This is a genomic window from Actinotalea ferrariae (genome assembly GCF_019733465.1).
Taxonomy (GTDB): Bacteria; Actinomycetota; Actinomycetes; order Actinomycetales; family Cellulomonadaceae; genus Actinotalea; species Actinotalea ferrariae_A.
Window position 1 is genome coordinate 1 of record NZ_JACVQL010000111.1, and the last position, 45,611, is coordinate 45,611.

42 protein-coding genes are annotated in these 45,611 nt (G+C 74.5%); 17 read left to right on the forward strand and 25 right to left on the reverse strand.

The genetic code is table 11. From position 1 onward, the window contains the following. The first annotated feature begins 174 nt into the window (after positions 1 to 174). From tatA to ICW40_RS09650, 7 genes are all read left to right on the forward strand, one after another. Entirely contained in the window at positions 175 to 453 is a 279-nt protein-coding gene (tatA, locus tag ICW40_RS09620; protein ID WP_221653605.1) for a Sec-independent protein translocase subunit TatA, read from the forward strand. A gap of 46 nt (positions 454 to 499) precedes the next feature. Next, positions 500 to 1,270, forward strand: coding sequence for a twin-arginine translocase subunit TatC (gene tatC / locus ICW40_RS09625; protein ID WP_221653606.1), 771 nt, complete (start codon positions 500 to 502; stop codon positions 1,268 to 1,270). Next, the gene (locus tag ICW40_RS09630; protein ID WP_308121724.1) at positions 1,267 to 2,184 is read left to right on the forward strand and encodes a diacylglycerol/lipid kinase family protein; all 918 of its coding nucleotides are present in this window, start codon (positions 1,267 to 1,269) and stop codon (positions 2,182 to 2,184) included. Before tatC ends, ICW40_RS09630 begins: the two co-directional genes overlap by 4 nt. 51 nt (positions 2,185 to 2,235) lie before the next feature. Next, complete coding sequence (locus tag ICW40_RS09635; RefSeq protein WP_221653607.1) at positions 2,236 to 5,127, forward strand: DEAD/DEAH box helicase; 2,892 nt, start codon at positions 2,236 to 2,238, stop codon at positions 5,125 to 5,127. A 103-nt stretch (positions 5,128 to 5,230) separates the two neighbouring features. Then, on the forward strand, positions 5,231 to 6,883 hold the full coding sequence (locus ICW40_RS09640; protein ID WP_221653608.1) for an amidohydrolase: 1,653 nt from the start codon (positions 5,231 to 5,233) through the stop codon (positions 6,881 to 6,883). Positions 6,884 to 7,360: 477 nt separating this feature from the next. After that, entirely contained in the window at positions 7,361 to 8,944 is a 1,584-nt protein-coding gene (gene lnt / locus ICW40_RS09645; protein WP_308121725.1) for an apolipoprotein N-acyltransferase, read from the forward strand. Beyond that, positions 8,941 to 9,765: a polyprenol monophosphomannose synthase gene (locus tag ICW40_RS09650; RefSeq protein WP_221653610.1), complete on the forward strand. Its 825-nt coding sequence runs from the start codon at positions 8,941 to 8,943 to the stop codon at positions 9,763 to 9,765. The genes lnt and ICW40_RS09650 overlap by 4 nt, the downstream gene beginning before the upstream one ends. A gap of 30 nt (positions 9,766 to 9,795) precedes the next feature. Here ICW40_RS09650 and ICW40_RS09655 read toward each other — a convergent pair whose 3' ends face one another. The 6 genes from ICW40_RS09655 to ICW40_RS09680 form a co-directional block, all read right to left on the reverse strand. Then, positions 9,796 to 10,140 carry an RNA polymerase-binding protein RbpA gene (locus ICW40_RS09655; protein WP_199421472.1) on the reverse strand — a complete coding sequence of 115 codons (345 nt, stop codon included), beginning with the start codon at positions 10,138 to 10,140 and terminating at the stop codon, positions 9,796 to 9,798. 289 nt (positions 10,141 to 10,429) lie between these two features. Beyond that, positions 10,430 to 12,577, reverse strand: a complete 2,148-nt coding sequence (locus ICW40_RS09660; protein WP_221653611.1) for an ABC transporter ATP-binding protein — start codon at positions 12,575 to 12,577, stop codon at positions 10,430 to 10,432. Further along, positions 12,577 to 13,086, reverse strand: coding sequence for a heme-degrading domain-containing protein (locus ICW40_RS09665; RefSeq protein ID WP_221653612.1), 510 nt, complete (start codon positions 13,084 to 13,086; stop codon positions 12,577 to 12,579). The genes ICW40_RS09660 and ICW40_RS09665 overlap by 1 nt, the downstream gene beginning before the upstream one ends. A gap of 54 nt (positions 13,087 to 13,140) precedes the next feature. Continuing rightward, entirely contained in the window at positions 13,141 to 14,409 is a 1,269-nt protein-coding gene (locus tag ICW40_RS09670) for an MFS transporter (RefSeq protein WP_221653613.1), read from the reverse strand. Between the two features lie 137 nt (positions 14,410 to 14,546). Next, the gene (locus tag ICW40_RS09675; RefSeq protein WP_221653614.1) at positions 14,547 to 14,951 is read right to left on the reverse strand and encodes a hypothetical protein; all 405 of its coding nucleotides are present in this window, start codon (positions 14,949 to 14,951) and stop codon (positions 14,547 to 14,549) included. A gap of 124 nt (positions 14,952 to 15,075) precedes the next feature. Further along, positions 15,076 to 15,615 (reverse strand): DinB family protein, encoded by a 540-nt coding sequence (locus ICW40_RS09680; protein WP_221653615.1) that lies wholly within the window; start codon positions 15,613 to 15,615, stop codon positions 15,076 to 15,078. 84 nt (positions 15,616 to 15,699) lie between these two features. Here ICW40_RS09680 and ICW40_RS09685 point away from each other — a divergent pair, with 84 nt between their 5' ends. Both ICW40_RS09685 and ICW40_RS09690 read left to right on the forward strand, forming a co-directional pair. Beyond that, entirely contained in the window at positions 15,700 to 16,149 is a 450-nt protein-coding gene (locus tag ICW40_RS09685; RefSeq protein ID WP_221653616.1) for a helix-turn-helix transcriptional regulator, read from the forward strand. A 5-nt stretch (positions 16,150 to 16,154) separates the two neighbouring features. Beyond that, positions 16,155 to 16,565 (forward strand): VOC family protein, encoded by a 411-nt coding sequence (locus ICW40_RS09690; RefSeq protein ID WP_221653617.1) that lies wholly within the window; start codon positions 16,155 to 16,157, stop codon positions 16,563 to 16,565. Between the two features lie 7 nt (positions 16,566 to 16,572). On the opposite strand, the gene helR is transcribed toward ICW40_RS09690, so the two are convergent. Then, positions 16,573 to 18,741 (reverse strand): RNA polymerase recycling motor ATPase HelR, encoded by a 2,169-nt coding sequence (gene helR / locus ICW40_RS09695; RefSeq protein ID WP_221653618.1) that lies wholly within the window; start codon positions 18,739 to 18,741, stop codon positions 16,573 to 16,575. A 161-nt stretch (positions 18,742 to 18,902) separates the two neighbouring features. On the opposite strand from helR, the gene ICW40_RS09700 reads away from it, so the two are divergent. Beyond that, complete coding sequence (locus tag ICW40_RS09700; protein WP_221653619.1) at positions 18,903 to 19,544, forward strand: HAD family hydrolase; 642 nt, start codon at positions 18,903 to 18,905, stop codon at positions 19,542 to 19,544. 38 nt (positions 19,545 to 19,582) lie between these two features. On the opposite strand, the gene ICW40_RS09705 is transcribed toward ICW40_RS09700, so the two are convergent. From ICW40_RS09705 to ICW40_RS09715, 3 genes are all read right to left on the reverse strand, one after another. Then, positions 19,583 to 20,122 (reverse strand): pyridoxamine 5'-phosphate oxidase family protein, encoded by a 540-nt coding sequence (locus tag ICW40_RS09705; protein WP_221653620.1) that lies wholly within the window; start codon positions 20,120 to 20,122, stop codon positions 19,583 to 19,585. A gap of 112 nt (positions 20,123 to 20,234) precedes the next feature. Continuing rightward, positions 20,235 to 20,699, reverse strand: a complete 465-nt coding sequence (locus ICW40_RS09710) for a GNAT family N-acetyltransferase (RefSeq protein ID WP_308121726.1) — start codon at positions 20,697 to 20,699, stop codon at positions 20,235 to 20,237. Next, positions 20,696 to 21,187, reverse strand: a complete 492-nt coding sequence (locus ICW40_RS09715; RefSeq protein ID WP_221653621.1) for a GNAT family N-acetyltransferase — start codon at positions 21,185 to 21,187, stop codon at positions 20,696 to 20,698. Before ICW40_RS09715 ends, ICW40_RS09710 begins: the two co-directional genes overlap by 4 nt. Before the next feature lie 72 nt (positions 21,188 to 21,259). Here ICW40_RS09715 and ICW40_RS09720 point away from each other — a divergent pair, with 72 nt between their 5' ends. After that, positions 21,260 to 21,532, forward strand: a complete 273-nt coding sequence (locus ICW40_RS09720) for a hypothetical protein (protein WP_221653622.1) — start codon at positions 21,260 to 21,262, stop codon at positions 21,530 to 21,532. Positions 21,533 to 21,564: 32 nt separating this feature from the next. On the opposite strand, the gene ICW40_RS09725 is transcribed toward ICW40_RS09720, so the two are convergent. From ICW40_RS09725 to ICW40_RS21515, 11 genes are all read right to left on the reverse strand, one after another. Further along, complete coding sequence (locus ICW40_RS09725; RefSeq protein WP_221653623.1) at positions 21,565 to 21,735, reverse strand: hypothetical protein; 171 nt, start codon at positions 21,733 to 21,735, stop codon at positions 21,565 to 21,567. A gap of 9 nt (positions 21,736 to 21,744) precedes the next feature. Further along, a complete protein-coding gene (locus tag ICW40_RS09730; protein ID WP_221653624.1) occupies positions 21,745 to 25,143 on the reverse strand; it encodes a pyruvate carboxylase in 3,399 nt (1,132 codons plus the stop codon). Positions 25,144 to 25,294: 151 nt separating this feature from the next. Then, the gene (locus tag ICW40_RS09735; RefSeq protein WP_221653625.1) at positions 25,295 to 25,876 is read right to left on the reverse strand and encodes a MerR family transcriptional regulator; all 582 of its coding nucleotides are present in this window, start codon (positions 25,874 to 25,876) and stop codon (positions 25,295 to 25,297) included. A 223-nt stretch (positions 25,877 to 26,099) separates the two neighbouring features. After that, entirely contained in the window at positions 26,100 to 26,654 is a 555-nt protein-coding gene (locus tag ICW40_RS09740) for a bifunctional nuclease family protein (protein WP_308121727.1), read from the reverse strand. A 57-nt stretch (positions 26,655 to 26,711) separates the two neighbouring features. Beyond that, on the reverse strand, positions 26,712 to 27,377 hold the full coding sequence (gene ftsR / locus ICW40_RS09745) for a transcriptional regulator FtsR (RefSeq protein WP_221653626.1): 666 nt from the start codon (positions 27,375 to 27,377) through the stop codon (positions 26,712 to 26,714). Between the two features lie 119 nt (positions 27,378 to 27,496). Continuing rightward, entirely contained in the window at positions 27,497 to 27,970 is a 474-nt protein-coding gene (locus ICW40_RS09750; RefSeq protein ID WP_221653627.1) for an FHA domain-containing protein, read from the reverse strand. An 82-nt stretch (positions 27,971 to 28,052) separates the two neighbouring features. Continuing rightward, on the reverse strand, positions 28,053 to 28,940 hold the full coding sequence (locus ICW40_RS21510; RefSeq protein ID WP_221653628.1) for a DUF881 domain-containing protein: 888 nt from the start codon (positions 28,938 to 28,940) through the stop codon (positions 28,053 to 28,055). 1 nt (position 28,941) lies between these two features. Next, complete coding sequence (locus tag ICW40_RS09760; protein ID WP_221653629.1) at positions 28,942 to 29,274, reverse strand: small basic family protein; 333 nt, start codon at positions 29,272 to 29,274, stop codon at positions 28,942 to 28,944. Further along, on the reverse strand, positions 29,271 to 30,155 hold the full coding sequence (locus ICW40_RS09765; protein WP_221653630.1) for a DUF881 domain-containing protein: 885 nt from the start codon (positions 30,153 to 30,155) through the stop codon (positions 29,271 to 29,273). Before ICW40_RS09765 ends, ICW40_RS09760 begins: the two co-directional genes overlap by 4 nt. Beyond that, positions 30,152 to 30,760 carry a CDP-alcohol phosphatidyltransferase family protein gene (locus tag ICW40_RS09770; protein ID WP_308121728.1) on the reverse strand — a complete coding sequence of 203 codons (609 nt, stop codon included), beginning with the start codon at positions 30,758 to 30,760 and terminating at the stop codon, positions 30,152 to 30,154. The genes ICW40_RS09765 and ICW40_RS09770 overlap by 4 nt, the downstream gene beginning before the upstream one ends. 123 nt (positions 30,761 to 30,883) lie before the next feature. Next, positions 30,884 to 32,305 carry an RNB domain-containing ribonuclease gene (locus tag ICW40_RS21515; protein WP_221653631.1) on the reverse strand — a complete coding sequence of 474 codons (1,422 nt, stop codon included), beginning with the start codon at positions 32,303 to 32,305 and terminating at the stop codon, positions 30,884 to 30,886. 63 nt (positions 32,306 to 32,368) lie between these two features. On the opposite strand from ICW40_RS21515, the gene ICW40_RS09780 reads away from it, so the two are divergent. Together ICW40_RS09780 and ICW40_RS09785 are read left to right on the forward strand one after the other, a co-directional pair. After that, on the forward strand, positions 32,369 to 32,971 hold the full coding sequence (locus ICW40_RS09780) for a DUF4126 domain-containing protein (protein ID WP_221653632.1): 603 nt from the start codon (positions 32,369 to 32,371) through the stop codon (positions 32,969 to 32,971). Further along, entirely contained in the window at positions 32,971 to 33,999 is a 1,029-nt protein-coding gene (locus ICW40_RS09785) for an LLM class F420-dependent oxidoreductase (protein WP_221653633.1), read from the forward strand. Before ICW40_RS09780 ends, ICW40_RS09785 begins: the two co-directional genes overlap by 1 nt. Positions 34,000 to 34,014: 15 nt before the next feature. Here ICW40_RS09785 and ICW40_RS09790 read toward each other — a convergent pair whose 3' ends face one another. Next, the gene (locus ICW40_RS09790; protein ID WP_221653634.1) at positions 34,015 to 35,694 is read right to left on the reverse strand and encodes an alpha-amylase family protein; all 1,680 of its coding nucleotides are present in this window, start codon (positions 35,692 to 35,694) and stop codon (positions 34,015 to 34,017) included. Further along, the gene (locus ICW40_RS09795) at positions 35,691 to 36,665 is read right to left on the reverse strand and encodes a TIGR03885 family FMN-dependent LLM class oxidoreductase (RefSeq protein WP_221653635.1); all 975 of its coding nucleotides are present in this window, start codon (positions 36,663 to 36,665) and stop codon (positions 35,691 to 35,693) included. Before ICW40_RS09795 ends, ICW40_RS09790 begins: the two co-directional genes overlap by 4 nt. A 98-nt stretch (positions 36,666 to 36,763) precedes the next feature. Here ICW40_RS09795 and ICW40_RS21520 point away from each other — a divergent pair, with 98 nt between their 5' ends. Further along, a complete protein-coding gene (locus tag ICW40_RS21520) occupies positions 36,764 to 37,828 on the forward strand; it encodes an App1 family protein (protein ID WP_308121729.1) in 1,065 nt (354 codons plus the stop codon). 33 nt (positions 37,829 to 37,861) lie between these two features. Here ICW40_RS21520 and ICW40_RS09805 read toward each other — a convergent pair whose 3' ends face one another. Both ICW40_RS09805 and ICW40_RS09810 read right to left on the reverse strand, forming a co-directional pair. Continuing rightward, positions 37,862 to 38,920, reverse strand: coding sequence for a threonine aldolase family protein (locus tag ICW40_RS09805; protein ID WP_308121730.1), 1,059 nt, complete (start codon positions 38,918 to 38,920; stop codon positions 37,862 to 37,864). 42 nt (positions 38,921 to 38,962) lie between these two features. Further along, complete coding sequence (locus ICW40_RS09810; protein WP_260459037.1) at positions 38,963 to 40,384, reverse strand: DUF6421 family protein; 1,422 nt, start codon at positions 40,382 to 40,384, stop codon at positions 38,963 to 38,965. A gap of 1,026 nt (positions 40,385 to 41,410) precedes the next feature. Here ICW40_RS09810 and arr point away from each other — a divergent pair. From arr to ICW40_RS09825, 3 genes are all read left to right on the forward strand, one after another. Beyond that, entirely contained in the window at positions 41,411 to 41,827 is a 417-nt protein-coding gene (gene arr, locus ICW40_RS21755; protein WP_221653643.1) for an NAD(+)--rifampin ADP-ribosyltransferase, read from the forward strand. A 189-nt stretch (positions 41,828 to 42,016) separates the two neighbouring features. Beyond that, complete coding sequence (locus ICW40_RS09820) at positions 42,017 to 43,468, forward strand: SDR family NAD(P)-dependent oxidoreductase (protein ID WP_221653644.1); 1,452 nt, start codon at positions 42,017 to 42,019, stop codon at positions 43,466 to 43,468. Positions 43,469 to 43,767: 299 nt separating this feature from the next. Beyond that, positions 43,768 to 45,609: a DEAD/DEAH box helicase gene (locus tag ICW40_RS09825; RefSeq protein WP_374199142.1), complete on the forward strand. Its 1,842-nt coding sequence runs from the start codon at positions 43,768 to 43,770 to the stop codon at positions 45,607 to 45,609. Positions 45,610 to 45,611: the final 2 nt, after the last annotated feature.

Genomic DNA, 45,611 nt, shown 5'->3' on the forward strand with positions numbered 1-45,611 from the left:
GAGCGCCGGCGTGCCGCACGCGATGCGCGGCACGAGGCGGCCTACCGCCGCTGGCGCGCCTTCTCGCGCTGAGCGGCCCGGGGCGCCACGCCGCGCGGGCGGGCCGCACGTCGTGTCCGGGACCGCTCGTGCCGCGGACTAGCATGAGGCCACTCGACACGGAGGGGCGTCATCGTGGGCAACTTGCGAGGCTGGGAGTGGGTCATCCTCCTGGCGATCGTCCTGCTGCTGTTCGGGGCGCGTCGGCTGCCCGACCTCGCCCGCAGCGTCGGACGTTCGATGAAGATCTTCCGGTCCGAGGTCAAGGACATGAAGCAGGACGAGTCGCCGTCGGCGACGGGCGCGACGGGCCCGTCGAGCGCGCCGATGACGCCGCCCCCGCCCGGCGCGCTGCGCACCCCACCGGTGGAGCGCGCCACGACCGACGACGACGGTGAGCGTCCGCGGCCCTGAGGCGGCGCGCCGGCGGCGCGGCCCGCGTCGCAGCACGGACGGCCGGATGCCGCTCCGCGAGCACATCCGCGAGCTGCGGACGCGCGCGCTGCTGGCGACCGTCGGCCTGCTCGTCGGCGCCGTCGCCGGCTGGATCTTCTACCTGCCCCTGGTCGAGGTGCTCCAGGAGCCCGTCCTGGCGCTCGCCGAGAGCCGGGACGAGCTGCTCCGGCTGAACTTCGGCGGGGTCGCGACGCCGCTCGACCTCCAGATCAAGGTCTCCCTCTTCGCGGGCGCGATCCTGTCGAGCCCGTGGTGGATGTACCAGCTCTGGGCGTTCATCACGCCGGGGCTCACGCGGCGCGAACGCTGGACCACGATCGGCTTCCTCGCGGCGGGCGTCCCGCTCTTCCTCGCCGGGGGAGCGGTCGCCTGGTGGCTGCTCCCCAAGGCCGTGGGCCTGCTGACCGGTCTGACGCCTCCGGGGAGCGCCAACCTCATCGACGCGCAGGGTTACCTCGAGTTCATCATGCGCATGGTCCTCGCGTTCGGCCTCGCCTTCCTCCTCCCCGTGATCATGGTCGGCCTCAACCTGGCCGGCCTCGTGGCGGCCCGCACCTGGGCGTCCGGCTGGCGCTGGGCCGTCCTCGGCTGCTTCCTGTTCGCGGCGGTCGCGACACCGACCGCGGACGCGGTCTCGATGTTCACGCTCGCGGTGCCGATGTGCCTGCTCTACGCGGCCGCCGTGGGGCTGTGCGCCCTGCACGACCGGCGGGTGGCTCGGCGCACCGGCGCGTTCGACGCCGGGCTCGACGACGCCGGCGGCACCCTCGCGTGAGCGGACTGCGCCTCGGCGTCGTCGTCAACCCGACGGCGGGCAGCGGCCGCGGCTCGGCCGAGGGGCACGCCGTGGTCGCGGCCCTCGCGCGCCGCGGGCACGCCGTGCGCGACCTCACGGGTGCGGACCTGGCGTCGGCGACGCAGCACGCGCGCCAGGCCGTCGTCGACGGGCTCGACGCGCTCGTCGTCGTCGGCGGTGACGGCATGGTCAACCTCGGCGCGAACGTGGTCGCCGAGACCGACCTGCCGCTCGGCATCGTGGCCGCGGGCAGCGGCAACGACATCGCGCGCACGCTCGGCCTCCCGCGGCACGACGTCGACGCCGCGGTCGCGCGCATCGAGGCGGGCCTCGAGCGCGGCCCCCGGCGGATGGACGCGGCCGTCGCGGGTCCTCCCGGCTACGGCGTGCGGCAGTGGTACCTGGCCGTGCTGTCCGCCGGGTTCGACGCGGCCGTCAACGCGCGTGCCAACACGCTGCGGTGGCCCCGCGGCCCGCTGCGCTACGTCCGCGCGCTCGGGGACGAGCTGCGCACGTTCCGGCCGTACGGGTACCGCCTGACGCTCGACGAGGAGACGTGGGAGTCGACCGGCACGCTCGTCGCCGTCGCCAACGGCCCGTCGTTCGGCGGCGGCATGCGCATCGCCCCCGACGCGGACCCGCACGACGGCCTGCTCGACGTCGTCGTCGCCGGACCGCTGACGCGCGCCGGGCTCCTCGCCGTCTTCCCGAAGGTCTACTCGGGCGGGCACGTCACGCATCCCGCGGTGCAGGTGCTCCGCACGTCCCGCGTCCTCATCGAACCCAGCGGGCTCGGGCCGCACCCGCCCGTCGCGTTCGTCGACGGCGAGCGGCTCGGCCCCGCGCCGCTGCTCGTCGAGTCGCGACCCGGAGCCGTGCGCGTCCTCGCCTGACCCGGGCTGTGTCGGCGGGTGAGGCCGCAGGTCCGTGCCTAGGGTGGAGCCATGTCCTCCCCGGCCGAGCGGTACGCGGCGTCCCGCCGCCGGGCCGCCTTCGCACGCAGCGAGCTCGCGACCTTCACCGAGGGCTACCCCTTCGGGCTCGACCCGTTCCAGGTCGAGGCGTGCACCGCGCTCGAGGGTGGGCGCGGCGTGCTCGTCGCCGCACCGACGGGCGCAGGCAAGACCGTGGTCGGCGAGTTCGCGGTCCACCTCGCGCTCAGCCAGGGCCGCAAGGCGTTCTACACGACGCCGATCAAGGCGCTGAGCAACCAGAAGTACGGCGACCTGGCCCGCCGCCACGGCGCCGAGAACGTCGGCCTCCTGACAGGGGACACGACCGTCAACGGCGACGCGCCCGTCGTGGTCATGACGACCGAGGTGCTGCGCAACATGCTCTACGCGGGCTCGCGCGCCCTCGACGGGCTGGGCTACGTCGTGATGGACGAGGTGCACTACCTGGCGGACCGGTTCCGTGGACCGGTCTGGGAGGAGGTGATCATCCACCTGCCCGACGACGTGCAGCTGGTGTCCCTCTCCGCGACCGTCTCCAACGCCGAGGAGTTCGGGGACTGGCTGACCATGGTGCGCGGGGACACCGCGGTCGTGGTGAGCGAGACGCGTCCGGTGCCGCTGTGGCAGCACGTGCTGGCGTCCGACGCGCTGTTCGACCTCTACGCGGGTCACGTCGACCCCACGGCGCCGGGCGTCGACCCGCCGATCAACCCCGACCTCGCGGTCGCGCTGCGGCGGGGCGACCGCGCGGAGGGCTGGCGCGGACCGGGGGACCGGGGCTACCGCGGTGGGGGCCGGGCCCGCGCGCAGACCCGCGGGGCGGCCCGGCTCGGTGCGCACCGGCCGCCGCCGCGCTTCGCCGTGGTCGACCTGCTCGACTCGGGCGGTCTGCTGCCTGCGATCTTCTTCATCTTCTCGCGCGCCGGCTGCGACGCGGCGGTCCAGCAGTGCCTGCGGGCGGGTCTGCGGCTCACGACCGCCGAGCAGGAGGCGCAGATCCGGGCTGTCGTCGAGGAGCGGTGCTCGGCGATCCCGCCGCAGGACCTGGCCGTGCTCGGCTACTGGGAGTGGAGCCAGGCGCTCGAGCGGGGCATCGCCGCTCATCACGCCGGCCTGCTGCCGCTGTTCAAGGAGACGGTCGAGGAGCTCTTCTCGCGCGGCCTCGTCAAGGTCGTGTTCGCGACCGAGACGCTCGCGCTCGGGATCAACATGCCCGCGCGCTCGGTGGTGCTCGAGAAGCTGACCAAGTGGGACGGCTCGGCCCACGTCGACATCACGCCGGGGGAGTACACCCAGCTCACCGGTCGAGCCGGCCGGCGCGGCATCGACGTCGAGGGTCACGCCGTGGTGGTCGACCACGGCGGGCTCGACCCGGTCGCGCTGGCGGGCCTGGCCTCGCGTCGCACGTACCCGCTGCGCTCGAGCTTCCGGCCGACGTACAACATGGCCGTCAACCTCGTCGCGCAGGTGGGCCGCGACCGCGCGCGCGAGGTTCTCGAGACGAGCTTCGCCCAGTTCCAGGCCGACCGGGCCGTCGTCGGGCTCGCGCGGCAGGCGCAGGCCCACGCCGAGGCGCTCGAGGGCTACGCGGCCGCGATGCGCTGCCACCTCGGCGACTTCGCGGAGTACGCGGACCTGCGACGCAAGGTGACCGACCGCGAGCAGGACCTCTCGCGCGAGGCGGCGCGCTCCCGGCGCTCGGAGGCGCTGGCGAGCCTGCGGGACCTGCGCATCGGCGACGTCGTGGAGATCCCCGTCGGGCGGCGCGCCGGCTACGCCGTCGTGCTCGACCCGGGCCGCGACGTCGGCCTCGACGGGCCGCGGCCGACCGTCCTCACGGGGGAGCGGCAGGTCCGCACCCTGTCGGCGGGCGAGCTGTCGGGCGGCATCCGGACGATCACGCGCGTGCGGATCCCGAAGTCGTTCGCACCGCGCAACCCGGGCTCGCGGCGCGACCTCGTCTCCGCCATGAACAGCGCCCTGGCCGAGCCGGACCGGTCGGGGCGGGGCTCCGACGGTGCTGGACGCGGCGCCACGCGGCACGACCGGCAGGCGGGCCGCTCGGGGCGGTCGGCCGCTGCCGACGACACGACGCTCGCCGAGCTGCGCCGGCGCATGCGCAACCACCCGTGCCACGGGTGCTCCGAGCGTGAGGACCATGCGCGCTGGGCCGAGCGCTACCACCGGCTGCGCAAGGAGCACGACGCCCTCGTGCGCCGCATCGACGGGCGCACGAGCTCGATCGCGCGCGTGTTCGACCGCATCTGCGACGTGCTGACGGAGACCGGCTACCTCGAGCTCGTGACGGACGAGGACCGCACCGACGCCGAGGCCGAGGCCGGCCCGGTGCGCGGGCCGGCGCGCACGCGCGTCACGGCGTCGGGTCAGTGGCTCAGGCGCCTGTACGCCGAGAGCGACCTGCTCGTGGCCGAGTGCCTCCGGACGGGGATCTGGGACGGCCTGGACGCGCCGGGCCTCGCCGCCGCGGTGTCGACGGTGGTGTTCGAGGCGCGCCGCGAGGAGCGCGAGGCCGCGCCGCCCGTGCCAGGAGGGCCGCAGGGCCGCCTCGCACGTGCGCTCGACGAGACCGTGCGCGCGTGGTCGCGGCTCGAGGACCTCGAGCTCGCGCACGGCCTCAGTGCGACCCGCCCGCTGGACCTCGGTCTGGTGGAGCCGATCCACCGGTGGACGAGCGGGCGCGGGCTCGCGTCCGTGCTGCAGGGGACGGACCTCGCCGCGGGCGACTTCGTCCGCTGGTGCAAGCAGGTGATCGACCTGCTGGACCAGATCGGGCAGGCGGCACCGACGCCGGCCACGCGCGCGGCGGCGCGACGCGCGGTGGACCAGGTGCGACGGGGCGTGGTGGCCTACAGCTCCGTCTGAGCGGCGCCCTGTGCTGCGCGCGTGCCCCGTCGCGGTCGCGGGTGGTCGGTCGTGCGTCCGCGCCGGGTCCGGGGCTGTCCGACGCCTGCGATACGTTCGGCCCGTGGCCAGCACCCTCTACCGCAACGGCGTCGTCCACTCGTCCTCCGACCCGTTCGCCGAGGCCCTGGTCGTCGCCGACGGCCAGGTCGCGTGGCTCGGCAGCGAGGGCACCGTGCACACGGTCCTCGACGGCGTCGACGAGGTCGTCGACCTCGACGGTGCGCTCGTGACGCCCGCGTTCGTCGACGCGCACGCTCACGTGCTCCAGACGGGCGTCGCCCTCGACGCGGTCGACCTCTCCTCCGCGGCGGGCGTCACGAGCCTCGCCACCGCGCTCGACGCCGTCGCGCAGGCGGCCACCAGGGCACGCGGGCTCGGCGCCACCGCCCCGCTCGTGGGCCACGGCTGGGACGAGAGCGCGTGGCCGGAGCAGCGACCGCCCACGCGCGAGGAGCTGGACCGCGCGACCGGGGGAGCGCCCGTCCACCTGCAGCGCACCGACGTGCACTCGGCCGTCGTGTCGTCGTCGTTCGCGCGCGTCGCGGGCTGCGAGGACCTGCCGGGCTGGCGCGACGACGGGCTGCTCACCGGTGCGGCCCACCACCGGGCGCTCGAGGTCGTCGCCGCCGTCGCACGCGAGCACCGCGACCGGCACGAGGCCGCGGCGCTGCGCGCCGCCGCCGCCGCCGGCATCGCCTCGCTGCACGAGCAGAGCACCGCCGAGCTCGACGACCTCGCCGGGCTCGCGGCGCTGCTGGACCGGACGCGCGACGCGGCGAGCGGCCTGCCCCTCGTGGTCGGCTACCGGGCGGAGCTGTGCACCACGGAGGACGAGGCCAGGGAGCTCCTCGCGGCCGTCCCGGGACTCACCGGGATCGGTGGGGACCTGTGCGTCGACGGCTCCCTCGGGTCGCGGACGGCCGCCCTGCGGGCGCCCTACGCCGACCTGTCGGCCGGCGCCGCGGACGCCCGCGGGACGCTGCGCCTCACGGCCGAGGACGTCGCGGCCCACGTCGTGGCGGTCACGCGCGCGAGGAGCCAGGCGGCGTTCCACGTCATCGGCGACCGCGCGATGGACGAGGTCGTCGCCGGGCTCCGCGCGGCCGCCGACCAGGAGGGTGTCGCCGCGGTGGGCGCCGGCCGGCACCGGCTGGAGCACGCCGAGATGGTCGACGCCCCCGCGCTCGCCGCCATGGTCCTGCTCGGGCTGGTGGCGAGCGTGCAGCCCGCGTTCGACGCCCGGTGGGGCGGGGCGGACGGGATGTACGCGCGCCGGCTGGGCGCCGGCCGCGCGGAGGCGATGAACCCGCTCGCGGACCTCGCCGCCGCCGGCGTGCCGCTCGCGTTCGGCTCCGACGCGCCCGTCACACCGTTCGACCCGTGGGGTGCCGTGCTCGCAGCGATCTCCCACCACGACCCGGGCCAGCGCATCTCGGCGCGTGCGGCCTTCCGCGCCCACACGCGGGGTGGCTGGCGGGCGGCGGGGCTGGACCACACGGGTGCGGGGGAGATCCGGCTCGGGGCACCGGCGTCGCTCGCGGTGTGGCGCGCCGCGAGCCTCGCGGTGCAGGCGCCCGACGGCAGGCTCGCGGCCTGGAGCACCGACCCACGGGCCGGGACGCCGCTCCTGCCCGAGCTCGGCGAGGGCATCGCACGGCCGGTCTGCCTGCGCACGCTGCGCGACGGCGTCGTGCTCCACGACGTGCTGGGCTGAGGCCTGTGAGTCGCGCCACGGCAGTGTCCCGGGCCGGTCGGGGCCGGGCGGCCTCGGCCCGGCGACCGACGACGCGACACGCGGGCGACACGCCGCAGATCGCGGGATCACCCGTTCGGATCCGGGTCCCGGTGACCTGCGGAGATGGCCCTGACCTGCGCCGACACACGCTTGACTCGACCGGCTGACCGAGTAGGTTTCGGGTGTTCCTCCCCGCGGTCGTCGCGGTCCGAGCCGCCCTCGAGGTGGCACGGGTCGCCCCCGGCGAGGGCACCGGCTTGGCCCGCATGTTCAGTAGACAACGGACGACGACGCGCCCCCCAGGTCGCCGTCGTCCGGTCCGAAGGACATGCGGGCCAGTCGGTCGGTGCCCCGCAGCGTGCGTCCCCCACGCGCCCCGCCTCCGTCATCACGACGGCAGGCGCGCGCCCGGGCCGGGAGGCCGGTGCACCCCACGCGCGCGACTACCCTGGGACCGTGCCCTTCACCCCACCCGGACGGCTGTGGAGCCTCGTCCTCGCCGTCGGCGCGGGCCTGCTCGCCGACGCCGGCTTCCCCGGTCTCGGGTGGTGGCCGCTCACGTTCGTCGGGATCGCCCTGCTGTTCCTCGCGATGGGACGCGACAGCGCCCGGTGGAACGCGCTCGTCGGACTGGTCTTCGGGCTGACGTTCTTCCTCCCGCACCTCACCTGGGTCCAGGGCTCCGTCGGGCTCGTGCCGTGGGTGGCGCTCTCCACGGTCGAGGCGGCGTCGGTCGCGGCGGTCGGTGCCGCCTGGGCGTGGGCGCGCCGCGGGGCGGTCATCTGGTCCGCCGCGCGCTACCAGGTGCCGGTGTTCGCGCTCCTGTGGGTCGCCGCCGAGGAGCTACGTCAGGTCGCGCCGTTCGGTGGGTTCCCGTGGGGACGCCTGGCGTTCTCGCAGGCGGACTCGCCGCTGGGGCGCTGGGCGTGGGCCGGCGGGGCGCCGCTCGTGTCGCTCCTCGTGGTGGTGGTCGGCGTCGTGCTGGCCCTCGGGCTGATCTCCCTGCGACGCATCGACGTCGGGGCTGCGAGCGGGCACGTGCTCCTCGCCGCGGCCGTGCTCGGGGCCGGCTGGCTCCTGCCGCTCGACACCGCCGCGCAGGAGGGGCACCTCGAGATCGGCGCCGTCCAGGGCAACGTGCCGGACCGGGGCCTCGACGCCTTCCAGCAGCAGCGCGAGGTCCTCGAGAACCACGTGACCGGGACGCACGCGCTCCTCGACCGGGTGTCTCCTGGCGAGCTGGACGTCGTCGTCTGGCCCGAGAACGGCTCCGACATCGACCCGCGCGTCGACCCCGCGGCGGGGACGGCCGTCCTCGAGGCGGCGCGCGCGCTCGACGCACCCATCCTCGTCGGGACGCAGGAGTTCCCGGAGACCGGCGGGCGCTACAACGTGTCCCAGCTGTGGGACCCCGAGCTCGGCCCCGTGGACTCGTACGCCAAGCAGCACCCGGCCCCCTTCGCCGAGTACGTGCCGATGCGCGACCTCGCCCGCCGGTTCTCCGACGCCGTCGACCGTGTCTCCACGGACATGCTGCCCGGCCAGGAGGTCGGGCTGATCGAGCTGGAGTCGGCGCGTCTCGGGCGGACGGTCGGCCTCGGTGACGTGATCTGCTTCGAGGTGGCCTACGACGACCTCGTGCGCGACGCGGTGCTGGCCGGGGGAGAGGTGCTCCTCGTCCAGACCAACAACGCGACGTTCGGGCGCACCGACGAGTCGACGCAGCAGCTCGCCATGAGCAGGCTGCGCGCGATCGAGCACGGTCGCGCGACGATCCAGATCTCGACCGTCGGGGTGAGCGGGGTCATCACCCCGAGCGGCGTCCTGACCCAGGAGACCGGCCTGTTCACGGCCGAGCAGATGGTCGCCTCGCTGCCGCTCCGGAGCGAGCTCACGCCGGCCACCCGCTTCGGTGACGCGGTCGCCTGGGTCCTGCGGGTGCTCGGGCCGCTCACCGTGCTGGCCGGCATCGCCGGGGCCCGGCGCACCCCCCGCGCCGAGCGCCCGACGACGCGGCGCGCGCTGGAGCACGCGGCGTGACGGGAGGTGCTGCGGGCGCCGCCGTCCGGGTCGTGGTGGTGGTGCCGACGTACGACGAGGCGCTCACGCTCCCCGGCACCCTCCGGCGACTGCGCGACGCGGTGCCGGACGCCGACGTCCTGGTGGTCGACGACGGCAGCCCCGACGGCACGGGCGAGCTCGCCGAGCAGGCCGCCGCCGCCGACGCCGCCGTGCACGTGCTGCACCGGCCCGGGAAGGCCGGTCTCGGCTCGGCCTACGTGGCCGGGTTCCGCTGGGCCCTCGCGCGCGGCTACGACGTCGTCGTCGAGATGGACGCCGACGGCTCGCACCAGCCGGAGGAGCTCCCGTCGCTGCTCGCGGCTCTGCGGGTGCCGGACGGTGACGGACCTGACCTCGTGCTCGGGTCGCGCTGGGTGCCGGGCGGGACGGTCGTCAACTGGCCGCGTCGCCGCGAGGTGCTCTCCCGCGGAGCGAACCTCTACACGCGGTGGGCCACCGGCCTGCCGCTGGGCGACGCGACGGCGGGCTTCCGGGCGTACCGCGCCAGCACGCTCGCGCGCGTCCCGCTGGCCGAGGTCGCGTCGCAGGGGTACTGCTTCCAGATCGACATGGGGCTGCGGGTGCACGACGCGGGCGGGCGGATCGCCGAGGTGCCCATCCGGTTCGTCGAACGCGAGCTCGGCCGGTCGAAGATGACGGGGGAGATCGTGCGCGAGGCCCTCGTCCGGGTCACGGCGTGGGGGATCGAGCGGCGCGCACTCGGCGTACGGCGGTTCCTCGCCGCGCGGACCGGAGGCGCATCGCGCAGGGACGACGAAGGCCGCCACCCGGTGGGGTGACGGCCTCGGTCGACGATCGGACGCGCGCGCTCAGGCGGAGCGGCGCAGCTTGCCCGCGCGGAGCAGCTCGAGCCGCTCCGCGAGCAGCTCCTCGAGCTCACCCACGGTGCGGCGCTCGAGCAGCATGTCCCAGTGCGTACGGGGTGCCTTCCCGGCCTTCGGCTCAGGCTTGCTCGCGTCGCGCAGGAGAGCCTCCTCGCCGCAGCGGCACTCCCAGACCACCGGGACGTCTGCCTCGGCGGAGAACGGGAGGATGATCGTGTGCCCGTTCGGGCAGTCGTAGAACGCCTGGAACCGAGGGGCGAACTCCACGCCCTCGTCGGACTCCATGCTGTGAGCGCCGATGCGCATGCCGCGCAGTGATCGGTCAGCCATCGCGTGACCTCCTTGGCCGCTGGGCGGGCGGGGAGGGTCGCTCCCGCCCGGTCGAACTCGTCGTCTGTCGTCCCCTGGCTCAACGTGCCCGGGCGGGCCGATGTTCCGGTGGGGCGTGAAGGTCCGGTGAACGTGCTGGCATGGGCAACCCCTCGCCGCCACCGCGCCGCGCGGTGCTCGTCGAACGACCGTCCGGCCCTCGTCGAGAGCCTCGCGACGCCATGCCAGGTGGCTCCCGACCACCGTCCCCCGGGAGGCCCACCCCTGCAACTCGACAGGGTCGCCGACGTCAGGCGTCGCGTCGTCCGGGCTGGGCGAGGACGACGCCGTCGGTGAACATGACGCCGTCCGCGAAGCGCGCCTCGACCCTGCCCCCGCCGAACTGCTCGGCGTGCAGCCGCGCGTACAGCCCGCCCTGCTCGAGCAGCTCCTCGTGCGTGCCGCGCTCCGCGATGCGGCCGGCGTCGACCACCACGATTACGTCGGCGTGCCGGATGGTCGAGAGCCGGTGGGCGATCGCGATGGTCGTCCGCCCGGCCATGACCTCGGTGAGCGCCTGCTGGACCAGGCGCTCCGAGGCGGTGTCCAGCGCCGACGTCGCCTCGTCGAGGATGAGGATGCGCGGGTCCTTGAGCAGCACGCGTGCGATCGCGAGGCGCTGCTTCTCGCCGCCGGACAGCCGGTAGCCGCGCTCGCCGACCGTGGTGGCGTACCCGTCGGGGAAGGCCATGATGCGGTCGTGGATGTTGGCCGCCCGCGCCGCGTCGGCGAGCTCGGCGTCGGAGGCGTCGGGGCGCGCGTAGCGCAGGTTGTCCGCGATGCTCGCGTGGAACAGGTACGGGTCCTGCGTCACCATCCCCACCGCGTCCGCCACGGTCGCGAGCGTGAGGTCCCGCACGTCGTGCCCGTCGATGAGCACGGCCCCCGCGTCGACCTCGTACAGCCGCGGCACGAGGTAGCTGAGCGTGGTCTTGCCGGCCCCCGACGGGCCGACGAACGCGGCCAGCTGCCCGGCCTCGATCCGCAGCGACACCCCGCGGACGGCCCAGCTGCGGCTACGGGGCAGACCCGGGTGCCCGGGCGGCCCCTCGCCGGACGCGGCGGCGCCGGCCGCGTCCTCAGAGGCCTCCGAGCCTTCCGGAGCGCCGTCGTCGTCGGCCTGCGACGCGGGCGTCGCGTCGCCGTCGGAGGATGACGGGACCGGCCCCGGACGGCCGCCGCCCCCGGTCACCGGACCGCCGCCCAGCGCCGCGAGGCCGAGCATCGCCCCCCGTCCGCCGCCCATGCCCATGCCGCCGCCCCGCCCGCGCTCGGCCGGTGAGGGTGCCGGCGCGACGAGCCTCGGGGGAGGGGGGTAGGAGAACCAGACGTCCGCCATCTCGACGTCGCCGCGGATCTGCGTGACGTCGAGCGACCGCGCACCCGGTGCGTCGCGGATCGCCGGGACCAGGTCGAGGTACTCGAAGATGCGGCGGAACAGCGCGAGCGAGGTCTGCACGTCGAGCGCCACGCGCATGAGGGAGACCATCGGCATGAGCAGCCGCGCCTGGAGGGTCGAGAAGGCGACGAGCGTGCCGGCGGAGATCGCGGTGCCGCCCTCGAGCATGAAGCCGGCAGCGAGGTAGACGAGGGCCGGCGTGATCGCCATGAACGCGGTGACGACGCCGAAGAATCCCTGGCCCGCCATCGCCTGACGGACCTGGAGGTCGACCTGGCGCTCGTTCTCGTCGCGGTACCGCGCGATCTCGGCGTCGGCCCGGTTGAACACCTTCGAGAGGAGCACGCCGGAGACGCTCAGCGCCTCCTCCGTGATCGCCGTCATGTCGGACAACGACTCCTGCGTCTTGCGCGCGAGCACCTGCCGGCGGGCGCCCACGCGGCGCTGCAGCACCAGGAAGATCGGCATCAGCGCGACCGAGATCACGGTGAGCTGCCACGAGAGCAGGAGCATCGCGACGAGCGAGGCGATCACCGTGACGGAGTTCGACAGGATGCTCGCCGCCGTCGTCGTCAGGACCGACCGGACACCACCCACGTCGTTGGCGAGCCGCGACTGGATGGAGCCCGTCTTGGTCGCCGTGAAGAACGCGAGCTCCATGCGTTCGAGGTGCTCGAACAGCCGCCCCCGCAGGTCCGCCATCGCACGGTTGCCGACCGACGTCGTGAGGTACGTCTGGCCGACGCCGATCGCAGCGCTGAGCAGCGGGACGGCGACCATCGCCGCCACGAGGACGCCCAGGAGGCGCAGGTCGACGCCGCTGCCGTCCACCGGGAACAGGGCGCGGTCGAAGACCGCCTGCGTCAGGAAGGGCGTGATGATGCCGAGGCCGGCCCCCACGACGATCGTCACCGCGACCAGCACGAGCTGCGCGCGGTACGGGGAGAGCAGCCCTCCGATCCGCCGCAGCAGCGGCCCGGTCGCGGCGGTCACGGCCATCAGCGCGTCGTCCTCGCCTGCTCGCCGCAGAGCTCCTCGAGCGCCTCGACCACCAGCGCGTGGTCCTCGGCCTGGGGGAGCCCGGACACCGTGACCGTGCCCACGATCCCGACGTCCCGCACGGTGAGCGGGAACGAGCCGCCGTGTGCGGCGTACTCCTGGACCGGGAGGCCGGTCTGCTCCTCGAAGGTGCGCCCGGCACGCCGGGCCTTGAGCCCGAGCAGGAAGGACGGCGCCCCGAAGCGGTCGACCACGCGGGTCTTGCGCTCGACCCACGTGTCGTTGTCCGGCGTCGTGCCCGGCCGTGACGCGTGGAACAGCTGGTGACCGTGACGGCGGATGTCCACGGTGATGGGCAGGTCACGTTCGCGCCCGAGCTCGACCAGGCGGCACCCGAGCGCCCAGGCGTCGTCGTTGTCGAAGCGCACGAGCTGGAGGCGCTCCTGCTGCTCGGTCACCTCCGCGACGAGGCGGTCGAGGTCGGCGTCCTGCTGGTCTGCTCCGGGCATCTGTCCTCCAGTCGGTGGGGCTCCAGCCTGCCGCACTCCACCGACATGCACGCGTCACGGCTCGGGCGAGCGTGCGTCGTAGTCGAGGAACCGGCGCTGCGTGAGCGCGAGGCACGTGACGACGACGACGCACGCCGTGCCTCCGGCGACGGCGGCGAGCCACTCCGTGGTCAGCTCCGCGGTCCATCCGAGCAGGAGGTCGCCGAGCCGGGGCCCGCCCGCGACCACCACGACGAAGATCCCCTGGAGGCGCCCGCGCAGCACGTCGGGCGTGGCGGCCTGGAGGATCGTCTGCCGGAAGACCGAGCTGATCGTGTCCGCCGCCCCGGCGAGCACCATGCAGCCGGCCGCGAGCCAGACGAGCGCCCCGGCGTGCGCCTCGCCGGCCGGAGCCGACGCGACGACCACCCCGAAGGCGACCACGGCCAGGCCCCAGCCGACGACCGAGACCACGACGGCACGCCCCTGCCGGTGGACCGCACCCAGGGGTCCGGAGAGCAGCCCGGAGAGGATCGCGCCGACGGCGATCGCCGCGACCAGCACGCCGACGGTCCCGGCGCCGCCGCCGAGCCGCGTGGCGGCGATCGCGGGGAACAGCACGCGCGGCATCGCGAGGACCATCGCGGACAGGTCGACGAGGAACGTCATCCGCACGTTCGGCCGGGTCCGCAGGAACCGCAGCCCCTCGAGCACAGAGCCGAGCCCTGCGCGCCGCACCTCGCCCTCGGGCGGCATCGGCGGCAGTGCGGCCAGCGAGACGAGAGCGACCACGAGCAGCACGGCCTCGACGGCGTAGGCGCCCACGTAGCCGCCCGCGGCCACCAGGGCCCCGGCGGCGAGCGGCCCGACGGTGGCGCTGACCCCGAACGAGAGGCTCGCGAGCGCGTTGGCGGCCGGGAGCAGCTGCGGGGTGAGCAGGCGGGGGATGACGGCGGTCCGAGCGGGGGAGCTCACCGCGAACAGACCGTTCTGCACCGCGACGAGCGCGTAGAGCACCCGGACGTCGGAGAGCTCGGCGGCGGCTTGGCCGACGAAGCACAGCGCGACGACGACGAGCCCGACGGCCGTGACCAGCACGACGCGGCGGCGGTCGTACGCGTCCACGAGCGCGCCGCCGTAGAGGCCGAGGAGCAGGAGCGGCACGAGGGCGAACAGCCCGACGAGGCCGACGCTGAGCGAGGACCCCGTGAGGTCGTACACCTGCAGACCGACGGCCACCGTCGTCAGGTGCGTGCCGACGGCCGAGAGCGACGTCCCGGCCCACATCCACCGGTAGGCACGGCTGGCACGCAGGGGAGCGAGGTCGACGAGCAGGCGAGGCACCGGGACATCCTGCTCGGTCGGGCGCCGGGGCGGCGTGGTGGTCCGGACGGTGTGCGCCGGACCACCACGCGGGCCCCAGGGATCATGGCCCGGGAGTCACGGAGCGCGACCCGCGGACCAGGCGGCGGGGGAGAGGGTCAGGAGATGATGATGATCGGTCCGCCGCCCTCGCCCGGGCCGTCGCCCGGGGCCTCGCCCGGGACCTCGGAGCCGTCACCGACGCAGGTGATGACGTGGCTGAGGTCCTTGCCGGTCGAGTGCGCGTACGCGACGCCCGCCTCGGGCGCGACGACGACGTCCTGGGCGGACGCGCCGCTGCCCGCCTTGAGCACGAGGACCGTGGGCGTGCCGTCGACGGTGAACGTCTTGTGGCCGTCACGCAGCTCGACCTTCGAGCACGTGCCGAAGCCCGCGGCCTCCCAGTAGGCGACCTTGTTGGGGGCCGGGTCGTTCTTCGGGGCCGGCTTGGCCGCGAGGGCCGGCGTGCCGGCCGCGAGGACGAGGAGGCCGCTGAGGGCGGCGACGGTGAGGGTCTTCTTCATGGTTCCTCCGACGGAGATCGGGGCCGCGCTCGTGCGTGACCTTCGGGTTGCGCTCCGCCAGCCCCCTCGGCAGTCGGATCACCCACCTGTCGGCCGGTCCGGCGCCCGTCTGAGCGTTCGGCGCCTACTCGCCGGTCGACCCGTCCACCTGCTCGCGCAGCAGGTCGGCGTGACCGTTGTGCCGGGCGTACTCCTCGATCATGTGGGTGAGGATCCAGCGGAGGCTCGGCGCCCGGCCGTCGCGCAGCGGTCGATCGGCGAGCCGGTCGAGGCCGCCGTCGGCGAGCGCCTCGGCGACCGCCGCGCGGGACCGACCGACGGCGTCCGCCCAGAGCATGCGCAGCTCTGCGGGGGAGTCCTGGGCAGCCGAGTGCCAGTCCCAGTCCTCGTCGGCGTCCCAGTCGACCGTGTCCCACGGCGCTGCCCGGTCGCGTCCGTGCAGGCGGAACGAGAACCAGCTGTCCTCGACGTACGCGAGGTGCTTGAGCATCCCGCCGAGCGTCATGGTGGACGGCCCGAGGGTGGTGCTCAGCCCGGCCGCGTCGAGGGCGGCGCACTTCCACGCGAGCGTCGCGCGGTGGAAGTCGAGGAACCCCAGCAGCGTCGCGGTCTCGTCGCCCGCGAGCGGCGGTTCCGGCCGTCCCTGCTCGTCGATGTCGGTCATGGCTCAGAGCGTGCCATCCCGAGCGACTGTCGGGCATCGATCGGGCCTGCCGCGGCGGCTGCCCCCTGTGGCACGATCGAGGACGTGGCCGGCACGCCCTTGGACGACCAGCGCCTGCGCGACCTCGCGCGCCTGCGCCGCGTCAAGGACCGGATGGATCGCGAGTACGCCCAGCCGCTCGACGTCGAGGCGCTGGCTCGCGGCGTCCACATGTCCGCAGGCCACCTCTCACGCGAGTTCCGCCGCGCGTACGGGGAGTCGCCGTACGCCTACCTGATGACGCGGCGGATCGAGCGCGCGATGGCGCTGCTGCGGATCGGTGACCTGAGCGTCACCGAGGTCTGCTTCGCCGTCGGCTGCTCGTCGCTGGGGACCTTCAGCACACGCTTCACCGAGCTCGTCGGCGTGCCGCCGAGCGTGTACCGGCGGGAGGCGGCGCGCGCGACGGCGGGCATGCCGTCGTGCGTGGCCAAGCAGGTCACCCGACCGGTCAGGAATCGAGAAGCACCGGCGGTGGAGACGTCCCTAGCGTGACGGGCATGGACATCACGGTTCACCACACCTTCCTCCCGCACCACGACCCGGAGACCTCGCTGGCCTTCTACCGCGACACCCTGGGCTTCGAGGTCCGCAACGACGTCGGCTACGGCGGCATGCGCTGGATCACCGTCGGCCCGCCAGGTCAGCCGGACACGTCGATCGTGCTGCACCCGCCGTTCGCCGACCCCGGCATCACCGAGGACGAGCGCCGCACGATCACCGAGATGATGGCGAAGGGCACCTACGCCGGCGTGGTGCTCGCGACCCGGGACCTGGACGACGTGTTCGCGCGCCTCGTGGCCGCCGACGCCGAGGTGGTCCAGGAGCCGACCGACCAGCCCTACGGCATCCGCGACTGCGCCTTCCGCGACCCCGCGGGCAGCATGGTGCGCATCCAGCAGCTGGCCTGAGGCGCGCTCAGGGGCTCGTGAGCACCACGAGCCTCTGGGTCGCGCGGGTCATGGCCACGTAGCGGTCGACGGCGCCGGCAGTACCCGAGCCGAGGTCGTCGGGGTCGACGAGCACGACCAGGTCGAACTCGAGGCCCTTCGCCAACGCCGGCGTGAGCGACCGGACGCGCGACGACGCCTCGAACGTCGGGTCGCCGATGACGCACGCCGTCCCCTCGGCGTGGTCGGCGAGCCATGCGTCGACCGTCGCGGCGAGGTCGGCCCTCGACCCGTGGACGACCGGGACGCCGGTGCTGCGGACCGACGTGGGGACGTTGGCGTCCGGCAGCGCTGCGCGGATGACCGGTTCCGCCTCGCTCATGACCTCGACGGGGGTGCGGTAGTTGATCGCGAGCGACGCGATCGTCACCTCCGCGAGCCCCACCCGACGGAGCCGCTCCTCCCAGGACTCGGTGAACCCGCGTCGGGCCTGGGCGCGGTCGCCGACGACCGTCATGCTCCGCGAGGGGCAGCGCCGCAGCAGCATCTGCCACTCGGCGTCGGTCAGCTCCTGCGCCTCGTCGACCACGATGTGCGCGAACGGCCCGGCGAGCGCGTCGGGACCCCCGTCGGGCGTGCCCGTGGTGTCGACCAGCGCCGTCTGGAGGTCCTGGCCGCGCAGCATCGACATCACACGCATCTCCGTGTCGTCCGACGCGATGAGGTCGCGCACGACGTCGTCCATCCGCTCACGCTCGGCAGCGGCGGCCGCCTCCTGCCGGCGCCTGCGCCGCGAGGCCTCCGGGTCGCCGAGGCGCTGCCGTGCCGCGTCGAGGAGCGGCAGGTCCGCGGTCGTCCAGGACTGGGCGTCGGCTCGGCGCAGGGCGCGGACCTCCTCGGGCGCCAGCCACGGGGCGCAGAGGCGGAGGTAGGCGGGCACCGACCAGAGGTCGCCGACCAGCTCGCCCGGGTCGAGCACCGGCCACGCACGGCCGAACGCCCGGGCCAGGTCGCGGTTGCGGGCCAGCGACCTGCGGACGAGGTCCGCGGGGGAGTCCTCCTCCTCGTGCTTGTCGACCAGCACGTCGAGCAGCGACTCCCAGATGACGTCGCGCGCCTCGTTGTGGGGCGTGCCGGGGTCCGGCGCCGCGAACGCCTCGGCCCAGTCCTCGGCACCGACCCAGACGTCGGACCACTCGGTCTCGACCAGCAGCCCCTCGGTCGGCGCCTTCTCGTAGAACCGCACGGCGGGCTCGATCGCGGCCACCATCGCCGCCGATGACTTCAGCCGCGCGACGACGACGTCGTCCTCGGTACGGGCGGTGCTGCCCTCGGGGACGAGGTCACGCAGCGTGCACGTCTGCACGCCCTCCTCGCCGAGGCGGGGCAGCACGTCGGCGACGTGGTCCAGGTAGGGCCGGTGCGGGCCGACGACGAGCACGCCGCCCCTGCGGTGCCCGAGCCGAGGGTCGGAGTAAAGCAGGTAGGCCGCCCGGTGCAGCGCGACCACGGTCTTCCCGGTGCCCGGGCCGCCGTCGACGACGAGCGCACCTCGCGAGCCGGCGCGGATGATGGCGTCCTGGTCGGCCTGGATCGTCCCGAGCACGTCCCGCATGCGCCGGGACCTGGTCGCGCCGAGGCTCGCGATGAACGCGGACTCGTCGTCGAGCGCGAGCCGACCGTCGAGTCCCTCGAGGCCGTCCGGGGAGAAGGCCTCGTCCCAGTAGTCGCTGATCCTGCCTCGGGTCCACCGATACCTCCGCCGGCTCCGCAGACCCATGGGATCGGCATGCGTCGCGCCGAAGAACGGTTCGGCGGCGGGGGAGCGCCAGTCGAGGAGCAGCCGGCGACCGGCGCGGTCGGTGAGGCCGAGGCGCCCGACGTAGAGCGCCTCCTCATCGCCGTCCCCGCCGGCCGTGATCATCCTGCCGAGGCACAGGTCGAGGCCGAACCGGCGAAGCGTCCGCAGGCGAGCGGTCAGCCGGCGGACCTCCTGGTCGCGGTCGAGCGCCGCCTGCCCGCTCCGCCCGGGAGCCCTGCGAGCCGCGTCGAGGCGCTCCGAGAGCGCGTCGATCGTGTGATCGAGGGTCTCGGCGATGGCGGCGAAGTGGCGCTCGTCCGCGGCGACGAGCCGGGGCGCCGCCTTGGCGGCGAGGTGCTCGGGCAGGTTGAAGGGGCTGGTTGTCAGCGTGGTCACGTCATCAGCTCCGGGATCCGGCGCGCCGGGGGCGGCGCTTCGAGGTCACGGAGTCTGCGCCACGACGGGGGCCTTGCGGCAAGCCCGCGGGTGCTCTATAGGTTGAGGACGAGGGGCAGGACCGGCGCCGGCAGCCGGCCGCCATCCGTAGGCTGCTTCCTGTGACTCGCCTCGTCTGGGACATGGACGGGACGCTGCTCGACTCCACGCACGTGGTCCCGGAGGCCTTCGTCGCGACGGTGCGTGAGCTCGGCGTCGACGACGTCGATCACGAGAGAGTCGTCGCGGCGTACTCGTTGGGAGTGCCGGAGGTGATGCTCGAGCACCTGGTCGGGAGGCCGCTGAGCGATGCTGAGGTCGGCCTCTACTACGACCGCCTCCTCGGCAGCAGCGTCACGGCCTACGCGGGCGTGCTGGAGACTCTTCGCGCACTCCGGGCGCGTGGGTTGCCGATCGTCATCTTCACCGGTGCCAGCACTCGTGCCGCACGGACGCTGCTGGCGTCAGCGGGCATCACGTACGACGTCCTGGTGGGTGGCGACCAGGTCGCGCGTCCCAAGCCTGCGCCGGACGGTCTCCTCGAGGCGGCACGTCGTCTGGCCGTCGACCCGGCCGATCTCGTCTACATCGGTGATGCGCCCACCGACCTCCGAGCAGCCAGATCCGCCGGGGCTCGCGGTGCTGCTGCCACGTGGGGGCATCTGTACCGAGCGGACGAACCTGCCGACGTGCACCTGCTGGAGCCCGCGGACGCCCTGGACCTCTTGGCCGCCCGGGGTCCCCACCCGGACGATCGCCGATAAGGGACATTATGTCATTACGACGGTGGAGAGCGGCTGCCTCAGCGCTCCCCGGCTCCCGCTGAGCCGCTCGGGGTGAAGCGCCAGCGCGTCGGACGCGTCGCGAACTCGGCCTCGCGTTCGATCACCGCGAGCACGCGCTGCGGACGCACCTCGACGACGAGGTTCGCGAGCACGAACGCCGTGTCCAGGTCTGCCGACTCGGGCCGGTACTTGTCGACGTAGCGCTGCGCCCACAGCTCCCGGCGCTCGTCGTCCTGCACGACCTCCGCGCGGCCCTGGAGCGTCACGCACTCGACCGTGTCCTCGATCGCCACCGCGACGCGCGGGTTCTGCGCCAGGTTCCTCGCCTTGTGCGCCGTCGGGCCGCACGAGAAGGCGAACAGGTGTTCGACGTCGTCCCAGACGCCCCACACGGGCAGCGCGTGCGGCTGGCCTGCCGCCGACGCCGTCACGACCCAGTAGCTCCGGCTCCCGCCCAGCCTGGCGGCGGCCCACGACCACGGCAACGGCCGCCAGGTCTCGGCGCGCACGCCGTAGTCGGGCATCCTGGGCATCTCGGCGATCGGTTCCTCACGCATGCCGGCACCGTACGACCAGGCTCCGACACGGCCCTTCCCGACGAGGCTCGGTCGCGCCTGGTCGACGCACTGCCCCGCTGCTCCCGGACGCCCACGCCGGGCCCCCGAGCATTCAGAGCTCCAGCGTCATGAACGTGCTGGCCCGGCTCGGGACATAGGTGTCGAACGGCCCGCACGCGGTGAACCCCGCCGACGCGTACAGGGCGCGTGCAGCGGCGAAACCGGGCTGCGTGCCCGTCTCGAGGCTGATCCGCCGCGCTCCGCGGGCGCGCGCCTCGTCGAGCAGGTGGGTGAGCAGCGCCCTCGCCACTCCCCTGCCGCGCGCCTCGGCGGCTGTGTGCATCGACTTCAGCTCGAGGTGCTCGGGGCTGAGCGTCTTGAGCGCGCCGACGCCGACCACCGTGCCCTGGCTACGGACCGCGTAGAAGGTGATGGCCGGGTCGGTCAGCGCCTGGACGTCGAGCGCGTGCACGTCCTCAGGGTCGCTCTGCTCGAGCATCAGGGCGAGGTGACGCTTCAACAGGCTCGTGATCGCCGGCTCCCGAGGGTCGTCGACCGTGATCGTCAGCTCGGTCACGCTGCGCCGCCGAGTTCCAGCGCCCACCGCTCCTCGGTCCGCGACGGGTCCCTCGGGAGCGGCATCGTGTCGCCGGTCGGCGCGAACCCCGCCGCGCGGAACGTGGCCGCCGCGGCGTCGTTCCCGCGCATCTGCCAGAGCGTCAGGCGCGCGGCGCCGTCGGCCGCCGCCCATGCCGCAGCCGCCCCGAGCAGCGCACGGCCGGTGCCCCGCCGGCGTGCCTCGGGCCGCACCCAGAACGACACGACGTGGCGCTCGGTCTCGTCGGCGCCCGGCTCCTGGATGACGCACACCAGGCCGACGTCGACGCCCTCGTCGCGCGCGACGAACCACGGGCTCGAGCGCAGGCGCATGCGCCAGTGCATCTCCTTGAACCCCTCCTCGCGCGCGAGGCTCGAGCCGAACGCGTCGGGGTCGGTGCGGAGGGCGTCGACGCGGATGCGCCCGAGGCGCTCCCACTCGTCCTCGGTCAGCTGGTCGACGATCATCCGGCCATGATGCCGGGCGGCACCCGGTGGACGTGCGCGCCGCTCCGCAGGACGGCGTGGGACCCTGGAGCCATGACGACGCCCGGGGACGACGAGCGCACGTGGGCCGGCAACCAGCCCCTCGACCAGCGGTGGTGGTGGTCCCCCGCGCTGATGATCGTCGTCGGCGTCGTCGTGATCGCGTTCCAGGTCTCCGCCTACACCGGTGACGGCGGCACCTGGCTCAACGCGGTCATGATCGCGGTGGGCGCGGCCGTCGTCGTGGCGGGGCTGTTCTCCCTGCGCAAGGCGCACCGGACCAAGGACGCGCCGCCGCAGGGCACCGCTCCCCCGCCGGAGAGCTGACGATCAGCCCGTCGGCGGGCCGACCAGCGGGGTCAGCTCCCTGACCCGCCCGTGCCCTCGGTGTGGCGCGGCGCCTGCCGCGCCACGTCCGCGATCTCCTCCTCGGGCCGCGGCGGCACGGACTCGTCCGCCTCGATGTGCGGCACCTCCACCTCCGGGCCGACGTGGCCGTGGGGGTCCGGAGCGATGGTCCCGTCCGTCATGTCCGTCTCCTAGCCGATCACGAGCACGAGGTCGCCGCCCTCGAGCTGCTGCACACCACCGATGGCCACCCGCTGGACCTTGCCCGCGACCGGGGTGGTGATCGAGGCCTCCATCTTCATGGCCTCGATCGTGGCCACGGACTGGCCGGCCTCGACCGTCTGCCCCTCCTGCACGAGCGGCGTGACCGCCCCGGCGAACGGCGCGGCGATCTGGCCGGGCGTGCCGGGATCGGCCTTCTCCGCGGCGGCCTGGTCGACCTCGACGCTCCGGTCGCGGACCTGCAGCGGGCGCAGCTGACCGTTGAGCGTGAACATCACCGTGCGCATGCCGCGCTCGTCCGGCTCGCCCACCGCCTCCATCCCGACGAGCAGCCGGACCCCGCGGTCGAGTTGCACCTCGACCTCGGTCGCGGGCTTCATCCCGTAGAGGTAGCGCGCCGTGTCGAGCACGCTCACGTCGCCGAACGCGGCGCGGAACTGCTCGAAGTCCTTGGTGGGCCCGGGGAACAGGAGGTGGTTCAGCCGGTTGCGTCGCGTCGCCGAGTCCGCCGCGAGGTCGCGGTGGTCCTCCTCGGTCAGCGGCGTCACGCCGCGGCGCGGGCTGCGCCCCTGGAGCGCCTTGGTCCGGAACGGCTCGGGCCACCCGCCGGGCGGGTCGCCGAGCTCCCCGCCGAGGAAGCCGACCACGGAGTCGGGGATGTCGAACTCCTCCGGCGCCTCGGCGAACCGGTCCGGGTCCGCCCCGCGCGCGACGAGGTGCAGGGCGAGGTCGCCGACGACCTTGCTGGACGGCGTGACCTTGACGAGCCGCCCGAGGAGGCGGTCCGCCGCGGCGTACATCGCCTCGATCTGCTCGAAGCGGTCCCCCAGGCCCAGCGCGATCGCCTGCTGGCGCAGGTTGGACAGCTGCCCGCCCGGGATCTCGTGGTCGTACACGCGCCCCGTCGGCCCGGCCAGCCCCGACTCGAACGGCGCGTAGATCTTGCGCACCGCCTCCCAGTAGGGCTCCATGTCGCAGACCGCACGCAGGCTCAGGCCCGTGTCGCGCTCGGTGTGCTCGAGCGCGGCGACCAGGGCCGAGAGCGGCGGCTGGCTCGTCGTGCCGGCCATCGCGGCGCTCGCCGCGTCGACCGCGTCCACGCCGGCGTCGACAGCCGCGAGCAGCGTCGCGAGCTGCCCGCCGGCCGTGTCGTGGGTGTGCAGGTGCACGGGCAGGTCGAACCGCTCACGCAGCGCGGTCACGAGCCGGTGCGCCGCCGCCGGACGGAGGAGTCCGGCCATGTCCTTGATCGCGAGCACGTGCGCGCCCGCCTCGACGATGCGGTCGGCGAGCTGCAGGTAGTAGTCGAGCGTGTAGAGGTCCTCGGCCGGGTCGAGCAGGTTGCCCGTGTAGCAGAGGGCGACCTCGGCGACCGACGTGCCGACCTCGCGCACCGCCTGGATCGCGGGGCGCATCTGCTCGACGTCGTTGAGCGCGTCGAAGATCCGGAAGATGTCGATGCCCGTCGCCGTCGCCTCGCGGACGAAGGCCTCGGTGACCTCGGTCGGGTACGGCGTGTACCCGACGGTGTTGCGGCCCCGGAGGAGCATCTGCAGCGCGACGTTCGGGAGCGCCTCGCGCAGGTAGGCCAGCCGGTCCCACGGGTCCTCGCCGAGGAAGCGCAGGGCGACGTCGTAGGTCGCCCCGCCCCAGGCCTCCACGCTGAGCAGGCCCGACGTCGCCCGGGCGACGTACGGCGCCGCCGTGACGAGGTCGAACGTGCGCACGCGCGTGGCGAGAAGCGACTGGTGGGCGTCGCGGAACGTCGTGTCCGTCACCGCGACGGCCGTCTGCTCGCGCAGCGCGCTCGCGAAGCCCTGCGGGCCGAGCTCGAGCAGGCGCTGCCGGCTCCCCGCGGGCGGGGCGACGCTCAGGTCGACGGCCGGGAGCTTGCGCTGCGGCTCGAGCACGTGCGCGGGGTTGCCGTGCGGCCGGTTGACCGTCACGTCGCCGAGGTAGGCGAGCATCTTGGTGCCGCGGTCGGCGCTCTCCTTGGCCGCGAGCAGCTCGGGACGCTCGTCGATGAACGACGTCGACAGGTCCCCCGCCACGAACTCGGGGTCGTCGAGAACGGCCTGGAGGAACGGGATGTTGGTCCGGATGCCGCGGATGCGGAACTCGGCCAGGGCACGGCGTGCCCGGCGGACCGCGGTCGGGTAGTCCCGCCCGCGGCACGTGAGCTTGACCAGCATCGAGTCGAAGTGGCCGCTGATCTCGGCGCCCGCCGAGGCGGTCGCGCCGTCGAGGCGCACGCCGGCACCGCCGGGCGAGCGGTAGGCGATGATGCGGCCCGTGTCCGGCCGGAAGCCGTTCGCCGGGTCCTCGGTCGTGATGCGCGTCTGCAGCGCCGCGCCGTTGACGCGCACGGTGTCCTGCGAGATGCCGAGGTCCGCGAGGCTCTCCCCCGCCGCGATCCGCAGCTGGGACTGCACGAGGTCGATGTCGGTGACCTCCTCGGTCACCGTGTGCTCGACCTGGATGCGCGGGTTCATCTCGATGAACACGTGCTGACCGGCGCGCTCCCCCACCGTGTCGACGAGGAACTCGACGGTGCCGGCGTTGACGTAGCCGATGCTGCGGGCGAACGCGACGGCGTCGCGGCACAGGGCCTCGCGCAGCTGCGGGTCGAGGTTGGGCGCCGGCGCGATCTCGATGACCTTCTGGTGGCGGCGCTGGACCGAGCAGTCGCGCTCGAACAGGTGCACGACCTCCCCCGTCGAGTCCGCCAGGATCTGCACCTCGATGTGGCGCGGGCGCAGCACCGCCTGCTCGAGGAAGACCGTCGGGTCGCCGAACGCGCTGTCGGCCTCGCGCATCGCGGCCGCGAGGGCGTCGGGCAGCTCCGCGCGCGTGTCGACGCGGCGCATGCCGCGCCCGCCACCACCCGCGACGGCCTTGACGAACACGGGGAAGCCGATCTCGTCCGCGGCCGCCAGCAGGGTGTCGACGTCGGACGAGGGGTCGGACGACGCGAGCGTCGGGATCCCGGCCGCCTTGGCCGCCCGCAGCGCGGTGACCTTGTTGCCCGCCATCTCGAGCACCTCGGCCGGCGGGCCGACGAAGGCGATCCCCGCCTCCGCGCACGCGCGGGCGAGCTCGGGGTTCTCCGACAGGAAGCCGTAGCCCGGGTAGACGGCGTCGGCGCCGGACTCGCGCGCGACGCGGATGATCTCGGCGACGTCGAGGTAGGCGCGCACCGGGTGACCCGGGCTGCCGATGGAGTACGCCTCGTCCGCCTTGAGCCGGTGCTCGGAGCTGCGGTCCTCGTAGGGGAACACCGCCACCGTGCGGGCGCCGAGCTCGAAGGCGGCACGGAAACCGCGCACGGCGATCTCAGCGCGGTTGGCGACGAGGACCTTGGAGAACACGACTCACCTCAGACATAGGCAGGGGGCAGCAGCACGTTAGCGGGATCAGGCACGAGGACGCCCGGCGTCCGGGAGTCGGACGCCGGGCGGGAGCCTTCGGCGGTACGCGGACGGCGCGGTGGCAGCTCGGCCCGCCGGCCGGACGGGACCGTCAGCCCGCGGTGCGTGCGCGGCGGCGCTGGGCGAGCTCGTCGTCGGCCGAGTGTGCGACGTCGTCGCCCGCGCGCTCCGTGGGCAGCGACGCGAGCGTCCCCTCCACCTCGCGCCACACGCGGCCCACGGCGATGCCGAACACGCCCTGGCCGCCCTGGACGAGGTCGATGACCTCGTCCGCGGACGTGCACTCGTAGACGCTCGCGCCGTCGCTCATGAGCGTGATCTGGGCCAGGTCCTCGACCCCGCGCTCGCGCAGGTGCCCGACGGCCGTGCGGATCTGCTGGAGCGAGACGCCGGTGTCGAGCAGGCGCTTGACGACCTTGAGCACGAGGATGTCGCGGAAGCTGTAGAGGCGCTGCGTCCCCGAGCCGCTCGCGGGCCGGATCGTGGGCTCGACGAGGCCGGTGCGCGCCCAGTAGTCGAGCTGACGGTACGTGATCCCCGCCGCGCGGCACGCCGTCGGGCCGCGGTAGCCCGTGGTCGTGTCGAGGTCGGGCAGCTCGTCGCCGAAGAGCAGGCCCTGCGCGCGCTGCGGGACGCCGACGGCCTCCTCGGCCGTGTCTCCGGTGCCGCTCACGGGTCGCTCCCTCCGTCATCCTGCAGATCCGACGTCCGCCGCCCCCTCGGTGGTCCGAGCCGGCGCTTCACAGGATGTCCACACGTCACGCTAGGCCTGGGGGGTGGGGCAGTCAACGACGTGGCTCGCGACGCGCCGCGGCGTGTCGCATCCGCGTGTCTCACCTTCGACCTCAGGTTGAGACAGGCGGCCTGACGTGGGGCTCCGGTACCCGGACCGGGCCTCACCGCCCCTCGGGGCCGTCGTCGTCCTCCCCCGGCTCCCCCGCCTCTCCGGGGACTTCGGTGCCGCCCTCGGCCGCCGTCTCGAAGTCGTCGGCGCTGACCGTGTCGAGGAAGGCGCGGAACTCCTCGACCTCGTCCTCGGACGTGTGCTCCTCGACCTCGAGCCCGGACTCGGCGAGGACCTCCGGCACGCACAGGACGGGGCAGCCGATCCGGACCGCGACCGCGATCGCGTCGGACGCGCGCGAGTCGACGCGGCTCTCGTCCGCCATGACGAGCTCGGCGTGGAAGACGCCGTCGAGCAGCGCGACGATCTCGACCCGGTCCAGGCCCGCCGAGCACTCCTGGATGACGGACGCCAGCAGGTCGTGCGTCATCGGTCGGGGCGGGACCACGCCCTGCTGCGCCGTGGCGATCGCCGACCCCTCGGTGACGCCGACGACGATCGGCAGCAACCGGCGTCCGGTCAGGTCGAGCAGCAGCACCACCACCTGGTCGAGGGGAGCCTGCCGGCGCACCCCGAGCACCTCCACCGGCACCAGGTCGTCGCGCATGACGCCCACGCTACGACGGTCGGGAGCACCTCGGCACCCGCAGGGCGGAGGTCGCCGTCAGCGGGTCAGGCCGGCGACGCCGGAGCGCAGGAAGGCGGTGTGCAGCTGCCCGCACAGCTCGCCGACCTCGGCCGCGACCGTGGCCGCGTGCGCCTGCGCCGCCACCGCACGCTGCCCGCGCAGCGGCGCGACGATCTGCTCGACGACGGAGACCTGCCGCTCGGCCGCGAGCCGGAAGGAGCGCAGGTGCCGTGGTTCGACGCCGTGCTCCGCGAGCGCGGCGGCCAGCGTGACGACCTCGCGCGCCCACGGGTCGAGGTGCCCGGACGGGCTGACCGTGAGCACTCCGGCCTCGACCAGCTGGTCGACGAGCGCCGGGTCCGCGCCGGTCTCGGCGAGCGTCGCCGCCGTCGTGCGACCCGGGGCGGTGGACGAGGCGCGCTCGCCGTCGGACGTCGCGAGCCGGGGGGTGAGCGGCTCGTCGCTCTGACCGGCGTCGAGGGCCGCCAGCTGCTCGCCGATGACCTTGAGCGGCAGGTAGCGGTCGCGCTGCTGCCGCAGCACGAACCGGAGCCGTTCGACGTCGGCCGGGCTGTACTGCCGGTAGCCGCCCGCGCTGCGTCGCGGCTCGACGAGGCCCTGCTCCTCGAGGAAGCGCAGCTTCGAGGGCGTCACGGTCGGGAAGTCGCCGCCCAGGTCCGCGAGCACGTCCGAGATGCGCATGGTCGCCTCGGTCGACACCCCGTGCGGCCAGCGCTCGACGAGGTGCGGCCGTGAGGCCTGCGGAGCCCGCGCCGCGGGGTCGACGTGCTGACGCTCCTCCGCTCGGCGAGGAGCAGGGCTCACTGCCCGGTGCCCGCCCCGGCGCCGCGCGCCGGGCTGGGGTGGAACGTCATCCGGAACTTGCCGATCTGGACCTCGTCACCCGCGCGGAGCAGCGCCTGCTCGATCCGGGTGCGGTTGACGTACGTCCCGTTGAGCGAGCCGACGTCGCGGACCACGAAGCCGTCGCGCTCACGGACGAACTCGACGTGCTTGCGCGAGACCGTCACGTCGTCGAGGAAGATGTCGGCGTTCGGGCTGCGGCCGGCCACCGTCCGGTCGGCGTCGAGCAGGAAGCGGGCGCCCGCGCTCGGGCCGCGCTGCATGATCAGGAGGGCTGAGGTCGGCGGCAGCGCCGCGACGGCGTTGTGCTCCTCGGCCGTGAGCCCGGCACTGGGCGCGTCCGTGTCGACCGACCCGATGACGCCCTCGCCGAAGCTCATCGTGGTGTCGGCTGACGCCCACCGCGGCTCGGACGCATCGCGTTCGGTCATCGTTCCTCCCCTGCACCGGTGGTCACGGTCACATCGTCGTCCGAGGACACCCTATGCGGACGGGGCGTCGCTCCGCAGTCCCTCATCCGGCCTCAGCCGCGGGCACCGGGGTGGCGAACTGCGGCGGCTCGACCTCGCGGACGGCGTCGACCGTGACGGTCGTGCGCGCCTCGACCGTGCTCTCCCCGCCCGAGCCGCGGACCACCGCGAGCGCTCCCCCGGGCATGTTGAGCGCGGGGATGATGACCTCGGGGTCGCCGATCGCGCGCCAGCGGTAGGGCGGCTCGAGAAGCGTGCCGTCCACCGACACGCCGTCGGGGGTGTCGACGACGTACGTGGACGCCGTGACGCGCAGGTCGTTGATCTGGACGGCCTCGGCGCCGGCGTTCCGGAGCTCCTCGAGGACGTTGTAGAGCACGAGCGCGGGGACCTGCCGGTCCGCGTCGCGGATCGTGAGCTCGACCCCGGGACCCTCGGCGGGCAGCCGGCCGGCGAGGATCCCCTGCTGGGCCGCGCGCTCGGTCGCCGCCTCGCGGGCGGCACGCCGGGTGTCGGAGCCCGTGGCGAGCTCGGCGCGCTGGCTCCGCAGCTCGACGGCCTGGTCCTCGAGCTCCTCGGTGCGCTGCGTGACCTCGTCGAGGATCCGCACGAGCTCGTCCTGGCGCAGCGACGACAGGCCGTCGCTGCGGTTCTGCTGGACCTGGACGACGATCGCGAAGCCGAGCAGCGCGCACAGCAGTCCCGCCAGGACCTGCGCCCGCGTCGCCCGGGGCGCGAGGGCGCGCCCGATGGCGCGCCAGGACCGCGACGTCGAGGCCGCAGGTGCAGGCGCGGGCGCAGGCGCAGGCGCGGGCGCGGTGCCGGCGTCGGGGACGTCCGGGACGTCGGGTGTGGGCTGCTCGGGTGTGGGCTGCTCGGGCGTGGGCTGCTCGGGCGTGGGCTGCTCGGGCGTGGGCTGCTCGGACGTCACGTCAGGCCTTGAAGAGGTGGCGCCTGATGGCGGCGGCGTTGGAGAAGATCCGGATGCCGAGGACGACGACGACGGCCGTCGAGAGCTGGGTGCCCACGCCGAGCTGGTCGCCCAGGAAGACGATCAGCGCCGCGACGACGACGTTGGACAGGAAGGAGACGAGGAACACCCGGTCGTCGAAGTTCCCGTCGAGCAGCGCGCGCAGACCGCCGAAGAGCGCGTCGAGCGCCGCGACGACGGCGATCGGCAGGTACGGCTGCAGCGCCGTCGGCACGGTCGGCTCCAGGAACAGGCCCACGGCCGCACCGATGATCAGGCCGATGACGGCGATCATGACGTCCCCTCCTCGCTCGTGGCCGCCACAGACTGTGCCACACCGGTGCCCGGCACCACGGCGTGGCGCAGCGTCGGCGTCGTGCCCCCGGGCAGCTCGACCTCGCCCGCCCGCAGGGAGACGCCGATCTCGAAGTTGCCGGTGAGCGTCGTGAGGTGGTTCGCGGCCGTCGTGCGCGCGAACGCGGTCTGCATCGCCTGCGCGTCCCCGACGACCTCGATCCGGTAGGGGGACACGAGCGGCACGAGATCGACGAGCACGGCGGGGCCGACGCCGCGGATGGCACTGGAACCCGTGAGCCGCTGCCCGTTGATCGCGATGCCCTCCGCCCCCGCCGCCCAGAGGCCGTTGGTGACGATCTGCAGGTCGATGTCCTGGACGCGTCGGCGCGGGTCGACGTCGTCGGGGTCGGTGACGGGCGCGTCGGTGAGCTCGAGGACCAGGCCGCTCCCCTCCAGCCCGGTGCTGCCCGAGAGCACCTCCAGCTCCGCGAGGGTCGCGAAGAGCTCGGGGTCGGCGGACGCCAGGGCGTCGGACTGGATCTGCGCGACCTCGGCCGCGAGCTGCTCGTTGGTGGCCTGGAGCGCGTCGGCCTCGGCCGTGCGGTCGGCGATCTGCTCCTGCAGCAGCGAGCGCGCCCCGGTGCCGACCGGTTCGGGCGTCCGCAGCGAGGCGACGGCGCTCGCGGTCACGAGCCCCAGGGCGACCGCGACGACGAGGTGGGCGGTGGCGCGGCGCGTGCGGGCCGCGGGCGTGCGCACCGGGACCGGCCGCGCCGCCGCCTCGGCGTAGCCCGCGTCGACGGGTCGGTACATGACGTCGTTGAGCAGGCTCATCGAGGCGTCCGGCCGCTGCGGCGGCCGGACCTGCCGAGCGCTCACCGGCGCGACCCCCGTCGCCGGGCCAGCTCGCGCCAGGCCTGGCGCAGGTAGATGCCGGCGGCCAGCCAGTACAGGCCCATCCCCCACCACGCGAAGGCCCAGCCGGCCACCCCCGCGACGTCGCCGAGCACCCCCTCCGACTGCGCGAGGAGCAGCAGCGGGAACGCGTACAGGAGCGCGAACGTGCCCGTCTTGCCGACGAAGTGGACGGGCAGCGGACCGACCCCGCGCCGAACGAGGACGAGCAGCACGCCGGCGAGCAGGAGGTCGCGTCCGACGACGGCGACGAGCAGCCACCCCGGGATCGCGCCCCGGGCCGCGAGGCCGATGAGCGTCACCAGGATGAACAGCCGGTCCGCCGAGGGGTCGAGGAGCTCGCCGAGCCGCGACCGCTGGTCGAGAGCGCGCGCGAGGACGCCGTCGAGCCAGTCGCTGGCACCCGCCACGGCGAGCACCACGAGTGCCCAGCCGTCCTCGCCGCGCAGCAGCAGGACCGCGAACACCGGGACGAGGAGCAGGCGCGCGGCGCTGATCGCGTTGGGCAGCGTGAGCACCCCGTGGCGACCGGTGCGGCGGCCCGCGGGGGCGTGGCCGAGGTCAGTCACTTCCCGACCGCCCCCTGCCCTGCCTCGCCCGACGTCACCGCCCGCGATCCTACGGCGCCCGCACGACGCGCCGGGGCACGCGTCCGGCGCGTCCCGCCGGCGGCCTCGACCGCGGCGGCAGGTTCACCCCTCGAGCTCGAGCCGGACCGTCCGCGTCGCGACGTCGGCCTGGGCCACGCGCACGCGGACGCGCTCCCCGGCCGGGAGGTCCCGCTCGGCGGTCCGCGCCACGACGGCCGGCTCGGTGAGCGCCACGGTGCGTGCGTCGAGCGCGACCCCCTCCAGCACCGTGCCCACCAGCGGCTCGAGCAGCGCGGCCTCGACCAGGTCGGTGCACGCACGGTCGACGGCGTTCGCCCGCGCGGTGCCGACCGCCATCTCCTCGCCGAGGCGCGGCAGGGCCTCGAGGACCCAGCCGGGGACGTCCCGTCCGGCCTGGACGGCCAGGCTCACCTCGAGCCCGTACCGGTCCACGAGGCGTCGCAGCGGGGCCGTGACGTGCGCGTAGGGGGCGCCCACGGCGCCGTGCACCTTGTCCGCGGGCGGCTCCCCCTCGAACGGCGTCCACGCCGCGCCCCGGAAGAGGCTCGTCGCGGCGTCGAGGAACGCGGACGTGGACGGCAGCGTCCGGTCGAGCCCGTCGAGGACGGCCCCGTAGGACGCGCCGTCGGGCCACGGGACGCCGAGTGCGCGCGCGGTGGCACGCAGGGACGCGACGGCCTCGGCATCGGCCGCCGGCATCGTGCGCAGCACGCCGACGCCGCCCTGGGTCATCAGGGTGGCGGCGGCCATGCCGGTCATGAGCGACAGCTGCGCGTTGTGGTCCTCGACCGGCAGCGGCGCGCGGCGCACGAGCTCCCAGCCACCTGCGCCGCGGCGGACCTCCTGCTCGGGCAGCCCGAGCGACACCCCGCCGCGTGCGCGCTCGAGCGCGAGCCGCCGCCCGCCGATCTCGACGAGCAGCGCGAGCACGTCGTCGCGGTCGACGCCGGCATCGAGGCGTGCCTGCGCACCGGCGTAGTCGAGCTGTGCGCGGCTCCGGACGGTCGCGCGCTCGACGGCGACGTCGGCGACCTCCCCGTCCTCGGCCAGCTCGAACGACCAGACGACGGCGGGCCGGTCCTGGCCGGGGAGCAGGGACCCGGCGCCCTCGCTGATCTCGGCCGGGTGCAGCGGGACGCGCGTGTCCGGGCAGTAGACGGTCGTCACGCGCTCGTGGACCGCCCGGTCCAGCGCGCCCCCGGGCACCACGAACGCCGCCGTGTCGGCGATGGCGTACCGGACGCGGTACCCGCTCGCGCGGCGCTCGAGGTGCATCGCCTGGTCGAGGTCGGTCGAGCCGGCGGGGTCGAGCGTCACGAACGGGACGTCGCGGAGGTCGCGCCGCTCGCCGTCGACGGGCGGCCGGCTCCCCGCCGCCGCGGCACGTGCCTCGGCGAGGGCCTCGGGCGGGTGCTCGACGGGCACCTCGAGCTCGCGGCGGACCGCCTCGAACCCCGCGGCGAGGCCGTCGGGGGACGCGAGACGTCGTCGTGGCGCGGGCACGCGACCACCCTACGGAACGGCGGCGGCACGGCCAGCGGTGCGGGTGGGTGCCATGCTGCTCCCATGCTCGAGCTGCTCACCGGCGCCGGTCTGGCGACCGCCTCCGGCCTCAACGCCGCGCTCCCGCTGCTGATCCTCGGGGCGCTCGACCGGTGGACGCCGCTGGTCGAGCTGCCGGAGAGCTGGCAGTGGGTCTCGAACGGCTGGGTCCTGGTGGTCCTCGGGGGCCTGCTGCTCCTCGAGGTGGTCGCCGACAAGGTCCCCGGCGTCGACAGCGTCAACGACGTCGTGCAGACCGTCGTCCGGCCGACGGCGGGCGGGCTGGCCTTCGGCGCGGGGTCCGGCTCGCAGACGGTCGCGGTGACCGACCCCGCGGCGTTCTTCACGTCCGGCTCCTGGGTGCCGGTCGCGATCGGCGTGCTCCTCGCGCTGACGGTGCACACCGGCAAGGCGCTCGGCCGGCCCGTCGTCAACGCCGCGACGGCGGGCGTGGGTGCACCGCTCGCGAGCACCCTCGAGGACCTCACCAGCCTCGGCCTGACGATCGCCGCCCTGCTCGTGCCGGTCCTCGTCGTCGTGGGCCTCGGCCTGCTGGCCTGGGCCGGCGTCCGCACCATCCGACGACGACGGCGGCGCCGCGCGCTGCGCCCGGCAGGAGGACTCTGATGCGATTCGGCTACCACGTCGGCTACTGGGCGGCGGGGCCGCCACCCGGTGCGGTCGACGCCGTGGTCGCGGCCGACAGGCTGGGCTTCGACTCCGTGTGGACGGCCGAGGCGTACGGCTCCGACGCGCTCACCCCGCTCGCGTGGTGGGGCAGCCGCACCGAGCGCATCCGCCTGGGGACCGCCATCGCGCAGATCTCCGCGCGGACGCCGACGGCGGCCGCGATGGCAGCGCTCACCATGGACCACCTCAGCGACGGCCGCTTCATCCTGGGCCTCGGGGCGTCCGGGCCGCAGGTCGTCGAGGGCTGGTACGGCCAGCCCTACCCGCGTCCGCTCGCACGCACGCGCGAGTACGTCGACGTCGTGCGTCAGGTGCTGCGGCGCGACGAGCCCGTCGTGGCCGACGGCGACTTCTACCAGCTGCCGTACCGCGGCGGCACCGGCCTCGGCCGCCCGCTGCGCTCCACGGTGCACCCGCTGCGCCCGCGGCTGCCCGTCCACCTCGCGGCGGAGGGCCCGAAGAACGTGGCGCTCGCGGCCGAGGTCGCCGACGGCTGGTTGCCGCTGTTCTACGCCCCGAGCGTCGACGGCTTCTACCGCGAGGCGCTCGCCGAGGGGTTCGCCCGCCGGTCGCCCGACCTCCCGCCGCCGGACGCCTTCGAGGTGAGCGCGACCGTCCCGGTCGTCGTGCACGACGACGTCGAGCGCGCGGCCGACGTCGTGCGCCCGTTCGTCGCGCTGTACGTGGGCGGGATGGGCGCCTCGACGGCCAACTTCCACCGGGACATGGTCGAGCGCCTCGGGTACGTGCGTGAGTGCGAGGCCGTGGCGGCGCTGTTCGCCGAAGGGCGCCGTGCCGAGGCCGCCGCGGCCGTCCCGACGGCCCTCGTGCAGGACATCGCGCTCGTCGGACCGCCGGCCGCGATCCGCGACCGCCTCGCCGCCTGGGACGACACGGTCGTCACGTCGATCCTCGTCCAGGGTGACGCGGCGGCGCTCCGGGCGGTCGCCGACCTCCTCGGGTGACCGGACGGGAGCGGCTCAGGCCAGCTGCCTGCTGTCGGGCCCGATGACCCGGTACCAGCGGTAGCCGTAGCCCTCGAGCGGCAGCTCCGCGCGAGCACGCTCGTCGAGGTCGACCTCGCCGTTCTCGATGAGCTCGACCAGGCGGTGGCCGGCGCGCTCGGCGTCCAGCGCCACGGGCACGGTGACCGGGTCGGAGGACAGGTTGTGCAGCGTCATGACGGCGCCGCCGTCGAGCTCGCTGAGCAGGGCGACGACGGACGGGTGCGGCTGGTCGAGCACCCGCACGGGCGCCCAGCCGAGCTCGGGGCACTCGCGGTAGCGCCGCACCAGCAGCGAGATGAACGTCAGCAGCGAGTCGGGGTCGCGCCGCTGCGCCCGCACGTTGACGTGGGCGGGGCCGTAGCCGTCGCCGGTGAGGGGCGAGGGCAGCTGCGACGCGCGGGCACGCGAGAACCCGCCGTTCGCGTCGTCCGACCACTGCATCGGCGTCCGGACCGCGAGGCGCCCCGGCACGTCGAGGTTCTCCCCCATCCCGATCTCCTCGCCGTAGAACAGCGTGGGCGTGCCCGGCAGCGCGAAGAGCAGCGAGTACACGAGCCGGACGCGCCTCGGGTCGCCGTCGACCATCGGGGGCAGGCGCCGCCGCAGCCCACGTCCGTAGAGCTGCATCTCGGGGTCGGGACCGAAGGCCGCGAAGACCTCCTGCCGCTCGGGTTCGCTCAGCTTGTCGAGCGTGAGCTCGTCGTGGTTGCGCACGAAGGTGGCCCACTGGCAGTCGGCCGGGATCTCCGGCCGGTCGAGCAGCGCCTGGACCAGCGGGCCGGCGTCCTGCCGCGCGAGCGACAGGTACATCTTCTGCATCGCGATGAAGTCGAACATCATCGTCAGCTCGTCGCCGTCGCCCTCCCCGAAGAAGAGGCGCTGCTGCTCGTGCGGGAGGTTCACCTCACCGAGGAGGATGCCGCTGCCGGTCCGCCGGCCCAGGAAGGACCGCAGCGACCGCAGGTAGTCGTGCGGGTCGCCGAGGGCCTCGACCTGCTCGTCGCCCGCGCCGACCGTCTCGAGGAAGAACGGCACGGCGTCCACGCGGAAGCCGTCGAGCCCCAGCTCGAGCCAGTAGCCCATGACCTTGGCGATCTCGTCACGGACCTTCGGGTTCGCGACGTTGAGGTCGGGCTGGTGCTTGTAGAAGCGGTGCAGGTAGTACTCGCCCGTCTTCTCGTCCAGCTCCCAGATGCTCGTCTCCTGGTCCGGGAAGACGACCTCCTTCGACGTGTCGGGCGGCGGGTCGCTCCGCCAGACGTAGAAGTCCCGGTACGGGCTGTCCTTGCTGGACCGGGCGGAGCGGAACCACGGGTGCCTGTCCGACGTGTGGTTGACCACGATGTCCGCGATGACGCGCATGCCGCGGTCCTTCGCGGTGCGGATGAGCTCGACCAGGTCGCCGGGCGTGCCGAGTCGCGGGTCGACCCCGTAGAGGTCGGTGACGTCGTAGCCGTCGTCCCGATCTGTCGTCGGGTAGAACGGCATGAGCCACAGGCACGTCACGCCGAGCTCGGCGAGGTGGTCGATGCGCTGCGCGAGGCCCTGGAAGTCGCCCGTGCCGTCGCCGTCCCAGTCGAGGTAGGTCTCGACGTCGAGGCAGTAGATGACGGCGTTCTTCCACCACAGGTCGCCGGTGTCGGTGATCCTCATGCGGTCGCCCCGATCCCCTTGAGCTGTGGGAGCACGTGCTCGCCGAACGCGTCGACGAAGGCCTCCTGCTCCTGTCCGACGTGGTGGAGGTAGACCTCGTCGAAGCCGATCGAGGCGAGCTCGGCGATCCACGCGGTCTGCTGCGCGAGGTCCGACGAGACCAGCACGGACTTGTGCACGTCCTCGGGACGCACGTGCGACGACGCGACGTCGAAGTGCTCCGGCGTCGCGAGGTCCCAGCAGACGGGCGGCGGGAAGACGTTCGAGCGCCACTGGTCGAACGCGATGTGCTCGGCCTCGGCCTGGTCGGGCGCCCAGGAGACGTGCACCTGGAGCGCGAGCGGCCCGCGCCCGCCCTCCTCCCGGTAGGCGGCGACCATCTCGCGCAGCACCTCGTGAGGCTGGTTGATGGTGATGAGCCCGTCGGCCCACGACGCGCACCGCCGCGCGGTGGCGACGGTCACGGCCGGCCCGATGAGCGCGGGCGGCTCCTCGGGCAGCGTCCAGATCCGGGCGCGGTCGACCGTCACGAGGCCGTGGTGGGTGACCTCCTCCCCCGCGAGGAGGCGCCGGATCACCCCGACGGTCTCGACCAGGCGGTCGTCGCGGACGTCCTTCACCGGCCAGGGGTCGCCGGTGATGTGCTCGTTCGCGTTCTCGCCCGAGCCGAGCGCGGCCCAGAACCGGCCGGGGAACATGGCGGCGAGCGTCGCCGCGGCCTGGGCGATGATCGCCGGGTGGTACCGCTGGCCCGGGGCGTTCACGACGCCGAAGCGCAGCGACGTCGTCGCGAGCGCGGCGCCGAGCCAGGACCAGGCGAACCCGGAGTGGCCCTGGCGCGCGCTCCACGGCGCGAAGTGGTCGGAGCACATCGCCGCGTCGAAGCCCGCCTGCTCGGCCTGCTGCACCGCGCGCAGCAGCGCGGCGGGATGAACCTGCTCGTGGGAGGCGTGGTAGCCGATCGTGGTCACGCACCGTGTCTACCGGTCCTCCCCGGCCGACGCGCGTCGGGCGACCCCCCGGGCGGCCGCCCTGCGACGCCGGGGCAGCGATGACAGACTCTCCTGGCGTGAGCACACCGACGCAGAACGCGAGCAGCAGCCGACCGCACCGCGCCGCACGCCTCGAGGACAGGTTCAACGCCCTCGTCGCGCGCAAGCTGGCGGAGCGCGGCTGGGTCCCCCGCGTCGAGCCCTACACCGGGTACGGCGCCGACGGGTGGGTCCGGGTCATGGCGCGCACGCTCCTCGCGCCGCCGGACTCGGAGCCGCGCGAGGTGGCCGAGCGCGACGCCGCGTCGGCCCAGCGCGCCGTGCGCGGGTGGCGGTCGTTCGTCACGGCGCAGGTGCCCGCGACCGAGGTCGAGGTGCAGGCCGGGAGCCGGCGTCACGTGCTCCGGTCCGACCGCGGCGGGTACATCGACCAGATCGTCGAGTCGGACCTCGAGCCCGGCTGGCACGACGTCACGCTGACCGTCAGCGGGCGCAGCATCACGGCGCCCGTGCTGGTCGTCGCCCCGGACCAGCGGACGGCCCTGGTGAGCGACATCGACGACACGGTCATGGTCACGGCGCTCCCGCGCCCCCTGCTCGCCGCGTGGAACAGCATGGTGCTGCACGAGAACGCGCGCCGCGTGGTGCCCGGCATGGCCGCCCTGTACCGGCGGTGGAACGAGGCCAACCCCGGCTCGCCCACGTTCTACCTGTCCACGGGCGCGTGGAACGTGGCACCGGCGCTGCGGCGCTTCCTCGCGCGGCACGGCTACCCGGCCGGACCGCTGCTGCTCACCGACTGGGGCCCGACCAACACCGGATGGTTCCGCAGCGGGCAGCAGCACAAGCGGGACACCCTGCGCCGCCTGCTCCAGGAGCTCCCGCAGATCAGCTGGGTCCTCGTGGGCGACGACGGTCAGCACGACCCGCAGATCTACGGCGACATCGCCGCCGAGCACCCGGACCGGATCACCCTCGTCGCCATCCGCCAGCTGACGCCGGCCGAGCAGCTGCTCGCGCACGGCACGCCGGCGCCGGCGGAGGACGACGACGTCGCCGCCCGCGCCGCGACGCCGCTCGTGGTGCACGGCGGCGACGGCAACGAGATCGCGCTGCGCCTCATCGACGCCGGGGTGCTCTGAGCGCGCCGCGGCGCGCCCGGTGACGGGCGGCGCTCAGCGCGCGAGCTCCTCCGCGAGGGCAGCGGCGAAGGCGTCGACGTCGGCCTCGGTCGTGTCGAAGGCGCACATCCAGCGCACCTCGTTCCTGGCGGCGTCCCAGTCGTAGAACCGGAACCGCTCGCGCAGGCGGTCGGCGACGCCCGGCGGCAGCGCGGCGAACACCGCGTTGGACTCGACGGCCTGGACGACCTCGACGCCGGGGAGCACGGCGACGGCGTCCCGCAGGCGGAGCGCCATCGCGTTGGCGTGCTGCGCCGAGCGCAGCCACAGGTCGCCCTCGAGGAGGGCGAGGAGCTGCGCGGACAAGAAGCGCATCTTCGAGCCCAGCTGCATGTTCATCTTCCGCAGGTAGGTGAGCCCCTGGGCGGCCTCGGGGTCGAGCACGACGACGGCCTCGGCGCCGAGCAGGCCGTTCTTCGTGCCCCCGAACGAGACGACGTCGACGCCGACGTCGGTCGTGATCGCCCGCAGCGGGACGCCGAGCGTCGCGGCGGCGTTGGCGATCCGGGCGCCGTCCATGTGGACGCGCATCCCCCGCTCGTGCGCGTGGTCGCACAGCGCGCGGAGCTCGTCGGGCGTGTAGCAGGTGCCGAGCTCGGTCGTCTGCGTGAGGGAGACGACGAGCGGCTGCGCGCGGTGCTCGTCGCCCCAGCCCCACGCCTCCTGGTCGACGAGCTCGGGGGTGAGCTTGGCGTCGGGCGTCGGGACGGTGAGGAGCTTGATCCCCGCGACGCGCTCGGGCGCGCCGTTCTCGTCGGTGTGGATGTGCGCGTTGCGCGTGCAGACGACGGCGCCCCACGGCGGCAGCATCGCCTGCAGCGAGAGCACGTTGGCGCCCGTGCCGTTGAAGACGGGGAAGACCTCGACCGCCCGCCCCAGGTGCTCGGCCATCACCTCGTGGAGGCGTGCCGTGTAGACGTCCTCCCCGTAGGAGACCTGGTGCCCGCCGTTGGCCGCGGCGACTGCGGCCAGCACCTCCGGGTGGACGCCGGCGTAGTTGTCCGAGGCGAAGCTCTTGAGGGCAGGGTCGTGCAGCTGGTGCGTGGTCGTCACGCGGGAGATCCTCTCATCGCGCGCGGGCCCTCCCGCGCGCCCTCAGCCGTCGGCGGCCTGCTCGGAGCCGGACGTCGTGTCGGTGCGACCGGTGATCCCCGCGGTCGAGGCGACGACGTCGCCGATCCGGCGGGTGAGCGCCTCGTAGAACATCGACAGCGGGAACTCGTCGGGCAGCACGGCGTCGGTCAGGCTCTTGAGGGGGCCGTCGATCGGCAGCGCGTCCGGGCCCTTGGCCCAGGTCGACGCGGGGTGCGGCGTGAGCGTCGAGGACACGAGCGCGTACGCGGCGAGCCAGTGGGCGATCTTGGGCCTGTCGATCGACCGCCAGTAGAGGTCCTCGATCTCGCGGCCGAGCGCGAGCACGACGTCGGGCAGCGCGGCCCAGTCGATGCTCAGCCGGTTGTCGGTCCAGTGCAGGACGTGGTGCTGGTGCAGCCAGGCGAAGAGCAGCTGGCCGCCGAGACCGTCGTAGTTCTTGACGCGGCTGCCGGTGATCGCGAAGCGGAAGATCCGGTCGAACACGACCGCGTACTGCACGAGGCGGGCGTGCGGCACGGTGTCCTCGAGCGCGACCGCCTCGCGGAACGCGACGAGGTCGCAGCGCAGCTCCTCGAGGGCGTAGAGGAAGTACGGCATCCGCTGCTTGATCATGAACGGGTCGAAGGGCAGGTCGCCGCGCATGTGCGTGCGGTCGTGGATGAGGTCCCACATCACGAAGGTCTCCTCCGCGAGGCGCTGGTCGGCGAGCAGCCGGGCGGCGTCCGGCGGCAGGGCGAGCCGGGTCGTCCCGGCCGCGGCCCGCACCACGCGCCGGAAGCGCGCGGCCTCGCGGTCGGCGAAGATCGCGCCCCAGGTGAAGGTCGGCAGCGAGCGCATCGCCACGGTCTCCGGGAACAGGACCGCGGAGTTCGTGTCGTACCCCGCGGTGAAGTCGACGAACCGGATGGGCACGAACATCGCGTTCGAGTAGCTGCCGGCCTCGAGGTCGGCGACGAAGTCGGGCCACACGACCTCGACGAGCACCGCCTCGAGGTGGCGGTCCGGGCTGCCGTTCTGCGTGTACATCGGGAAGACGACGAGGTGCTGCAGCCCGTCGACCCGGTCGCGCTGCGGCTGGAACGCCACGAGCGAGTCGAGGAAGTCGGGGACGCCGAGGCCGTCGTCGACCCACCGCGCGAGGTCGGCGTCGAGCGCGGCGAGGTAGGCGTCGTCGTGCGGGAACAGCGGGCGCAGCTCCGTCACTGCTGAACGCACCTCGGCCACGAGCTCACCGGCCGCGGCGTGGTCCGCCTCCTCCGGCACCGACCCGTCCTTGGCCTGGAGCGGCTGGAGGCGGCCGACGGCGTCCTTCAGCCGCGTCCACGCCGGGTGCGCGACGGCCCCCGGCTCGTCCGCGTCCTCGGGCGCAGTCGCCGACGAGGAGGCGACGGGCGCGCACCACGCCTCGAGGTTGCGGCGCAGCGCGGCCGTCGACGGGGTGTCCGCGAGGTCGGCGGCGACCACGGCGACCCTGCCGTGCGGGCCGTCGCCGATCGCGCCGACGACGGCGCCGGCGGCGCTGCGCACGAACGGGGCCGCCGTGCCGTCGAGCTCGAGCCGGGCACCGGCCGTGCCCTCGAGGTCCTCGACCCGGGCGCCCAGGTCCTGGTCGGTCAGCGCGAGCGGTCCCGCGAGGTCCAGCACGAGCGGCCCGGGGTCGGCCGGGGTCGGGACGACCTCGATGCCGCGGTCACGCAGCACGGCGGCGACCGCGGGGTCCCAGGGCCCGGCCCCGAGCACGACCAGGCCGTTGCCCGCCTCGAGCCGCGTGACCTGCGCGACGGCCGCGTAGGGGTCGTCCGCGGGGGTGACGACGACCACCGCGGGCCCGTCCTCCGGCGCGGACGGCAGAGGGACGGCGCTGACCTGGACAGACGGGCTGGACATGGGTCTCCTCATGGCGGGGGCCGAAGTTACTGCACGGTACGGTTCGGCCTCCGACCGGGTCAACGACCGCACGGGGACGCGCCGACCGCTGCGGCCCCGCGCCGCCGCCGACGACGACCTGACGTGGCTGACGACGCGAGCACCGTGGTCACGACCGGCCGGCGGTGGCACGATCCGTCGATGACCTTCGACTCCCGGCACCTCAGCGTCCGCGTCGACCGGCCCGTCGCGCAGGTCTACGCGTTCGCGTCCGACCCCGCCAACCTCCCTGGGTGGGCGCCGGGGCTCGGCACCTCGGTCGTCCACGAGGGGGACGCCTGGTTCGTGGAGACCCCCGGCGGCCGCGCGCGGATCACGTTCGCCCCGCCCAACGAGCTCGGGGTGCTGGACCACGACGTGGTGACCCCGTCGGGCCGCACGGTGCACGTGCCGATGCGGGTGGTCGCGTACCGCGAGAGCAGCGAGGTGATCTTCACGCTGCGGCCCGAGCCCGGCGCGACCGACGCCGACCTCGAGGCGGACGCCGCGCTCGTCGCCGCGGACCTGGCGCGCCTCAAGGAGGTGGTCGAGCGAGAGCTGCCCGACCCGGGTCCCTTCTTCCACGGCACGCGGGCGGACCTCCAGCCCGGGGACCTCGTCGAGCCCGGACGTGCTTCGAACTTCGGCGCTCGTCGCGCGGCCGCCTTCGTCTACCTCACGGCCACGCTCGACGCGGCGACGTGGGGCGCCGAGCTCGCGGCGGGCGACGGCCCCGGGCGCATCTACCGGGTCGAGCCCACCGGGGGCGTCGAGGACGACCCGAACCTCACGAACGCCCGGTTCCCCGGCAACCCGACCCGGTCCTACCGCACCCGCGAGCCCCTGCGGGTCGTCGGCGAGCTCACGGGCTGGGTCGGGCACCCGCCGGAGGCGCTCCGGGCGATGCGCGAGCACCTCGCCGAGCTCGAGCGCCAGGGCGTCGAGGCCGTCGAGGACTGATCCGGTCCGGGGCGCGTACCGGGACCGGCGGCGTCGGTGCGTACAGTTCTCCGGGCGCTGCGCGCGCCCATCCCCGATCGAGGACCCGCCGTGCCCCCCACCACCGCCCCCGCCACGCCCGAGACGTCAGGCGTCCCCACCGACCCCACGAGTGCGTCCGTCGACGCGGCCGGCGACGGGCTCGTCGACGTGGCCGGCATCGACCCGGCGGCGCTCGCGGCGTGCCTCGACGTGCTCGCGCAGGCCGAGCGCCTGCCCGAGGACCACCCGGATGCGCTCGCCCTGCGCCGCGCGACGGCCCGGCTCTTCAAGGCGGTCAAGAAGCAGCGCCGGCTGGACCGGCGGGCCGCCGTCAGCGCGTCGGACGCCGCCGTCGTCGCGGCGACCGCGACCGGCAGCCCGCGCCGGATCGACGACGAGACCGCGGGGCTCCCGCTCGTCTCCGAGGCCCGGGGCGCGAGCGCCGGGACGCTGCTCCGGGCGCGGGCCTGCTACATCTGCAAGGAGCCGTACACGCGGGTCGACGCGTTCTACCACCAGCTCTGCCCCGCGTGCGCGGAGCTGAACCACGCGAAGCGCGACGCGCGCACCGACCTCACCGGGCGCCGGGCGCTGCTCACGGGGGGCCGGGCCAAGATCGGCATGTACATCGCGCTGCGCCTGCTGCGTGACGGCGCGCACACCACTATCACCACGCGCTTCCCGCGCGACGCGGTGCGCCGGTTCTCGTCGATGCCCGACGCGCACGAGTGGCTCGACCGCCTCACCGTCGTCGGGATCGACCTGCGGGACCCGGCGCAGGTCGTCGCCCTGGCCGACGAGGTCGCCGCCGCGGGGCCGCTCGACATCCTCATCAACAACGCCGCGCAGACGGTCCGGCGCTCGGCCGGCGCGTACGCACCGCTCGTCGAGGCGGAGCGGGCGCCGCTCCCGGACGGACCGCTCCCCCACCTCGTGACCTTCGAGCACGCGAGCGACGCGCACCCCGCGGCCCTCGTCAGCTCCGTGGGCACGACGGCGGTCGCCCACCACGACGACGACGCGGTCTCGGCCGCCGGCCACCTGACCGCGGAGGCGCTGCGGGCCGGTTCGTCGTCGCTCGCGCGGCTCGACCGCGGGGACGCGATCGACGCGGGCGGGCTGCTGCCGGACCTCCACGACACGAACAGCTGGGTCGCGACCGTGGACCAGGTCGACCCCCTCGAGATGCTCGAGGTGCAGCTGTGCAACGAGACGGCGCCGTTCATCCTCGTCAGCCGGCTGCGGCCGTCGCTCGCCGCCTCCCCCGCGCGTCGGACGTACGTCGTCAACGTCTCCGCGATGGAGGGTGTCTTCTCGCGCGGCTACAAGGGGCCCGGCCACCCGCACACCAACATGGCCAAGGCCGCCGTCAACATGCTCACCCGGACGAGCGCCGGCGAGCTGCTCCGTGACGGCATCCTCATGACCAGCGTCGACACCGGGTGGATCACGGACGAGCGCCCGCACCCGACCAAGGTGAGGCTCGCCGAGGAGGGCTTCCACGCGCCGCTCGACCTCGTCGACGGCGCCGCGCGCGTCTACGACCCCATCGTCCGCGGCGAGGCGGGCGAGGACGTGCACGGCGTGTTCCTCAAGGACTACAAGTTCGCAGGCTGGTGAGTCGGCCCACCAGGGCGTGAGCTTGTCGTCACCGCATCGGCCGCGTCGCCGCGAGGAACGCGACGCGCCGTGCGTGTCCGGCGTCACGCCGGTCCTCCGGGACGCGGCGGACGCCCGGCCGGTAGGGTGGACCACGAATCCCCAGGAGCACGTCGCCCTTCCCTGTGTGTGACCGCCGGACACCGGCGGCTGTGTGCAGCCGGCCCAGAGCCGGCCGATCGAGAGTTCGGGACAGCGACGGACGACCACGCCGACCGCGGCGCGGACCCGCCTGGACCACCTCGACCGATGCGGACACCGTGACCACCACTGCCTCCACCCTGCCCTCTGCCGCCGACCGTCCCGCCCCGGGCGCACGCCCCGAGCACGGCGCGACCCCCGAGCGCGAGCTCGACCTCGTCGACCTCGGGCTGCCCGAGCCGATCCTGCGCGCGGTGCTCGACCTCGGGTTCACGCGCCCGACGCCCATCCAGCAGGCCGCTATCCCCGCGCTCCTGAGCGGCCGCGACATCACCGGCGTCGCCCAGACGGGGACCGGCAAGACCGCCGCCTTCGGGCTGCCGCTGCTCGCCGCCGTCGACCCCGAGCTCCGCCAGGTCCAGGCCGTCGTGCTCACCCCGACCCGCGAGCTCGCCATGCAGGTGGCCGAGGCGCTCGAGACGTTCGCCCAGCACCTCCCGGGCGTCGACGTCGTCGCCGTGTACGGCGGTTCCCCGTTCCTGCCGCAGCAGCGGGCGCTCGCTCGGGGCGCGCAGATCGTCGTCGGCACGCCCGGCCGCGTCATCGACCACCTCGAGCGCCGCACGCTGCGTCTCGACGAGGTGCGCTTCCTGGTCCTCGACGAGGCCGACGAGATGCTCCGCATGGGCTTCGCCGAGGACGTCGACTCCATCTTCGGACGCGCCCCGGAGAAGCGTCAGGTCGCGCTCTTCTCCGCGACCATGCCGCCTCCGATCGTGCGCGTCGCCAACCAGCACCTCAAGGACCCGGTGCAGATCGCGACGTCGCGCCAGGCGTCCACGGTCGCCAACGTCCGCCAGACCTTCGCGGTCGTGCCGTTCCGGCACAAGATCGGTGCGCTCGCGCGCGTCCTGGCGACGTCCGACGCCGACGCGGCCATCGTCTTCACACGGACGCGCGGGGCGGCCGAGGAGGTCGGTGTCGCGCTCGCCGACCGCGGCATCTCCGCGGCCACCATCTCGGGCGACGTCGCCCAGAAGGACCGCGAGAAGCTCGTCGAGCGCCTGCGCGCAGGGAGCCTCGACGTGCTCGTCGCGACCGACGTCGCCGCACGCGGGCTCGACGTCGAGCGGATCGGCCTCGTCGTGAACTTCGACGTGCCGACGGAGCCCGAGGCGTACGTGCACCGCATCGGACGCACGGGCCGCGCCGGTCGGACCGGCACCGCCATGACGTTCGTGACCCCGAACGAGCAGGGCCGGCTCCGTGCGATCGAGCGCACGACGCGCCAGCGGCTCGAGGAGGTCGCCGTCCCCTCGCCGGCCGACGTCTCCGCCCACCGGGTCGCCGCGCTCCTGGGACGCACCGGCGCCCGGGTCGAGGCCGGACGGCTGGACATGTACCGCACGGCCGTGTCGGCCTTCCTCGCGGAGTCCTCGATGGACGCCGCCGAGCTCGCGGCGGTGCTCGCCGCGCTCGCCGTCGGCGACGAGGGCCCCCAGCCGAGCGACGAGATCGAGGCGACGCCGCTGCAGAAGGCCCGCGGCGCCTCGGCCGACGACGGCCGGATCTCCTTCACGAGCGAGGAGCGGGCCCGTACCGCCGCACGCCGGCCCACGCGCGGCACCCGCTACCGGGTCGCCGTCGGGCACACGCACGGGGCGCGTCCCGAGGCGATCGTCGGCGCGCTCACGGGTGAGGGCGGGCTGAGCGGCAAGGACCTCGGCAAGATCGACATCTTCGCGAGCTTCAGCCTCGTCGAGATCGACGCCGACCTCTCCCCCGAGGCGTTCCGCCGCCTCGGCGGCGCCCGCGTCGCCGGGCGGCCGCTGCGGATCAGCGTCGACGAGGGCCCGCGGGGCCACTCCGCGGCCCGGGCGACGGCGCACCCCGGCAGCAAGCACCCGGCTGCCAAGCAGACGGGGCCGCGCCGGCCCGCGGCACGCGCACCGCGCGTCTGAGC

Bases quoted from the DNA above. Each gene is read 5' to 3' on its own strand.
- ICW40_RS09725 (WP_221653623.1), bottom strand. From the start codon at position 21,735: ATGACGGACGGGACCATCGCTCCGGACCCCCACGGCCACGTCGGCCCG.
- ICW40_RS09750 (WP_221653627.1), bottom strand. From the start codon at position 27,970: ATGACCGAACGCGATGCGTCCGAGCCGCGGTGGGCGTCAGCCGACACC.
- ICW40_RS09790 (WP_221653634.1), bottom strand. From the start codon at position 35,694: ATGAGGATCACCGACACCGGCGACCTGTGGTGGAAGAACGCCGTCATC.
- ICW40_RS09660 (WP_221653611.1), bottom strand. From the start codon at position 12,577: ATGGCCGTGACCGCCGCGACCGGGCCGCTGCTGCGGCGGATCGGAGGG.
- ICW40_RS09690 (WP_221653617.1), top strand. From the start codon at position 16,155: ATGGACATCACGGTTCACCACACCTTCCTCCCGCACCACGACCCGGAG.
- ICW40_RS09675 (WP_221653614.1), bottom strand. From the start codon at position 14,951: ATGAAGAAGACCCTCACCGTCGCCGCCCTCAGCGGCCTCCTCGTCCTC.
- ICW40_RS09785 (WP_221653633.1), top strand. From the start codon at position 32,971: ATGCGATTCGGCTACCACGTCGGCTACTGGGCGGCGGGGCCGCCACCC.
- ICW40_RS09665 (WP_221653612.1), bottom strand. From the start codon at position 13,086: ATGCCCGGAGCAGACCAGCAGGACGCCGACCTCGACCGCCTCGTCGCG.
- ICW40_RS09635 (WP_221653607.1), top strand. From the start codon at position 2,236: ATGTCCTCCCCGGCCGAGCGGTACGCGGCGTCCCGCCGCCGGGCCGCC.
- ICW40_RS09740 (WP_308121727.1), bottom strand. From the start codon at position 26,654: ATGCGCGACGACCTGGTGCCGGTGGAGGTGCTCGGGGTGCGCCGGCAG.
- ICW40_RS09655 (WP_199421472.1), bottom strand. From the start codon at position 10,140: ATGGCTGACCGATCACTGCGCGGCATGCGCATCGGCGCTCACAGCATG.
- tatC (WP_221653606.1), top strand. From the start codon at position 500: ATGCCGCTCCGCGAGCACATCCGCGAGCTGCGGACGCGCGCGCTGCTG.
- ICW40_RS09760 (WP_221653629.1), bottom strand. From the start codon at position 29,274: ATGATCGCCGTCATCGGCCTGATCATCGGTGCGGCCGTGGGCCTGTTC.
- ICW40_RS09715 (WP_221653621.1), bottom strand. From the start codon at position 21,187: ATGATCGTCGACCAGCTGACCGAGGACGAGTGGGAGCGCCTCGGGCGC.
- ICW40_RS09720 (WP_221653622.1), top strand. From the start codon at position 21,260: ATGACGACGCCCGGGGACGACGAGCGCACGTGGGCCGGCAACCAGCCC.
- ICW40_RS09680 (WP_221653615.1), bottom strand. From the start codon at position 15,615: ATGACCGACATCGACGAGCAGGGACGGCCGGAACCGCCGCTCGCGGGC.
- ICW40_RS09780 (WP_221653632.1), top strand. From the start codon at position 32,369: ATGCTCGAGCTGCTCACCGGCGCCGGTCTGGCGACCGCCTCCGGCCTC.
- ftsR (WP_221653626.1), bottom strand. From the start codon at position 27,377: ATGCGCATCTCGGACGTGCTCGCGGACCTGGGCGGCGACTTCCCGACC.
- ICW40_RS09705 (WP_221653620.1), bottom strand. From the start codon at position 20,122: ATGCGTGAGGAACCGATCGCCGAGATGCCCAGGATGCCCGACTACGGC.